General features: G+C 44.9%; 52 protein-coding genes and 1 tRNA gene (2 of these 53 cut by a window edge). 33 read left to right on the top strand and 20 right to left on the bottom strand.

Annotation, left to right across the window (positions count from 1 at the left end; genetic code table 11):
• The 9 genes from Q8W40_RS12400 to tldD all read left to right on the top strand — a co-directional run.
• On the top strand, positions 1–532 hold the 3' end of the coding sequence (locus Q8W40_RS12400; protein WP_305397432.1) for a DUF6701 domain-containing protein. 3,899 nt of this gene lie to the left of the window's left edge; the window shows 532 of its 4,431 coding nt (coding positions 3,900–4,431); its start codon lies off the left edge, out of view; its stop codon occupies positions 530–532.
• A 172-nt stretch (positions 533–704) separates the two neighbouring features.
• On the top strand, positions 705–1,748 hold the full coding sequence (locus tag Q8W40_RS12395; RefSeq protein ID WP_101113396.1) for a rod shape-determining protein: 1,044 nt from the start codon (positions 705–707) through the stop codon (positions 1,746–1,748).
• A gap of 32 nt (positions 1,749–1,780) precedes the next feature.
• Positions 1,781–2,674, top strand: coding sequence for a rod shape-determining protein MreC (mreC, locus tag Q8W40_RS12390; protein WP_305397431.1), 894 nt, complete (start codon positions 1,781–1,783; stop codon positions 2,672–2,674).
• Entirely contained in the window at positions 2,664–3,152 is a 489-nt protein-coding gene (gene mreD, locus Q8W40_RS12385) for a rod shape-determining protein MreD (protein ID WP_104400047.1), read from the top strand. The genes mreC and mreD overlap by 11 nt, the downstream gene beginning before the upstream one ends.
• A 17-nt stretch (positions 3,153–3,169) precedes the next feature.
• On the top strand, positions 3,170–3,742 hold the full coding sequence (locus Q8W40_RS12380; RefSeq protein WP_305397430.1) for a Maf family protein: 573 nt from the start codon (positions 3,170–3,172) through the stop codon (positions 3,740–3,742).
• A gap of 19 nt (positions 3,743–3,761) precedes the next feature.
• A complete protein-coding gene (gene rng / locus Q8W40_RS12375; RefSeq protein WP_101113392.1) occupies positions 3,762–5,231 on the top strand; it encodes a ribonuclease G in 1,470 nt (489 codons plus the stop codon).
• Positions 5,232–5,242: 11 nt separating this feature from the next.
• Positions 5,243–9,115 carry a YhdP family protein gene (locus tag Q8W40_RS12370; protein WP_305397429.1) on the top strand — a complete coding sequence of 1,291 codons (3,873 nt, stop codon included), beginning with the start codon at positions 5,243–5,245 and terminating at the stop codon, positions 9,113–9,115.
• 37 nt (positions 9,116–9,152) lie between these two features.
• A complete protein-coding gene (locus Q8W40_RS12365; RefSeq protein ID WP_305397428.1) occupies positions 9,153–9,980 on the top strand; it encodes a carbon-nitrogen hydrolase family protein in 828 nt (275 codons plus the stop codon).
• Positions 9,977–11,422, top strand: coding sequence for a metalloprotease TldD (tldD, locus tag Q8W40_RS12360; protein ID WP_305397427.1), 1,446 nt, complete (start codon positions 9,977–9,979; stop codon positions 11,420–11,422). Before Q8W40_RS12365 ends, tldD begins: the two co-directional genes overlap by 4 nt.
• Positions 11,423–11,532: 110 nt before the next feature.
• Here tldD and yjgA read toward each other — a convergent pair whose 3' ends face one another.
• Complete coding sequence (gene yjgA, locus Q8W40_RS12355; protein WP_305397426.1) at positions 11,533–12,060, bottom strand: ribosome biogenesis factor YjgA; 528 nt, start codon at positions 12,058–12,060, stop codon at positions 11,533–11,535.
• Positions 12,061–12,181: 121 nt separating this feature from the next.
• Here yjgA and pmbA point away from each other — a divergent pair, with 121 nt between their 5' ends.
• Both pmbA and Q8W40_RS12345 read left to right on the top strand, forming a co-directional pair.
• Complete coding sequence (gene pmbA / locus Q8W40_RS12350) at positions 12,182–13,525, top strand: metalloprotease PmbA (protein ID WP_305397424.1); 1,344 nt, start codon at positions 12,182–12,184, stop codon at positions 13,523–13,525.
• Positions 13,526–13,748: 223 nt separating this feature from the next.
• Positions 13,749–14,759, top strand: coding sequence for a DNA cytosine methyltransferase (locus Q8W40_RS12345; RefSeq protein ID WP_305397422.1), 1,011 nt, complete (start codon positions 13,749–13,751; stop codon positions 14,757–14,759).
• A 118-nt stretch (positions 14,760–14,877) separates the two neighbouring features.
• Here Q8W40_RS12345 and Q8W40_RS12340 read toward each other — a convergent pair whose 3' ends face one another.
• On the bottom strand, positions 14,878–15,693 hold the full coding sequence (locus Q8W40_RS12340; RefSeq protein ID WP_305397420.1) for a hypothetical protein: 816 nt from the start codon (positions 15,691–15,693) through the stop codon (positions 14,878–14,880).
• Positions 15,694–16,194: 501 nt separating this feature from the next.
• Positions 16,195–16,279: transfer RNA gene (locus Q8W40_RS12335), tRNA-Leu, on the bottom strand.
• 195 nt (positions 16,280–16,474) lie between these two features.
• On the opposite strand from Q8W40_RS12335, the gene Q8W40_RS12330 reads away from it, so the two are divergent.
• On the top strand, positions 16,475–16,945 hold the full coding sequence (locus Q8W40_RS12330; RefSeq protein ID WP_305397419.1) for an RDD family protein: 471 nt from the start codon (positions 16,475–16,477) through the stop codon (positions 16,943–16,945).
• Between the two features lie 55 nt (positions 16,946–17,000).
• On the opposite strand, the gene lptG is transcribed toward Q8W40_RS12330, so the two are convergent.
• Together lptG and lptF are read right to left on the bottom strand one after the other, a co-directional pair.
• Complete coding sequence (gene lptG / locus Q8W40_RS12325; protein ID WP_305397417.1) at positions 17,001–18,071, bottom strand: LPS export ABC transporter permease LptG; 1,071 nt, start codon at positions 18,069–18,071, stop codon at positions 17,001–17,003.
• A 3-nt stretch (positions 18,072–18,074) separates the two neighbouring features.
• Positions 18,075–19,172 (bottom strand): LPS export ABC transporter permease LptF, encoded by a 1,098-nt coding sequence (gene lptF / locus Q8W40_RS12320; RefSeq protein WP_305397416.1) that lies wholly within the window; start codon positions 19,170–19,172, stop codon positions 18,075–18,077.
• A 191-nt stretch (positions 19,173–19,363) separates the two neighbouring features.
• Between lptF and pepA the strand changes: the two genes are divergently transcribed.
• From pepA to Q8W40_RS12305, 3 genes are all read left to right on the top strand, one after another.
• Positions 19,364–20,875 (top strand): leucyl aminopeptidase, encoded by a 1,512-nt coding sequence (gene pepA, locus Q8W40_RS12315; RefSeq protein WP_101113382.1) that lies wholly within the window; start codon positions 19,364–19,366, stop codon positions 20,873–20,875.
• Positions 20,876–21,007: 132 nt separating this feature from the next.
• The gene (locus Q8W40_RS12310) at positions 21,008–21,457 is read left to right on the top strand and encodes a DNA polymerase III subunit chi (RefSeq protein ID WP_305397415.1); all 450 of its coding nucleotides are present in this window, start codon (positions 21,008–21,010) and stop codon (positions 21,455–21,457) included.
• A gap of 106 nt (positions 21,458–21,563) precedes the next feature.
• Complete coding sequence (locus Q8W40_RS12305) at positions 21,564–24,437, top strand: valine--tRNA ligase (RefSeq protein WP_305397414.1); 2,874 nt, start codon at positions 21,564–21,566, stop codon at positions 24,435–24,437.
• A 130-nt stretch (positions 24,438–24,567) separates the two neighbouring features.
• On the opposite strand, the gene Q8W40_RS12300 is transcribed toward Q8W40_RS12305, so the two are convergent.
• The 8 genes from Q8W40_RS12300 to mlaF form a co-directional block, all read right to left on the bottom strand.
• Positions 24,568–25,299 carry a 1-acylglycerol-3-phosphate O-acyltransferase gene (locus Q8W40_RS12300; protein WP_101113379.1) on the bottom strand — a complete coding sequence of 244 codons (732 nt, stop codon included), beginning with the start codon at positions 25,297–25,299 and terminating at the stop codon, positions 24,568–24,570.
• 135 nt (positions 25,300–25,434) lie between these two features.
• The gene (gene murA, locus Q8W40_RS12295) at positions 25,435–26,697 is read right to left on the bottom strand and encodes a UDP-N-acetylglucosamine 1-carboxyvinyltransferase (RefSeq protein ID WP_305397412.1); all 1,263 of its coding nucleotides are present in this window, start codon (positions 26,695–26,697) and stop codon (positions 25,435–25,437) included.
• A 9-nt stretch (positions 26,698–26,706) separates the two neighbouring features.
• A complete protein-coding gene (gene ibaG, locus Q8W40_RS12290; protein WP_101113377.1) occupies positions 26,707–26,961 on the bottom strand; it encodes a BolA family iron metabolism protein IbaG in 255 nt (84 codons plus the stop codon).
• 12 nt (positions 26,962–26,973) lie between these two features.
• Positions 26,974–27,333, bottom strand: a complete 360-nt coding sequence (locus Q8W40_RS12285; protein ID WP_305397411.1) for an STAS domain-containing protein — start codon at positions 27,331–27,333, stop codon at positions 26,974–26,976.
• Positions 27,333–27,992: a phospholipid-binding protein MlaC gene (gene mlaC, locus Q8W40_RS12280; RefSeq protein ID WP_305397410.1), complete on the bottom strand. Its 660-nt coding sequence runs from the start codon at positions 27,990–27,992 to the stop codon at positions 27,333–27,335. Before mlaC ends, Q8W40_RS12285 begins: the two co-directional genes overlap by 1 nt.
• Positions 27,992–28,483 (bottom strand): outer membrane lipid asymmetry maintenance protein MlaD, encoded by a 492-nt coding sequence (gene mlaD, locus Q8W40_RS12275; protein ID WP_305397408.1) that lies wholly within the window; start codon positions 28,481–28,483, stop codon positions 27,992–27,994. Before mlaD ends, mlaC begins: the two co-directional genes overlap by 1 nt.
• Positions 28,484–28,485: 2 nt before the next feature.
• Positions 28,486–29,274 (bottom strand): lipid asymmetry maintenance ABC transporter permease subunit MlaE, encoded by a 789-nt coding sequence (gene mlaE / locus Q8W40_RS12270; protein WP_305397406.1) that lies wholly within the window; start codon positions 29,272–29,274, stop codon positions 28,486–28,488.
• Positions 29,271–30,086, bottom strand: a complete 816-nt coding sequence (gene mlaF / locus Q8W40_RS12265) for a phospholipid ABC transporter ATP-binding protein MlaF (RefSeq protein ID WP_305397405.1) — start codon at positions 30,084–30,086, stop codon at positions 29,271–29,273. Before mlaF ends, mlaE begins: the two co-directional genes overlap by 4 nt.
• A gap of 256 nt (positions 30,087–30,342) precedes the next feature.
• On the opposite strand from mlaF, the gene Q8W40_RS12260 reads away from it, so the two are divergent.
• From Q8W40_RS12260 to Q8W40_RS12190, 15 genes are all read left to right on the top strand, one after another.
• Positions 30,343–31,308, top strand: coding sequence for a calcium/sodium antiporter (locus tag Q8W40_RS12260; protein WP_305397403.1), 966 nt, complete (start codon positions 30,343–30,345; stop codon positions 31,306–31,308).
• Between the two features lie 26 nt (positions 31,309–31,334).
• Positions 31,335–32,306 carry an arabinose-5-phosphate isomerase KdsD gene (kdsD, locus tag Q8W40_RS12255; protein ID WP_305397401.1) on the top strand — a complete coding sequence of 324 codons (972 nt, stop codon included), beginning with the start codon at positions 31,335–31,337 and terminating at the stop codon, positions 32,304–32,306.
• Entirely contained in the window at positions 32,306–32,863 is a 558-nt protein-coding gene (kdsC, locus tag Q8W40_RS12250; protein WP_305397399.1) for a 3-deoxy-manno-octulosonate-8-phosphatase KdsC, read from the top strand. The genes kdsD and kdsC overlap by 1 nt, the downstream gene beginning before the upstream one ends.
• A complete protein-coding gene (gene lptC / locus Q8W40_RS12245; RefSeq protein WP_305397397.1) occupies positions 32,860–33,423 on the top strand; it encodes an LPS export ABC transporter periplasmic protein LptC in 564 nt (187 codons plus the stop codon). Before kdsC ends, lptC begins: the two co-directional genes overlap by 4 nt.
• Positions 33,404–33,901 carry a lipopolysaccharide transport periplasmic protein LptA gene (gene lptA / locus Q8W40_RS12240; protein ID WP_305397396.1) on the top strand — a complete coding sequence of 166 codons (498 nt, stop codon included), beginning with the start codon at positions 33,404–33,406 and terminating at the stop codon, positions 33,899–33,901. The genes lptC and lptA overlap by 20 nt, the downstream gene beginning before the upstream one ends.
• Before the next feature lie 6 nt (positions 33,902–33,907).
• Complete coding sequence (lptB, locus tag Q8W40_RS12235; RefSeq protein WP_101113366.1) at positions 33,908–34,633, top strand: LPS export ABC transporter ATP-binding protein; 726 nt, start codon at positions 33,908–33,910, stop codon at positions 34,631–34,633.
• A 61-nt stretch (positions 34,634–34,694) separates the two neighbouring features.
• Positions 34,695–36,167 carry an RNA polymerase factor sigma-54 gene (locus Q8W40_RS12230; protein ID WP_305397395.1) on the top strand — a complete coding sequence of 491 codons (1,473 nt, stop codon included), beginning with the start codon at positions 34,695–34,697 and terminating at the stop codon, positions 36,165–36,167.
• A gap of 23 nt (positions 36,168–36,190) precedes the next feature.
• Positions 36,191–36,478: a ribosome hibernation promoting factor gene (gene hpf, locus Q8W40_RS12225; RefSeq protein WP_101113364.1), complete on the top strand. Its 288-nt coding sequence runs from the start codon at positions 36,191–36,193 to the stop codon at positions 36,476–36,478.
• Between the two features lies 1 nt (position 36,479).
• A complete protein-coding gene (gene ptsN / locus Q8W40_RS12220; protein WP_305397394.1) occupies positions 36,480–36,923 on the top strand; it encodes a PTS IIA-like nitrogen regulatory protein PtsN in 444 nt (147 codons plus the stop codon).
• 2 nt (positions 36,924–36,925) lie between these two features.
• Complete coding sequence (rapZ, locus tag Q8W40_RS12215; RefSeq protein WP_305397393.1) at positions 36,926–37,819, top strand: RNase adapter RapZ; 894 nt, start codon at positions 36,926–36,928, stop codon at positions 37,817–37,819.
• 29 nt (positions 37,820–37,848) lie between these two features.
• Complete coding sequence (locus Q8W40_RS12210) at positions 37,849–38,121, top strand: HPr family phosphocarrier protein (protein WP_305397392.1); 273 nt, start codon at positions 37,849–37,851, stop codon at positions 38,119–38,121.
• Positions 38,122–38,255: 134 nt separating this feature from the next.
• Positions 38,256–39,614: a magnesium transporter gene (gene mgtE, locus Q8W40_RS12205; protein ID WP_104400021.1), complete on the top strand. Its 1,359-nt coding sequence runs from the start codon at positions 38,256–38,258 to the stop codon at positions 39,612–39,614.
• A 284-nt stretch (positions 39,615–39,898) separates the two neighbouring features.
• The gene (locus tag Q8W40_RS12200) at positions 39,899–41,536 is read left to right on the top strand and encodes an AMP-binding protein (RefSeq protein ID WP_305397389.1); all 1,638 of its coding nucleotides are present in this window, start codon (positions 39,899–39,901) and stop codon (positions 41,534–41,536) included.
• The gene (locus tag Q8W40_RS12195) at positions 41,533–42,873 is read left to right on the top strand and encodes a hypothetical protein (RefSeq protein ID WP_305397387.1); all 1,341 of its coding nucleotides are present in this window, start codon (positions 41,533–41,535) and stop codon (positions 42,871–42,873) included. Before Q8W40_RS12200 ends, Q8W40_RS12195 begins: the two co-directional genes overlap by 4 nt.
• A 13-nt stretch (positions 42,874–42,886) precedes the next feature.
• Positions 42,887–43,651, top strand: coding sequence for an enoyl-CoA hydratase (locus Q8W40_RS12190; protein WP_305397385.1), 765 nt, complete (start codon positions 42,887–42,889; stop codon positions 43,649–43,651).
• Between the two features lie 81 nt (positions 43,652–43,732).
• Here the strand turns inward: Q8W40_RS12190 and Q8W40_RS12185 are convergent, their stop codons facing one another.
• From Q8W40_RS12185 to Q8W40_RS12170, 4 genes are all read right to left on the bottom strand, one after another.
• Positions 43,733–45,178, bottom strand: a complete 1,446-nt coding sequence (locus Q8W40_RS12185; RefSeq protein ID WP_305397383.1) for a sensor histidine kinase — start codon at positions 45,176–45,178, stop codon at positions 43,733–43,735.
• Entirely contained in the window at positions 45,175–45,981 is an 807-nt protein-coding gene (locus Q8W40_RS12180) for a response regulator transcription factor (RefSeq protein WP_305397381.1), read from the bottom strand. The genes Q8W40_RS12185 and Q8W40_RS12180 overlap by 4 nt, the downstream gene beginning before the upstream one ends.
• A gap of 180 nt (positions 45,982–46,161) precedes the next feature.
• Positions 46,162–46,356: a hypothetical protein gene (locus Q8W40_RS12175; RefSeq protein ID WP_305397379.1), complete on the bottom strand. Its 195-nt coding sequence runs from the start codon at positions 46,354–46,356 to the stop codon at positions 46,162–46,164.
• Between the two features lie 191 nt (positions 46,357–46,547).
• Positions 46,548–47,921 carry a PhoH family protein gene (locus Q8W40_RS12170; RefSeq protein ID WP_305397377.1) on the bottom strand — a complete coding sequence of 458 codons (1,374 nt, stop codon included), beginning with the start codon at positions 47,919–47,921 and terminating at the stop codon, positions 46,548–46,550.
• A gap of 402 nt (positions 47,922–48,323) precedes the next feature.
• Between Q8W40_RS12170 and rapA the strand changes: the two genes are divergently transcribed.
• From rapA to Q8W40_RS12155, 3 genes are all read left to right on the top strand, one after another.
• Positions 48,324–51,233 carry an RNA polymerase-associated protein RapA gene (rapA, locus tag Q8W40_RS12165; RefSeq protein ID WP_305397375.1) on the top strand — a complete coding sequence of 970 codons (2,910 nt, stop codon included), beginning with the start codon at positions 48,324–48,326 and terminating at the stop codon, positions 51,231–51,233.
• A gap of 340 nt (positions 51,234–51,573) precedes the next feature.
• Positions 51,574–52,311: a bifunctional tRNA pseudouridine(32) synthase/23S rRNA pseudouridine(746) synthase RluA gene (gene rluA / locus Q8W40_RS12160; RefSeq protein ID WP_305397373.1), complete on the top strand. Its 738-nt coding sequence runs from the start codon at positions 51,574–51,576 to the stop codon at positions 52,309–52,311.
• A 24-nt stretch (positions 52,312–52,335) separates the two neighbouring features.
• Entirely contained in the window at positions 52,336–53,289 is a 954-nt protein-coding gene (locus Q8W40_RS12155; protein WP_305397371.1) for a D-2-hydroxyacid dehydrogenase, read from the top strand.
• A gap of 79 nt (positions 53,290–53,368) precedes the next feature.
• On the opposite strand, the gene Q8W40_RS12150 is transcribed toward Q8W40_RS12155, so the two are convergent.
• The 3 genes from Q8W40_RS12150 to Q8W40_RS12140 form a co-directional block, all read right to left on the bottom strand.
• Entirely contained in the window at positions 53,369–53,809 is a 441-nt protein-coding gene (locus Q8W40_RS12150; RefSeq protein WP_305397370.1) for a universal stress protein, read from the bottom strand.
• 54 nt (positions 53,810–53,863) lie between these two features.
• A complete protein-coding gene (locus tag Q8W40_RS12145; protein WP_126606374.1) occupies positions 53,864–56,443 on the bottom strand; it encodes a TRAP transporter permease in 2,580 nt (859 codons plus the stop codon).
• Positions 56,444–56,705: 262 nt separating this feature from the next.
• A protein-coding gene (locus tag Q8W40_RS12140; RefSeq protein ID WP_126606373.1) for a TAXI family TRAP transporter solute-binding subunit crosses the window boundary here: on the bottom strand, positions 56,706–57,671 show its 3' portion. It continues 3 nt past the right edge of the window; the window shows 966 of its 969 coding nt (coding positions 4–969); its start codon lies beyond the right edge, outside the window; the stop codon is at positions 56,706–56,708.

Below are 57,671 nucleotides of genomic sequence, written 5' to 3'. Positions count from 1 at the left end.
GGGTGAAGAACATATACGTTTACCTCAGCAGCCAGACGTTCGATACGGTCGAATGATATTGGAAGATCTGGGTACACAATCGAATGGACGAGTCTCGGTACCGATGCTTACGGAATTTTGGAGTGGCGAAGAATTTGTTGTTAATAATGATGACAGCAAAAGTAGTTTCGTCGGAAATCAATTCTGCCGTCAAACAATATGGAATAGCGTGGGCAGTGAGCTTTCAACGGCGAGTTTCAATGAATCTGGCAGAGTATCGCATGGTAAGGCGGATGAGCTAATTGCGAAACAAAATGCCACTATAAGAGAGCAAGTACGCTTATGGTTAAGAATTGGTACTGGGCAGATAGGAAAAGTAAACCCAACGGATAACAACATAGAATGTTGGAGCTCTTCAGGAAATCAAGATTGGTTGAAATACAATTGGAGAGGAGTTGGGGATGAAATACCTTCGGCAGTGATCACTTTTGGAACTTACCGTGGAAATGACCGGATCATTTATCGGGGAGAGCCAAGAATTACCGGGCGATAAAACTGACGTTTTCACCGCTTAACACTAAAAATGAGGGCTTAAGTAAAGAATCTGCAAGAAAAAGCGAGATTCAGCCCATGTTTACATGTCAATGCCTTGCTGATAACGCAAGGCATTGGTACATTTAGTGCAATTTTATGTCTTCTTAATGCTTGCAGGATGAACGAAGAATATGTTTAAAAAACTTCGTGGCATGTTTTCAAACGATCTCTCTATCGATTTAGGTACAGCCAATACTCTTATCTACGTAAAAGGTCAGGGCATTGTCCTTGACGAACCTTCCGTTGTGGCCATTCGACAAGACCGCGCTGGTACCGCAAAAAGTGTCGCAGCTGTAGGGCACGAAGCGAAACAAATGCTGGGTCGTACTCCGGGCAATATTTCAGCAATCCGTCCTATGAAAGATGGTGTTATCGCTGATTTTTACGTTACTGAAAAAATGCTTCAGCACTTTATAAAACAGGTGCATGACAACAGCGTTTTGAAACCAAGCCCTCGCGTTTTGGTTTGTGTACCGTGTGGCTCTACTCAAGTTGAGCGCCGAGCCATCCGTGAATCTGCTCTGGGAGCGGGCGCACGAGAAGTTTATCTGATTGATGAGCCAATGGCGGCAGCAATTGGTGCTGGCTTACGCGTGTCAGAGCCAACAGGTTCAATGGTTGTCGATATCGGCGGTGGTACAACAGAGGTTGCTGTTATCTCACTTAACGGTGTGGTCTACTCCTCTTCTGTTCGTATTGGTGGGGACCGATTCGACGAAGCGGTTATCAATTACGTTCGTCGAAACTACGGCAGCTTGATTGGTGAAGCGACAGCAGAAAAAATTAAGCACGAAATCGGTTCCGCTTACCCTGGCGATGAAGTAGAAGAAATCGAAGTGCGCGGTCGCAATTTAGCAGAAGGTGTACCACGCAGCTTCACACTGAATTCCAACGAGATCCTTGAAGCACTTCAAGAGCCTCTAACTGGTATAGTTTCTGCTGTTATGGTTGCACTTGAACAGTGCCCGCCGGAATTGGCCTCTGACATTTCTGAAAATGGTATGGTTCTTACTGGTGGTGGTGCGCTGCTGAAAGATTTGGACCGTCTTCTGACAGAAGAAACAGGTATTCCTGTGGTTGTTGCAGAAGAACCCCTGACTTGTGTTGCTCGTGGTGGCGGTAAAGCGCTAGAAATGATCGACGTACATGGCGGCGATCTGTTTAGCGAAGAGTAAGCCTTGCTGCTTTTAACTTCGGGTAAACAGCGATGAAACCGATATTTGGCAGGGGACCGTCCCTGCAACTGCGTCTGTTTTTTGCGGTCATACTATCAGCCAGCCTTATGCTGGCTGATAGTCGTTTAGACACATTTTCCAGCGTACGTTATTTCTTAAACAGCTCCGTTGCGCCAATCCAATATTTGGCGAATTTACCTCGTACCATGTTTGATGGCATGTACGAGCGAATGAACACGCGCGAAACCTTACTCACTTCCAACCAAGCGTTGAAACGAGAAGTTCTTCGGCTCAAAAGTAATTTGACCCTTCTAGATCAGTACCGTGAAGAAAACCAACGGTTAAGAAAATTACTAGGCTCTCCTTTTATTCGCGATGAAAGAAAGGTGGTGACGGAAGTAATGGCTGTGGATTCTTCACCTTATCGTCACCAAGTGGTGATCGATAAAGGTCAAATTGATGGGGTGTATGTCGGCCAGCCGGTTATCAACGAGAAAGGTATTGTTGGTCAAGTAACCTTTGTTGCCGCTCACAATAGCCGTGTCTTATTGATTACCGATACCAACAGTTCCATTCCCGTACAAGTGGTGCGAAATGATATTCGTGTTATTGCCTCGGGTAACGGGAGCATCAATACCATTCAGCTTGAACATATTCCAAGCAGTACGGAAATTGAAGAGGGTGACTTACTGGTCACTTCTGGTCTGGGGGATCGCTACCCTGAAGGCTATCCTGTTGGTTACGTCACAACGGTTGAGCGAGACAATCGACGCCCGTTTGCGTCGATCACAGCTGAGCCTGTAGTGGCATTTGACCGATTACGTTATCTGCTATTGGTTTGGCCAAGTGAAAATAGGCAAGATACTCAACCAGTGGATAATGAAAATACCAGTGAATCTGTCAGTGAGGTGAGTGATGGCGAATAGTGTTCTAAAAGGGCGCATGGTCATTTGGGCGACTTTCCTTATTGCCTTGGTTTTTCAATCCATTCCTTGGCCGGGGATGTTTGAAATATTCCGCCCTGCATGGTTATTACTCATCGTGTTTTACTGGGTGCTGGCTTTGCCACACCGAGTTAATGTAGGGACAGCGTTAGTACTTGGGTTGATTTGGGATCTGCTACTGGGTTCCACCCTAGGTATACGTGGCATGATGATGTCAATCACCGTTTACTTAGTGGCCATGAACTTCCTTGTTTTACGAAACATGGCACTGTGGCAGCAAGCCATTATTATTGGTGCATTGACGGCATTGGCTGAATTATTGGAGTTCTTTGGTGAATACCTCATTCAGGACGTCACGTTTAACCCATTGTCACTGTGGGCTGCGGTAGTGAACTGTATTTTGTGGCCATGGATATTCCTTTTACTGCGTCGAGTGAGACGCCATTGGCATATTCGGTAATTGATAAGGAAAAAGGTATGTCCCAGACAGAGCGCAGGTTAACCTTAGCTTCTAGCTCACCAAGACGAAAAGAATTGCTTGGTAAACTGGGCTACCCGTTTGACACGGTTTCTCCAGATATCTTAGAAGAAAAAAGCGAAAGTGAGTCCGTTTCCCAATATGTGGTACGACTTGCGAAAGAAAAAGCGCAAGCCGGTCTATTGATGACCGAGCAAGCAGATATTGTTATTGGCTCTGACACTATTGTCGTCATTGATGGTGAAGCGCTAGAGAAACCAGAAAATTTTGAATGCTCACGAACTATGTTGAGCTGCTTGTCAGGACGCAGTCATCAGGTGCTAACCGCCGTGACTGTATTAGACAAAACTCGCAGCGAGTCTGTACTTGTTGAAACAAACGTATGGTTTAAATCCCTGTCAGAACAAGAAATAACAAGTTACTGGGAAACAGGCGAACCGTGCGATAAAGCTGGCAGTTATGGAATTCAGGGGATTGGTGGGAAGTTTATTTCTCGCATTGAAGGGAGTTACCATGCCGTTATGGGGCTACCATTGATGGAAACTGACCAGCTCTTGCACAAGTTTTTCTAATTTAATTTGAGGCACACGAATGAGTGCAGAGTTGTTGATAAACGTTACTCCGAGCGAAACTCGGGTAGCGATGATTGTAGGTGGAATACTACAAGAAGTTCACATTGAACGAGAGTCGAAAAGAGGCATAGTCGGTAATATTTACAAAGGTCGTGTGAGCCGAGTATTACCGGGAATGCAAGCCGCCTTTGTCGATATTGGTTTGGAAAAAGCCGCTTTCCTCCATGCTTCTGATATCGTTCCACATACAGAATGTGTTGCTGAAAATGAAAAGCAGCAATTCCAAGTCAGAGATATATCTGAGCTGGTTCGCCAAGGGCAAGATATTGTCGTGCAGGTCGTAAAAGATCCGCTTGGCACAAAAGGTGCTCGCCTTACGACAGACATTACGCTTCCTTCCCGTTATTTAGTTTTTATGCCAGGCGCAAGCCACGTAGGTGTATCTCAACGTATCGAAAGCGAAGATGAACGCGAACGATTGAAAAAAACGGTCTCCAGCTATTGCGATGAGCACGGTGGGTTTATCATCCGTACCGCTGCGGAAGGGGCGGATGAACAAGAATTATCTCAAGATGCCGCTTTCCTAAAACGCTTATGGATGAAAGTCATCGAGCGCCGAAAGAAATACAAAACTCGTTCAACGCTATACGGTGAACTGGGGTTAGCACAGAGAATTTTACGGGATTTCGTCGGAACAGAACTCGATAGTATTCAAGTCGATTCAAGGCTGGTGTACGAAAACCTTAGAGAATTCGTATCGGAATTCGTGCCAGAGTTGCATGAAAAACTGAAGCTTTACGAAGGCGATAAACCTATTTTCGATATGTACGATACCGAGAATGAGATTCAACGTTCTTTAGACAGAAAAGTTGAGCTTAAGTCGGGTGGTTACCTTATTATCGATCAGACAGAGGCGATGACAACAGTCGATATCAACACCGGTGCTTTTGTTGGTCGTCGAAATTTGGAAGAAACCATATTCAATACGAATGTTGAAGCGACTCAAGCTATTGCCCGCCAGCTTAGGCTGCGCAATCTTGGGGGCATCATTATTATCGATTTCATTGACATGATGTCAGATGAACACCGTAAGCGAGTGATCACTTCACTGGAATTGGCGCTTGCTCACGACAGAGTTAAAACGAACATCAACGGATTCACACAGCTGGGTTTAGTTGAAATGACACGTAAGCGAACTCGCGAAAGTATTGAACATGTTCTGTGTTCCGAGTGTCCAACCTGTAAAGGTCGTGGTTCAGTGAAAACGGTCGAGTCGGTGTGCTATGAGATCCTGCGTGAAGTGACTCGTGTAAACCGCGCTTACGATGCTGATAAGTTCGTTGTGTATGCGTCTCCTGCCGTTTCAGATACCCTGACCGGCGAAGAGTCACATGCATTGGCAGAGCTTGAAGTCTTTATTGGAAAAGAAGTAAAAATTCAACCTGAACCACTGTATGTCCAGGAACAATTTGATGTCGTTATGATGTAAATGGAGCAACAGTGAAGTTTCTGCCATCTCTACTTTGGCGTACGCTCATTTGGAGTTTAGTAACCGTAATGGTGATCCTAGCGATCACCGTTACTGTTTTGCGTGTCTCTCTTCCTCGCTTAGACAAGTATCAAGCCGATATCGAAACGTGGGTTTCTCAGTCCACTGGAATAGAATTCCAAAGTGAAAAGGTCAGTGGATATTGGAAAAACACTCACCCTTTCATTGCATTAGAAAACCTGCAAGCCATTCTTCCCGATGAAGAAAAAACCCAAATTCTCATTCGAGAAGCCGAAATAGAGTTGGACGTTTTTGCTTCTCTCCGCCACCTAACACCTGTCGTGTCGACGTTACGTGTAGATGGGTTGAGTCTAGATGTTCAGCACATCAAATGGTTGAAAGAGGGCAATAAAGCCATAGGAAAACCTGAAGTACCTTCCCCTTCATCTGAAAGTGTTTTAAACGATATTGAACACTTGCTTCTGCGCCAATTGAACGACTTTTCTATTGCTAATTCCAACGTGACTTACCAGACGTTTACCGGAGATATAAAAACGTTAGAAATTGAGCATTTAAAGTGGCAGAACTTCGGAGAACGGCATCGCGCTGATGGCGTTATTGGTATTGCGGATAACGACATAAACAGCTTAACGGTGAAAGCTGACTTTATTGAGTCGGGAGACTTGTCTCGAATCAGTGGTGATTTCTTTGTTAGCGCTGAAAATCTTCAAGTGACGCCTTGGCTCACGAAATACTTGAAAGATAAAGTGGGCATTGCTCAGGGACACGCGAGCTTTAATTCTTGGATTACGTTGGACAAAGGCCAGCCTAAAAATGCTTACTTAGAAATTCTGCCAAGCGAAATCAGTTGGAATAAAGAAGCGCAGCATAGCTTAATGCTGGAACACGGTATTGTCAGTATGGCGCCGTCAGGCTCAGGTTGGCAAGTGAATGCCCACTCACTACGACTCCGAACGAATGATACACCCTGGCCTTTGTTGGATGCAGCATTTAAATTTAACAAAGAAAACTGGCAGTTAAATGTATCTGAATTGAATGTTGCAACCTTAACACCATTTGTTCATTTGATGCCTGAGTCGGATAAGCTTAACCAGTGGCTGGATACCGTTCAGCTCGGAGGCAGAGTAGAAGATATTCGTGTTTCTATGGGGGAAGACCTATCAAGCATGCGCTTTTCTGCCAACCTAGAAGATGGAGCCATGCAACAGTGGGAGCTGCTACCTGAGTTGCATCACCTCAGTGCCCAATTGTCTGGTTCGATCGATCAGATCAATGCTCGTGTTTCTCTTATTGATGATGAATTGCCTTATGGTGATGTATTTCAAGCCCCGCTTAAAATTCGCCAAGCGCAAGTGGACATCACATGGAAAGATCTGGGGGATTGGGGGTGGAGCTTATGGGCTGACAAAGTCACAGCAGCAACACCTGACCTCCAAGTGTTAGGTGCCTTTAAATTAGATTTCCCCAAAGAGAAAAGTCCATTCCTTTCTTTTTACGCTGAAGCTGATGCCTTCAACGCAGGTGAAACATGGCGCTATCTTCCAACTCTGGCGTTAGGTACGGAATTGACGGATTACCTATCAACGGCAATTCAAGCAGGTAAAGCGAGCACATCTAAGTTACTTTGGTATGGCAGCTTGGATCGATTCCCATACTCTAACAATGACGGCATGTTCCAAGCATTGGTAAATTTAAAGCAGTCACAGTTTAGTTTTGACACGGCGTGGCCACCGCTTAAGAAACTTCAACTTGATTTGTTATTCCAAAACGAAGCCATGTTTATGGATTCTCGAAGCGCGACACTCATGGATGTGAAGGCTAGTCGAATTACAGGAAGAATCCCGTCTTTGTCGGAAAATGGTCATATAGAAATTGAAGCCACAGCAAAAGGCAAAGGCGACGCCGTTCGTGATTACATGATGGCCACACCTTTGGTTGATTCTGTTGGTGCCGCTTTAACTGCCGTTCAAGTAAAAGGTTTGGTTGATGCGGATTTTCAGCTAAAGATTCCTTTTGATGGAAGCGATACTCGAGCTTGGGGTTGGGCAAAACTGCCGGACAATCAAGTTAATATAAAAACGCCATCAATGACGTTAAGTAATGCCTCTGGTCTCATTGAATTTGATAATGACGTGGTTCGATCGTCTGGTCTATCTGCAGAACTCTTGGGGCAGCCCGTTTCTTTAGACTTTCTTGGGCAAACTCAGAGTAAGAACTACAATGTGAACATCGATGTTCTTGGAGATTGGGATGTACAACCATTAGTTCCCTATGTCGGCGAAACGTGGTTGAAGCGTGTTCAAGGTCATGCGCCGTGGAGCATGGACGTTGATTTGCAAATCAACGATGTCGGCTTTACTTATCAAGTTGATGTGAAAGCGGAAACTCAATTTATTGCCAGCCAATATCCAGAACCTCTCGGCAAAGCATTGGGTGAGAAAGGCAGTGCTAGGTTACAAGCCTCCGGTAACCAAGAAACCATTTCTGCACGCCTACAGCTTCCTGAATTTAAATATCAGGCTGAAATTGATATTAGCAATGAAAGACCCGAATTCGGAGCCTCTCACCTAGTGGTCGGGCGTGGCGCATTCCGAGTCAGCCCTGTTGTTGGTCACAGTGCCGTTGTGCGCCGCGATAACTTCGATCTCGACCAATGGTTGGAACTCTTTTTGGGGCCTGTTACCGGACCTCAACCTTTGGTCAGCGAACTTGATGTACCTAAAATCCCAGTCCCAGAAAGCGTTAAGGTGGAAAGTAAAGCGCTGATGTTAGCTGGGGTGGAATGGCATGATTTAAACTTTAGCGCTCGCAAGAAGAGCCTTGGTTGGAAGATGGAAGTAGAGGGGGCTGAGATATCAGGTCAAGCAAGCTATCTTGAACCGTATGATTTAACGGTTTCACTGGATAGGCTGCAACTTTATATTCCAGGTTTAGATGAATCAACGGATCCTGAGCCGCTCGCTTTGGATGATGAAAAGCCCCAACCTTTGATTCGACCTTTTGACCGAGTATTTCATGATGCGGTACCAAACCTAACGCTGGCAATAGACGACTTTTGGTTACAAGGTTACAAGATCGGAAAGGTCAATGTGGACTTCTTAAGGCAAGGCGATCGTCTTGAATGGAAGAATATTTCCTTCTCAAGTGGCGACAATAAGTTTAAGGCTTCCGGTTGGTGGATGCTCAAAGAGAACCAAAGTCGATCTAAATTTAAAATGTCGATGTCTGGTAAAAACAATACGGAAGTGATGGAACGTTTCGGTATTACATCCGGCATTCAGAAGGCGCCATTTGATGTAAAGACGGATCTAGAATGGAATGGGTCACCTTGGTTGCCTCAAATGACCTCTATGAATGGAGCCATCTCCTCAAAGCTCGGGAAAGGTGTCATTTCCGATGTGAGTGGTGCGGCGCGTCTTCTGGGGCTATTCAGCTTAGATTCTATTATTCGTAAAATGCAGCTCGATTTCAGTGATGTGTTTGATAAGGGTATGGCGTTCAATAGCATTACAGGTTCTGGTGAAGTGAAGAACGGTATTTTTGTCACCAATGACATTAAAATGGATGCTGTGGCAGGGCGTATGTCGATTAAAGGCTTAGCAAACCTAGAAACACAAATCGTGGATGCTGAAGTAGAGTTTGTGCCCGATCTAACATCCGGTATTCCCGTTATTACCGCGTTTGCCGTAGCACCACAAACGGCTATTGTCGTTTTTGCCATTACCACGGCGTTATCCCCAGTCGTTGAAGTTATTACCAAGGTAAACTATGCCGTGCAAGGGGCGCTGGATAATCCAAGTGTAACGGAGATTTCAAGAAGCAAAGGTGAATATACGGTGCCCAAAAACACCACTCAAAACTAAGTGGGTAGCTTGAAATTTGAGGTCTAAGGAGAAGGACATGCGAGTAGGACTGATTCAAATGACGTCAAATGCTTTGCCTCAGCATAACTTAAAGGTTATTGAGCAAGGCATTGAATCTTTGGTCGAACAAGGGGCAGAGCTTATTTCCACCCCGGAAAATGCACTTGTATTTGGCGGTCGAGATGAGTATCACACCGTTGCCGAAAAGCTTGGTGAGGGTTTGCTTCAACAGGCTTTTCAAAACTTAGCTCAAACCTATGGTATCTGGCTTCATATTGGCAGTTTTCCAATTCAACAAGCCAAAGGTGTCACGACAACGTCATTACTTTATAGTCCACAAGGTGAATGCGTTGCCCACTACGACAAACTTCACCTATTTGATGTGGACGTCGCAGACAAACAGGGGAGCTATCGCGAATCCGATACCTTTGCCTACGGCAACAAGATTTCGCTAGTTGATACGCCCTCTGCTACACTTGGTCTAACAATTTGTTATGACTTAAGATTTCCTTCTCTATTTAGCGAACTTAGAAGCCAAGGTGCGGATATTATATTTGTGCCAGCCGCATTCACTGCCGTCACCGGTCAGGCGCACTGGAAAATTCTGTTAAGAGCGAGAGCTATTGAAACTCAGTGCTTTATCATTGCAGTAAACCAAGGCGGAACACATGCATGTGGGCGTGAAACTTGGGGTCACTCAATGGTGGTAAGCCCTTGGGGTGAAGTCATCGCTTCATTGGAACAAGAATCAGGAACATTATTGGTAGAGCTGGATTTAGATCAGCTTGCCTCAATCAGAAAGAATATGCCGTTGATAGAGCACAATCGCTTTAGCAACGTAATGAAGAAAGAGCCGATCAAATGACAATAAATCAAATTGAACAAGAATTACTGGCACCTACGGGTCTCACTGAGAAAGATCTTGCTGAGACATTAGGTCTGATTGCCAGCCGAGACGTAGATTATGCGGATCTGTACTTTCAGTCGAGCTGGCATGAATCTTTGGTTCTGGAAGACAGTATTATTAAAGATGGCTCTTTTAATATTGACCGTGGTGTGGGTGTTCGTGCTATCACCGGAGAGAAAACGGGTTTTGCTTACTCCGATCAAATCGACCTTAACGGGTTAAAGCAAAGTGCCATTGCCGCTCGCGGTATCGCATCTCAAGGTCAAACGGGTTCAGTTAAAGCGTTCTCTCGCAGTCAGGCTCCAGAATTCTACCGTTCAGTTAATCCGCTAGAAAGTTTGCAGAAGCAGCAAAAAATAGAATTATTGAAGCAGCTCGATGCGTACATTCGTACTAAAGAACCTTTGATACAAGAAGTTTCTGTAAGCATCAGTGGCGTCTATGAGCAGATGCTGGTCGCCGCAACAGATGGTACTTATGCTGGGGATATTCGACCTCTTGTTCGATTGTCTATCAGCGTATTGGCGAAGAAAGGCGATCGCCGAGAGCGTGGCAGTTCTGGCGGCGGTGGCCGATATGGCTATGAATTCTTCTTGCAAGAAGAAGGCGGTCGAAAGCGTGCTTTTGATTTTGCGGATGAAGCCATTCGCCAAGCTATGGTTAACTTAGAAGCGGACGCAGCTCCTGCTGGTACCATGCCCGTTGTTTTGGGTGCCGGTTGGCCTGGCGTTTTATTGCATGAAGCGGTTGGTCATGGATTAGAGGGTGATTTTAACCGAAAAGCGTCCTCTGTGTTTTCAGGTAAAGTGGGTGAACAAGTCACATCAAAACATTGCACCATTGTTGATGATGGAACCTTACCGGACTTGCGTGGTTCATTGAATGTTGATGACGAAGGTGTCGCAGGAAAATACAACACTCTTATTGAGCATGGTGTGTTAAAAGGCTACATGCAAGATAAGCACAACGCCCATTTAATGGGAGTTGCACCAACAGGTAATGGTCGTCGTGAATCATACGCGCACCTTCCAATGCCTCGTATGACCAATACTTACATGCTGGCTGGCGAACATTCTCCTGAAGAAATTATTTCTACGGTGAAGAACGGTCTTTACGCTCCTAACTTTGGTGGGGGACAAGTAGATATTACTTCGGGTAAATTTGTATTTTCAACATCAGAAGCGTATTTGATTGAAGACGGTAAGGTTACTCGACCTGTTAAAGGTGCAACGCTTATTGGTTCAGGCATCGAAGCGATGCAGCAGGTATCGATGGTAGGTAATGATCTTGCCTTAGACCGTGGCGTTGGTGTCTGTGGTAAAGCTGGACAAAGCGTGCCAGTGGGTGTCGGCCAACCTACATTGAAGCTAGACTCTATCACTGTTGGCGGTACAGAGTAAGTTACTTAACCTAAACTCGGGATAGCAGCTTACTTTGTTTGCTGTGACCTAATTGCAGAAATAAACCAGTTAGATATAAAAAAGCTGCCTAGGCAGCTTTTTTTGTGTTTCTACTCTGTCTCTTCGAAAAGCTCTTTTAGAGTTTGGAAAATCTCTCTAGAGGATTTTGGTGGTTTGTTATTTTGTTTTTCCCTCTTCGCCTGACGAGAAAGCTGACGTAAGCGCTGTCTGTCGGCTGATGGGAATCGCTCTAACACTTCCGCAATCGCGCTATCGCCTTCTTCTACGACGCGATCTCTCAACTGTTCCAATTTATGCAATTCCGCAGTGGCTTGGGAGTGCTTGTTGCGAACTTTGTCCAGCGCGGCTTGAATAGGCTCTGGATCCTCTGTACGCATCAGTTTTCCAATGTACTGAAGCTGACGACGTTTGGCTTCATTTTTGAAACGTTGCGCGTCTGCGATGGCGTCTCTCAGATCTTCACTGAGTGGAAATTTTTCCAATACCGCCGGTTTTAGTTCCACTAGTTCTTCACCTAGCTTCTGCAGTTCTTCCATATCCTGCTTCATCTCGGATTTACTTACCCAGATGATTTCTTCTTCCTCTTCCCACGGCGCTTTTTGGTTTTTACGTGCCATTTCTGTCTGCCTACTTCGATATCAGTGTTCAATTATCGCTTATTTTAACAAGAATTATGGGGCGAAAGCGAAAACCTTGTTATCCTTAATCAATAATCCCTTAAACAACAGTTATTTCGGTATGGACGTAAAAGCGCAAATCGCACAACAAAAGTTGGAATTAGAGGAAGCTGTCAGCAAAGCATTGGAAATTGCGACAGGAACGGCAGACGCTGCTGAAGTTGCTATTAGCAAAAGTACCGGTATCAGCGTATCAACTCGCATGTGTGAAGTTGAAAATGTCGAATTTAATAGTGACGGTGCTTTAGGTATCACTGTTTATCGTGGTCAGCGTAAAGGCAGTGCCTCGACTTCTGATCTGAGTGAAAAAGCAATTCAACAGACAGTGATGGCAGCACTTGATATCGCAAACTACACATCTGAAGATCCTTATGCGGGTCCTGCACCGAAAGAATTGATGGTTAAGGAAGTCCCTGATTTGGATCTTTTCCACCCAGACGAACCGGAACCAGATCAAGCGGCTAAGCTCGCTATTGCAGCCGAAGAAGCGGCACTCAGTTACAGTGACAAAATCAAGCAGAGTGACGGCGCAAGCTACGATAGCCATTATGGCTTAAAAGTGTATGGCAACAGCCACGGTTTACTGGCGAGTTATGCTTCTAGCCGACACAGCATGAGCTGTTGTGTGATTGGTGTGGGTGAAAATGGCGATATGGAGCGTGATTACAACTACACTGTTTCACGCCGCAAAGAAGATTTATGGTCACCTGAAACGGTTGGCTTAAAAGCGGCTGAAAAGACCATAAGCCGTTTAGATGCACAGCGTTTGCCAACTGGGAAAATGCCAGTTATGTTTGCCGCGGATGTCGCAACTGGTTTGATCGGTCATCTCGTAATGGCTATCAGTGGCGGGAATCTTTACAGAAAATCTTCATTCTTGCTGGACAAGCTCGGCGATCAGATTCTGCCATCTTGGTTTAACATTCACGAAAAGCCACATATGCTCCGCGGCTTAGCTTCAAGCCCATTTGATAACGAAGGCGTCTTCACTCAAGACAAGCAAATCATTACAGATGGTGTACTGTCGACCTACCTGCTAACGAGCTATGCAGCGCGTAAGATGAACATGACACCAACGGGTCACGCTGGTGGTATTCATAACTGGTTTGTAGAATCAACTGGTCAAAGCTTTGAATCAATGCTTAAAGAGTTAGGTACGGGGTTCTTAGTCACAGAGCTAATGGGGCAGGGGGTGAACTCTGTAACGGGTGATTATTCTCGTGGCGCAGCTGGTTTTTATGTTGAAAACGGGGAAATAAAATACCCAGTGTCAGAAGTCACAATTGCTGGAAACCTCGTGGATATGTATCAGCAAATTGTTGCCGTGGGTAGCGATGTAGAAACGCGTTCTCAGATTCAAACAGGGTCTATTTTAATTGAATCCATGAAGATCGCAGGCGAGTAGAAACATACGACTCAAGTGAAAAGAACCACAATTTCAAATGTGCCTTAATGCTTATGAAAAATGCCAATAGACTTATTGGCGTTTTTTGCTTTCACCTTTGTCTCTGCTTCTATTGCTCCTCACAAAAATGAATGTATATGATATAATCCCTGCCCTTTTTACTGACGTTTTGTACAGTAAAATGCTTTAATCTTGTCATAACCAATACCAAATGAGTACATCAATGAAATTAACGGTCGCTTCTTTTTTCAGCGGAGCTGGTGGCTTAGATCTTGGCTTTGAAAAAGCGGGATTCCACATCCCTTTTGCTAACGAGTACGATAAGCAGATTTGGGATACGTATGAGCATAATCACCCTACGACGGAGTTAGATCGCCGAAGCATCGTTAATATCGCGAGTGAAGATGTACCTGACTGTGATGGCATTATTGGTGGTCCACCATGCCAGAGTTGGAGTGAAGCGGGTAGTAAGCGTGGGATTGAAGATCACCGAGGACAGCTGTTTTACGAGTTTATTCGTATCCTTACGGACAAAAGGCCGAAGTTCTTTCTGGCAGAAAATGTGAGTGGCATGCTGGCTCCAAGGCATAAGCAAGCGCTCGAAAACATAAAAGAAACCTTTCGTGAAGCTGGATACGACCTCCACTTTAAACTGCTCAATGCTGCCGATTACGATGTCCCCCAAGATAGAAAGCGAGTGATATTTATCGGTTTTCGCTCTGATCTTAATATCGATTATCATTTTCCTGAACCACACGAATATAAGCCAAGTTTAAAAGATTGTCTGAAAGATTTAGACGGATTAGCCGTCCCTGCTATAGCAAAGTCCAAGCCTAATCCTGAAGCAGCGGTCCCCAATCATGAATACATGACGGGAGGCTTTTCAAGCATGTTTATGAGCCGAAACCGAGTTCGTACTTGGGATGAGCCCTCATTTACGATTCAAGCAGGTGGACGCCATGCACCGCTGCATCCTAGTGCACCGAAAATGCAGAAAGTCGAAACCGATAAATTTGTTTTTGTAGATGGGCATGAATATCGCCGTTTAAGTGTTCGAGAATGTGCTCGAATCCAAGGTTTTCCGGACAGTTTTGAATTTCTTTACAAGGATCTTGGGGCGGGCTACAAAATGATTGGCAATGCCGTGGCGGTGAATTTTGCCGCGGCTGTTGCTGAAAGTATTAAAGGTGCGCTGGCTAAATCAGGGGCGATTGGGAAATCTCAAGCTGCGTAATCATGACGTTCCCTTGCTTTTCATTGTCTAACGGCTCCGGCTAGATTCCAACCTTTTGGTGCCATCTAAACAAAACCTCAGTTTCTTACCGAATACTGAGGTTTTTTTATTTCAGTGGTTATTTCTTGGTGGGAATGTCGATATTAAAGGTTCTCAAATTTTGGATTAGACGATTGTGGTTTAATCCATTAGGTGCAACGAGTTCGAAGGTGCCTAATTTTGTTAGATCTTTCAGGGTTTCGACTTTTGTCATCTTACTCAAGCGTTTTGTCGGACGAAATTGAGTATAAGTACACTTCCCTCGGTTACTTCTTTCTGTTTTGGGATTAATTGGGCGGTAAACGACCTTAAAATTACGGCTTAGTGTTTGTATTACTTCATTATTTATTGGTTCAAGCTTCTGTATAAGGTCGAGTAAGTTACCGGGGATTTTATTGTTCACTAATAGGCAGTTGGCAACTGAATTTCCTTTACCTACTCCTGCTACGATCTTCACGATATCTTGATAGTCAAAGACTTGGGTAAACTCTCGAGCGGTTTTTCCAGAGCGTTTACCAAAGCAAATACTGACACCAACGAAGAAGGAAGCGGAGGGGATTTTTGCCCACTCTTTCGCCCACTGAGTGCAATCTTTGGTCAGCTTATTAAAAGCTCTGACGCCAAAATCTTCAATGATTCGATTATGCGAATACCAATTGCCAAAGTAATGTGCGCTGCTCATTTTTGCTGAAATCTTGATAGGGGAGCCATCTGACAGTTTTATGAGGATATCTGTCTTACCGCCAATCGCACCTTGAGCTTGAACAGAAGTGACTTTGGATCCAGGTTTTACACCGATCTCTCTCATCCATGCTGGTATGTCATTGGGTAGCGTGTCTCCAATGTTTACACTCGCAGCAACGTCTTTTTCAAATTTATCGGTTTTCTTAGACATGTTTTCCCTACGACCATCATCAGCAATTTTGAAAGATGGGTATTATGCACTCATGTGATTAACGCGTGTGGGTTGTGGCTCAGTTATTGCCATATTTGCGAGCAACTAAAATAATTCAGGCAATTGATAACAAGCTGATTTTCTTGAGTGAGGACTGGCGGGAGATTAGCTTCTGAATAGTGGTATCGTGAGGCGAATTGATTGGACAAGCATCCCTGACGTCACGCCGAATTTTTTGAAATTCTAAAACGACGAAATATCGTTAAAATCGTGGCTTTTGAATAGTGGTATCGTGAGGCGGATTGATTGGACAGGCATCCCTGACGTCACGCCGAATTTATTGAGATTCTAAAACGACGAAAGGTCGCTAAAAATAGCGACCTTTCTAAATAATGGTATCGTGAGGCGGATTGATTGGACAGGCATCCCTGACGTCACGCCGAATTTTTTGAGATTCTAAAACGACGAAAGGTCGCTAAAAATAGCGACCTTTCTAAATAATGGTACCGGTGGGCGGACTTGAACCGCCACGCCCGAAGGCAACGGATTTTGAATCCGTCGTGTATACCAATTTCACCACACCGGCATCTTTTGGAGCTATTGCCCTTTCGATGATTGGCATTATACGGATGACTTTAGCGTGTGCAAGAGTTAAATCTTTAAAAACCATTCGTTTGGCGATTATTTCAGCACAAGTGCTCGTGCTGTGCGCTAAGTCACTTCCAAATTCTGGTACTAGTTTATATTCTGTCGCTTTCCAACAATTACCCATGTGAGAACTATGTCTTTTCAAACGAAACCTGCAGGATTGCTTCGAAGGCTAGGCGCATTGATGTACGACGCCCTTATTATACTCGCCATAGAAATGATGGCAGGGGGGCTAGTGATTGCGGTTCTTTTTGCTTTTAACGCGGCGGGTTTAATGAATTATGGTAGCTATGCCGACGCCAGCGATTTACTCACCAACCACCCTGTATGGAGTGCTATGTACACGGCGTATCTCGCTACTGTATGGATTGGGTTTATTGTGTTCTTCTGGACAAAAGCGGGACAGACTTTAGGCATGCGAGCATGGAAGCTACGTGTACAAAACGAAGATGGGTCATCCATCTCTTTAACTCAAGCGCTCATACGAGTCGCAACCTCTGGTTTTGGCTTAGCAAACCTTACAGTGCCATTTGATCCCAAGAAGCGGGCCTTTCATGACATTTGGGCGAAAACACAAGTGGTTGTTCTGCCGAAAGCAAATTAACTCAAAGGGTCTTGAAAAGGAGGATGCCCCTCCTTTTCTATTTGTTAGTGGGTGTTTACACTTTTCGCCGCATCAATAAAATAGCGATGCTCATAAATACGATACTGGGGACCAGTGCACCTACAGGGGCAGGGAGTTTATAGAGTAAACTGACGTTACTGAAGGTTTCGGCAAAAATGTAGAAGCCAAATCCCGCAATAACACCGGATAAGATTCTCGCTCCCATGGTCACGCTTCGAAGTGGACCAAACACAAAGGACATGGCCACAAACATCATGACTCCGACCGATATGGGCTGTGTAGCTTTACGCCAGAAAGCTAAGTCATAGCGGCTCGCATCTTGCTCAGAATCTTTTAGGTAGGTTACGTAACTCCATAGTTCAGTTAGGGGCAGTTCTTCCGGTTGAACGGTTACAACGGCTAGCTTGTCTGGGGTTAATGTGGTTGTCCAACTCTGCTGTGCAATTTTTTCTTTTGATATTTCAACGTCATTATCAAAGCTGGTTTTGACGACATCTTTAACTTCCCAAGTGCGATCAGAGGCGTAGTTGGCTTCCTTTGCAAACATGGTGTGAGCTAATTTCTTATCCTCATCAAAGAACCAAACGTTAACACCTTGCAGTTGCTCCCCATTTACTCGCCCTACATAGATGAAGTTGCCACCATCTTTCGCCCATACGCCACTTCGTACAGACACGATGTTGCCCCCCGATACCGCGAATGTCCGTAATTCTCTCGCCATTTTTTGGGTGGCAGGGGCGCCCCATTCACCAAGCATCATTACAATGACCATGATAGGAATGGCTGTTTTAAGTACCGAGAAACCGATATCTAGCTTAGAGTAACCAGATGCCTGCATGACTACTAATTCGGAACTCGCTGCTAACATTCCAAGACCAATCAGAGCACCCAGTAATACAGCCATTGGAAAAAACAATTCCACATCACGAGGCAGAGCCAACATTACGTAATAGAAAGCGAGTAATGCATCGTAGCTGCCTTCGCCGACAGCCCTAAGCTGTTCAACATATTTGATGATGGCGGATAAACCGACCAAAGTCGTCAGAGTTAAAGCGGTGGTCGAGATGATAGTTCGACCAATGTACCAATCGAGGATCTTAAACACGCTTTACGCCACCTTTCTTCTGAAATTTTCTTTTAACTGTCGCACGAAAGTGCTGTCCATACTATTGAGTAAGATACCCAAAAGAAGCGTTACACCATTTATCGACCACAGCCCAATTGACGCCGGTAAACTGCCTTCTTCAATGGCAGATTTTCCAGAACTCAGCAGCAGGAAGTAGGTCAGGTAAATGAGTACCGCTGGTGCCATTTTCGCAAAACGACCTTGGCGAGGATTTACTGCAGAAAGCGGAATAACAATCATTGTAAGCAGAGGAATACAAACGATAAGAGAAATTCGCCATTGAAGTTCAGCTTGAGATCGTTTGTCGTCTGAGTTGATAAGATCAAGCGTTGGCGTGGCCATTAAGCTTAATGAACGTTGTGTAGGCGCTCTTTGTCCTATTAAGGCTTCATACTCTTTGTAATCGGTTATCATGTAATCGAGACGAGTCGGAATGCCTTCGTATCTTTTACCATCATAAAGTGTAAGAACTTGGCGACCATCAGATAGCTCTTGCATCTTTCCTGTGTCTGCAAACATGACACTTGGGCGGATAGAATCTCTTGGTATTAACTGAGCAATAAAGACGTTTTTTAACTCTTTATTTTCAATATCATCGACAAAGACGACGGCAGAACCATCGGGAGAGGCTTGAAATTGCCCTTTTTGCAGCAGGTCGATACTGTTATCCGATTCGATTTCCGAGAATATTTGGGTTATTTGTTGCTGGCTCCAAGAGGATAACCACAAAGAGTTAAATGCCGCTAAAGCTCCTGTGATTACCGCTAAGCTCAGTGCCGCCTGAATCAAGAATTTATTCCCGATTCCGGTCGCGTTCATTACGGTAATCTCACTTTCAGCGTACAACCGCCCGAAAGTCAGTAAGATCCCAAGATATAAACTTAAAGGCAGCATTAACATTCCCATTGTGGGCATGTTCAAACCGACCAGTGTTAAGATCAAACGAGCGGGTACATCGCCATCAGAGGCGTTAGACAGTACTCGAATGAATTCTTGGCTAAGAAAGATCAAAAACAGGACTAAAAATACCGCAAATTGAGTCTTGATTGTCTCGCGGATCAAATATCTAACAATAATCACGCTGAAATCACCTATAGAAAACTTGTTTTTTTAATTGAATCACTATAATTTCTCGTTGAATCTTTTATTTTTAAATCTTTGGCTAATTGTTAGTCAACATAATGGGCTTAGCGTTCCAACGTGAATATTTTAAGCTAAGTGACCATTATCTAACATTTAGTTCAGTTTGTCTTCAGGATGTAGGAGTACGCATGGAGTTCAGTGTAAAAAGTGGCAGCCCTGAGAAACAGCGCAGCGCATGTATCGTTGTTGGTGTTTTTGAGCCTCGCCGTCTTTCTCCAGTAGCGGAGCAGCTCGATAAAATTAGTGATGGCTACATCAGTTCACTATTACGACGCGGTGACTTGGAAGGAAAACCAGGGCAGATGCTACTTCTGCATCAAGTACCTGGGGTTCTGTCTGAGCGCGTTCTACTCGTAGGCTGTGGTAAAGAGCGTGAGCTTGGTGAGCGCCAATACAAAGAAATTATTCAGAAAACCATCAGCACACTTAATGAGACAGGCTCAATGGAGGCAGTTTGCTTCCTAACAGAATTGCACGTTAAAGGTCGAGATACTTACTGGAAAGTTCGTCAAGCCGTTGAGTCAACGAAAGATGGCTTGTACACGTTTGATCAATTCAAAAGCACGAAGCCAGAAACTCGTCGCCCTTTGCGCAAGCTTGTATTCAACGTACCAACTCGTCGCGAATTGAATTTAGGCGAGAAAGCGATCAGCCACGGTTTAGCCGTCGCATCAGGCGTGAAAGCGTCGAAAGATCTAGGCAATATGCCGCCAAACGTAGCGAATCCTGCGTATCTTGCATCTCAAGCTCGCCGTTTAGCTGATGAGCACGAAACGGTAACCACCAAGATCATTGGTGAAGAAGAGATGGAAAAGCTGGGTATGACTTCTTACCTAGCTGTTGGTCGTGGTTCTCACAACGAATCTCTTATGTCCATTATGGAATACAAAGGCGCACCAGATCCTGACACCAAGCCAATTGTGTTGGTAGGTAAAGGGCTGACGTTTGATTCAGGTGGTATTTCATTGAAGCCGGGCGCAGGCATGGATGAAATGAAGTACGACATGTGTGGTGCTGCATCTGTATTCGGTACGATGAAGGCTCTCGCAAAGTTAAACCTTCCAATTAATGTTGTTGGTATCCTAGCTGGTTGTGAAAACATGCCTGGTAGCAATGCTTACCGTCCTGGCGACATCTTAACGACGATGTCAGGTCAAACGGTTGAAGTATTGAACACCGATGCGGAAGGGCGTTTGGTTCTTTGTGATGCACTAACGTATGTAGAACGTTTTGAACCAGAATGTGTGGTTGACGTAGCGACGTTGACTGGCGCATGTGTTGTCGCATTAGGCCATCACATCAGCGGCGTAATTTCAAACCATAACCCGCTTTCTCATGAATTGATCAATGCTTCTGAGCAAGCTGGTGATCGCGCATGGCGTTTGCCAATGGGCGAAGAGTACCAAGAACAAATTGCTAGCCCGTTTGCCGATATGGCAAATATTGGTGGCAAATCAGCTGGTACGATTACCGCGGGTTGTTTCTTGTCTCGCTTCACTAAGAAATACAACTGGGCGCACCTTGATATAGCAGGTACGGCTTGGCGATCTGGCGGTAAAGACAAAGGCTCGACAGGTCGTCCCGTCTCAATGCTGGTCCAATTCCTTCTGAACCGAAGCGGCCAGGATACTGAAGAGTAAATCTTCAAATTTTAGAAAGGGCCGAAAGGCCCTTTCTTTTTAATTGTATTTAGCTTTTTAACTGCGTTTAGCTTTTTAACAGAAGGTTCCTATTGAACCACATGCCGCATTTTAAATGAGTTGTGATAGCAGATGGCAACAGCAACATTTTATTTGATCAAAGAAAGTAGCCCTCAGTCTGAAGAGTCGGGGTTTTATACGTATGTTGTATTTCTTGCTCACCATTTTGCCAAGCTGGGTGCGAAGGTGTACGTCAATGCTGAAAACAAAAAGAGTGCGGAAGCGGTTGCAGAACTGTTTTGGCAGGCGGAGCCTGAAACGTTTGTTGCGCATAACTTGGTGGGTGAGGGGCCCAAATCAGGGACGGGGATCGAAATTGGTTACTCAAATGTGAAGCCTGCGTGGAACCGACAGCTCGTTATAAATATGGCGAATGATAAGACAACTTTTGCTCCAACCTTTGGTCAAGTGGTAGACTTCGTTCCCTGCGAAGAAAAAGCTAAGCAACAAGCTCGAGAAAGGTATAAAATTTACCGTCAAGCTGGGTATCAGCTGGAAACTATCGAGATTCAAAACCCTTAGTCAAACCTTATAGTTAAGAGATTTCGCAAGTACTTACTGTACTGAGAGTTCTCAATTATAAAGTTTGACCAATATTAACCCGTAAACGTATCCATTTAAGAGCACTATGGAAAAGACATATAACCCAACATCTATTGAACAAGCTTTGTATCAAGCTTGGGAAGAGAAAGGCTACTTTAAGCCACACGGTGACACGACCAAAGATTCATACAGCATCATGATCCCACCGCCGAATGTCACGGGTAGCCTGCATATGGGCCACGCATTCCAAGATACCATCATGGATACTTTGATTCGTGCAGAGCGTATGAAGGGGAAAAACACCCTTTGGCAGGTTGGTACTGACCACGCGGGTATCGCAACTCAGATGGTTGTAGAGCGTAAGATCGCAGCTGAAGAAGGCAAAACAAAACACGACTACGGACGTGATGCTTTCATCGACAAAATCTGGGAATGGAAAAATGAATCGGGTGGCACGATTACTCAGCAACTTCGTCGCCTTGGTGCGTCTGTAGATTGGGATCGTGAACGCTTCACAATGGATGACGGCTTGTCTGCTGCAACTCAAGAAGTGTTTGTTCGTCTATACGAAGAAGACTTAATCTACCGTGGCAAGCGTCTAGTAAACTGGGATCCAAAACTGCACACTGCAATTTCTGATCTTGAAGTTGAAAACAAAGACAAAAAAGGTTTCATGTGGCACTTCCGTTACCCGCTAGCGAACGGTGCTAAAACTACTGACGGCAAAGACTACATCGTCGTTGCGACTACTCGTCCAGAAACCATGCTTGGCGATACCGGTGTTGCGGTTAACCCAGAAGATCCGCGCTACAAAGATCTTATCGGTAAAGAAATCCTGCTTCCTGTTGTAAATCGTCTTATCCCTATCGTAGGTGATGAACACGCTGACATGGAGAAAGGCACAGGTTGTGTGAAAATTACGCCTGCTCACGACTTTAACGATTACGAAGTGGGTAAGCGAAACAACCTGCCAATGATCAACATCCTAACGTTCAACGCTGATATCCGTGATGCTGCTGAAGTGTTCACAACGAATGGCGAAGAAAGCGATGTGTACTCGACAGAAATTCCAGCTAAGTACCAAGGCATGGAGCGTTTTGCTTCTCGTAAAGCTATCGTTGCGGAATTCGAAGAGCTTGGTCTTCTAGACGAAATCAAAGATCACGACCTCACTGTCCCTTACGGTGACCGTGGTGGCGTAGTTATCGAACCAATGCTGACGGACCAATGGTACGTGCGTACAGCCCCTCTTGCTGAACCTGCTGTTAAAGCAGTTGAAGATGGTCAGATTCAATTCGTGCCTAAGCAGTACGAAAACATGTACTTCGCGTGGATGCGTGACGTACAAGACTGGTGTATCTCTCGTCAACTTTGGTGGGGACATCGCATCCCAGCATGGTACGACAACGAAGGTAAAGTTTACGTAGGTCGCACTGAAGAAGAAGTTCGTGAAAAGAACAACCTAGCGCCTGTTGTTGTGCTTAAGCAAGATGACGACGTACTCGATACATGGTTCTCTTCTGCACTTTGGACGTTCGGCACACAAGGCTGGCCTGAAGATACGGAAGCACTGAAAACGTTCCACCCATCTGAAGTATTGGTATCTGGTTTCGATATTATCTTCTTCTGGGTCGCTCGTATGATCATGATGACCATGCACTTCGTGAAAGACGAAGATGGCAAACCTCAGGTACCGTTCAAAACGGTTTACATGACGGGTCTTATCCGTGATGAAAACGGCGACAAGATGTCTAAGTCGAAGGGTAACGTACTTGACCCTATCGATATGATTGACGGCATCGACTTAGAGTCTTTGGTTGAGAAGCGTTGTGGCAACATGATGCAGCCAAAACTAGCCGCTAAGATCGAAAAGAACACACGTAAAACATTCGAAAACGGTATCGAACCGTACGGCACCGATGCACTGCGTTTCACACTTGCTGCAATGGCTTCAACAGGCCGTGACATCAACTGGGATATGAAACGTCTAGAAGGTTACCGTAACTTCTGTAACAAGCTATGGAACGCAAGCCGTTACGTGCTAATGAACACAGAAGAGCACGATTGTGGCATGTCACTGTCTGTTGAAGATCGTGCAAACATGGAATTCTCACTAGCAGACAAGTGGATTGAATCTCAGTTTGAAGTGGCAGCGAAAGAGTTTAACGCTCATCTAGACAACTACCGTCTAGACATGGCAGCAAACACGCTTTATGAATTCATCTGGAACCAATTTTGTGATTGGTACCTAGAGCTAACTAAACCTGTTCTTTGGAAAGGGTCTGAAGCTCAACAACAAGCGACTCGTTACACGCTTATCACGGTTCTAGAGAAGACTCTTCGCCTTGCTCACCCAGTGCTTCCTTACATCACTGAATCTATCTGGCAGAGCGTTAAGCCGCTCGTAGAGGGTGTTGAGGGCGAGACTATCATGACTCAAGCGCTTCCTCAGTTTAACGAAGATAATTTCAATGCAGAGGTCGTCGAAGACATCGAATGGGTGAAGACTTTCATCACCGCTATTCGTAACCTACGTGCGGAATACGACATTGCACCTAGCAAAGGTCTAGAAGTAATGATCAAAGTTGCAAACGAGAAAGACGCTGCGCGTATCGAAGCGAACAAGGTAGTTCTGAACTCTCTTGCCAAGCTAGATAGCCTGACTGTACTTGCAGACGGTGCTGAGACTCCAGCATGTGCGACTAAACTGGTTGGCAAGTCTGAGCTGATGATCCCAATGGCAGGTCTTATTGACAAAGACGCAGAACTTGCTCGTCTTGATAAAGAAGTGAAGAAAACGCACGGCGAAATCAAGCGCATCGAAGGCAAGCTAGGTAACGAAGGTTTTGTTGCTAAAGCGCCAGAAGCGGTTATTGCGAAAGAGCGTGAAAAACTTGAAGGCTACCAAGATACTTTGGTGAAGCTTGAAGAGCAAAAAGCAACGATTGCTGCACTTTAACGTTAGGCTTCCTTACCTTTGGTTTGGAAGCTTGAATCAAAAAATCCGGTCATCTTAAATGACCGGATTTTTTATATCTAAATACTGGCAGAATCGTTTCTAAACTAAGACCTCGATTTAAGGTCTCGGATTATTTTTGAGTATTTAGTTGCTCGACTTCTGCGTCTAACTCTTCAAGTTTTTGCTTCATTTGTTCACGGCATAGGTTAGCCAACTCACGGACATTCTCTTTGCCATAACCGTCAATACTGATTGGCGGAAGCATTTCAACAATGACATGACCATTATTCCAGCGATTAAGCTTAAACTTACCTTCTGTAGTACTGCATACAATTGGAATGATTGGAACTTGAGCTCCAACTGCAGCATGAAAAGCGCCTGTTTTGAATGGAAGCAAACCTCTACCACGAGAGCGCGTACCTTCAGGGAACATCCAGACTGAAATGTCACGGCCTTTGATTTTTTCAACGACTTGTTCAATCGTACCCATGGCTTTACTGCGATTGGCGCGATCAATGAGGATATTACCAGTGATCCAGTAAAGTTGACCAAACAGTGGCATGTAGGCAAGACTTTTCTTTCCGACCGTTACCACATTTGGTGTCACGGCAGATGAGACAGTAAAGATATCCCAGTTATTTTGGTGATTAGCAATGTAAATATGCTGACCACGCTTATACGCATCTTCCGGGATCCTGAGATCCAATTTAATACCGAATACTCTGGACATACGCCCGAAGTAACGACCAAAGGTAAAGACGTGTTTAGGGTTTCTTGGGCTCAATAGGCAATAGCCACACCCAAATACAAACATTAAGACGGCGAAGATTGCCACCGCAATGAGACGCAATAAAGCGATCATAAAATTCTCTTTGATAGTTATTCTGCTTACGTTTGAACCATACGATCGGAAAATAAACGGAAGCGGGGTAATACGCAACAAAAAAGCCGAAACCTGAGATAGACAGTTTCCGGCTTTTAGATTCAAAGCTCGAGTTTAACTAGACTCTCTGAATCGCTCAATGTTAGCACCAAGTGCAGACAATTTGTTTTCGATTTTTTCGTAACCACGATCGATGTGGTAGATGCGATCAACAACGGTTTCGCCTTCGGCAATACATCCGGCAATCACTAGGCTTGCAGAAGCTCGCAGGTCGGTTGCCATGACTTGAGCGCCACTCAACCCATCGGTATCGCCACAAATAACCGTATTGCCTTCGATCTCTGCTTTTGCTCCCATACGCATTAGCTCTGGAACGTGCATAAACCGATTTTCAAAAATGGTTTCAGTAATGACCCCACTTCCTTTTGCCATCATGTTTAACAGCGTAAATTGAGCCTGCATATCGGTTGGGAAACCTGGGTGAGGCGCTGTGCGAATGGATACCGCTTTCAGATCACGACCTATCATATCTAAGCTGATCCAATCTTCACCTGTTTCCACTAAAGCACCGGCTTCTTCCAGTTTTGCAAGAGCAGCTTCAAGTAATGACGCACTGGTGTTCTTGCATAGGATCTTACCGCCAGACACTGCTGCAGCGACAAGGAAAGTACCTGTCTCGATGCGATCAGGTACTACAGAGTGCTTACCACCACCCAAGCGTTCAACGCCTTCGATAGTAATGGTGTCAGTACCTGCACCTGAGATTTTAGCACCCAGTGTGTTTAGGAACGCCGCAGTATCAACAATTTCAGGTTCACGAGCTGCGTTATCTAAAACAGTTTTGCCTTCTGCTAGAGTGGCTGCACACATAACAGTAATAGTTGCGCCGACACTGACTTTATCCATCACGACGTGAGCACCTTTAAGGCGTCCATCGACTTCGGCTTTTACATACCCTTCTTCAAGGGTAATAGTGGCACCAAGTTGTTCAAGACCATAAATATGGAGATCAACAGGGCGCGCACCAATCGCGCAACCGCCTGGAAGCGAAACCTGACCTTGACCAAATCGAGCAACTAGAGGACCTAATGCCCAAATAGAAGCGCGCATGGTTTTTACTAAATCATAAGGCGCGCAGTATTGATCAATAGAGCGACCATCCACATGCACAGAACCATTACGCTCTACTTGAGCGCCTAAACGCTTCAGTAATTCCATTGTCGTATCAATGTCACGCAACTTAGGTACATTGGTTACTTCAACAGGTTCTTCTGCAAGAATGGAAGCAAATAAAATCGGCAGGGCGGCGTTTTTAGCACCAGAGATTGAGACCTCACCACTTAGAGGACCCGAACGTTTAACTCGAAACTTTTCCATCAATCAACCTTAAAGAGACATCAGTTTCTTATCGCGTTCCCATTCTTCCGGCGTGTAAGCCTTAATCGAAACTGCATGAATATCGTTTCTTTGAATGTATTCCATCAGCGGAGCGTAGATGAGCTGCTGTTTTTTTACACGGTTCATTCCATCAAAACTTGGATCTACAGCAATCACTTCGTAGTGGCTGCCTTCCCCTTTTACGTGTAACTCTTCTAGATTAAGAGCTTGATCTAAAATGTTTTTTACTTCAACGCTGTCCACGGTAGATCCTATTTAAACTTCAATGTGATTGCGTTCACCCGATGATTCAAACTGAGACTTTTGTGCGGTTTCAGTTTCGGGGAATAGCATTGCTTCGACATTACTCAGTTGACACAAAGTGCGCAGCTGGTCAGGCACGAAACTGAGCATTATATGACAGTTTTGCTTTTTTGCATGCTCTATTAAGTGAATCAGCATCACCATACCAGCGGAATCGACGCGTTTCACTTTGCTCATGTCAATATTTAGCTGAGTCGTGTCAGTTTTTCGTTTCTTCAAAAATTGCCATAAACTAGGGACACTTTCACGATCCAAGTCTCCGGAAAGTTGGCACTGAGTCGGAGCGACTTGCAGCCACTGGGGGTGACTCATTATTTTGTGTCCTTGAATTGAATTGGTCTAGCTGCCAATTCTTGCAAATCTTTGCTGACTTCTAAGAGTCCATCTCTTCGAATTTTACTGTTCCATTCTGATTGCTTACTGGAGAGTAGGCTTACCCCTTCAGCTACCATATCAAACGCAGCCCATTCGCCGCTTTTTTTATCTTTTCTCAATTTAAAGTCGAGCTTAATGTTTGGGTTTGGGTTGTCGATGATTTCTACTCGAATAGAAATAATACGGCTTTTAGGATCGAGTGGTCTTGCTGGGGCAAATTCTATCGATTGATCGGTGTACTGTGTCAAAACTTGAGCGTAAGACGTCACAAGGTAAGCACGAAACGCTTCAACAAAAACTTTAACGTCTTCTTTTTTCGATTTTTTTAAGTTCGGTCCAAGCAGTTTCAACGCCGCGTAGCGATTGTTTACAAAGGGCATCAGCTCCTCTTCAACCACGACTTTTAGTGTGTCAGGGTTGGATTTGATCTGACTTTGCTCGTTTTTTAGGCGAGAGAACGTCTTGTCGGCGACTTGTCGCATCATGTCGTATGGCTTGGTGGCATCAATAGTTTGTGCCGCGCTAGTCTGTACAATACTAACAAGCGAAAGAGCGCTTAGCGTTGCTGCCAATGTCCATTTTTTAAACCAATTCATTACGGTTCCTCCGAACTTTCTGAGTCACCACCAACGCGATACAAGACCTGCCCAATGAGATCTTCGAGTACTAGTGCTGACTTCGTATCCTCTATATAGTCGCCTTCCTGCAACATGTCGATGTCTTCATCAACAAAACCGGGTACCAACCCGATATATTGCTCACCAATTAATCCTGAAGTGAGGATTTGTGCGCTAGATGTTTCTGGGAATTCACCATATTGCTTATCAATAGTGAGCGTAATAACGGGCAAGTAGCTTTCAATGTCTAAAGTGATGTCCGAAACACGTCCAACAACAACACCACCGATTTTAACCGGTGAGCGGAGTTTTAAACTGCCGATGTTATCGAACTGGGCTTTCAGCTGATAGGTTGCCCCTGAGCCAAAACTTTTTACATCGGCGACTTTTAGAATCATAACAAGAATGGCAATCACACTCGCGATGACAAAGCTTCCTACTAATAATTCCAGTTTACGAGTTTGTTGCATCTTTAGTTCCCAAACATAAGTGCTGTTAGGACAAAATCGAGTCCCAGAACAGCCAGTGATGAGTGCACCACTGTTTTAGTTGTAGCACGACTGATCCCTTCAGATGTTGGAATCGCATCGTATCCGTTAAAAAGTGCTATCCATGTAACCGTTAAAGCAAAGACGGCACTTTTAATTAAACTGTTACCAATATCTTGCCCTAGTTCTACTGAGGACTGCATCGAAGCCCAAAAGCTTCCGTGGTCGATGCCTTTCCAGTCAACGCCAACAAGTTGACCGCCCCAAATACCAACAGCCATAAAAATCATTGCAAGAAGCGGCATTGAAATGACGCCAGCCCAAAAACGAGGAGCGATGACTCTTCTAAGTGGATCAACAGCCATCATTTCCATACTGGATAATTGCTCTGTGGCTTTCATTAAACCGATTTCAGCCGTTAAAGCAGAGCCCGCTCGCCCTGCAAATAACAGTGCAGTCACCACTGGCCCTAACTCACGTAGTAGTGAAAGGGCCACCATCTGACCTAATGCGCCTTCTGCACCAAAATCGACTAAAACAACATATCCTTGCAGGCTAATGACCATGCCGATGAACAACCCCGATAGCACGATGATGACCATAGACTGCACACCAACACTGTAGAGTTGTTTTATCAGCAACGGAAAGTGTTTGATTGGCTGAGGTTTGGCAACCAGAGCACCAAAAAGCATGAGTGTCGCCCGTCCCCAAGCTCGACAAATAGACAGCGTACTGTGCCCAACACTTGTTATAACATTCAGCAAGGTGTTCATTGAGCACTTCCCGGTGTGTTGAAAAGGTCTTGAGTCAGGTCGCCTGCTGGGAATTGGAATGGGACGGGACCGTCTGCCATTCCAGTCAGGAATTGCTGTACATTTTGGTCTGGATTCGCCATCAATTCCTCTGGTGTTCCGCTCGCAATGATTTTGCCGTTGGCAAGAATGTAAGCATGGTCTGCGATACTCATGACTTCCGGTACATCGTGAGACACGACAATTGAAGTGAGGTTCAGCGCTTGGTTTAAATTCTGAATAAGCTTCACCAACACACCCATGGTGATTGGATCTTGTCCGACAAATGGTTCGTCATACATAATGAGCTCGGGGTCTAGGGCAATAGCTCTTGCTAAAGCCGCTCTGCGAGCCATACCGCCGGAAAGTTCGCTGGGCATTAATTCCGCAGCGCCACGTAACCCTACGGCTTCAAGTTTGAGTAAAACAATACTACGAATGATCTCTTCACTAAGTTCAGTATGTTCTCTTAGAGGATACGCAACATTTTCAAAGACATTGATATCAGTAAAGAGTGCACCAGATTGAAAAAGCATGCTCATTTTCTTACGCGCTTCATACAGTGCATGTCGAGAAAGGCGAGGAATATTATCGCCATCAAAGATGACATCGCCATTATCAGGGTGAATTTGTCCCCCGATCAGGCGGAGTAAGGTTGTTTTTCCGATACCAGAAGGCCCCATGATGGCAGTAATTTTTCCTTTGGGAACAGATAGGGTGACATCATCAAAGATTTTTCTTGTTCCACGATAGAAAGTCAGGTTTTGAATGGTGACTAAATCCGCTGTCGACATAAAGTTCTTCTAATATGCTGCTAGTTGAGCTGAGGTGAATTGGCAATGATAAGCACTAAACGCTTTGAATTCAAAGTAAAGCTACCGAATATGACCTTAATTTAACCCAAAACTCAAACCGAGCATCCTTTCTTAATACCGTTAGTCTGTCGCGAATCCTTGTTTCTTTTTAATATAATGGCTTCCATTTTGAGTCACGAACCGTCAAAATTGGCGGCTACTTGTCTTTCTACTCAGTTAATTTAAAGGGAACATCATGCTTGAAGCCGTTGCGTTGCTTGTCGTAGGCTTAACTTTGCTCGTCTGGAGCGCAGATAAATTGGTCTTAGGAGCTGCTGCTCTTGCCCGAAATTTTGGTATCTCACCATTGGTAATCGGTATGACCATTTTGGCAATGGGTTCCTCAGCACCAGAGATGATGGTTTCTGCTACAGCAGCTTTAGATGGAAAGACAGACACAGCGGTAGGAAATGTCTTGGGTTCAAACATCGCCAATATAGCCCTTATTTTGGGTATTACCGCTCTTATTAAGCCTTTATCTATTAGTTCTGTCGTGGTTCGACGCGAACTTCCTCTTATGATCGTCGTCACCGTCGTGGCGGGTGCATTGATGTTCGACAATTTCCTTGGTTTCTACGAAGGTATTTTGTTGTTTGTTCTTTTTGCTGCTTTCATTCTTGCGATGCTGCGAATTAGCCAAAAAGAAAAACAAAATGGCGATGCATTCGTTGAAGATCAAGAATCTGAAATCCCCGAGGGCATGCCAAATTCTAAAGCGGTGATGTGGGCAGTTATCGGTCTTATTCTGCTACCACTATCAGCGGATATCTTGGTGGATAACGCTGTTATCATTGCAAAATACTTTGGTATGAGTGATTTAGTCATTGGGTTGACCATCATTGCGATAGGTACCAGTTTGCCTGAATTAGCCGCTTCTTTGGCTGGTGTTATGAAGGGTGAAGATGACATGGCTGTCGGGAATATCATTGGTTCAAACGTTTTCAATATTCTTGCCGTAATGGGTATTCCGGGTATCTTAAACCCATCTATTCTTAATGAGCATGCAATGGGACGTGACTTTTGGGTCATGCTTGCTGTTTCGTTATTACTCGTCGTAATGGCACTGGGTAAATCACGAAGCGTCAACCGCATTGAAGGGGGCATTCTGCTCACTATTTTCGCGGTTTACCAAGGTTATCTTTTTTATAATGTAGCTGCGTAGTCTATTTCTTCTTCAGGAGCCTATCCATGTCGAAAACATTCGATTTCTGTAGTGCCGCGAGAAAAGTGTTGGAAATTGAAATCCAAGGGCTGTCTCAACTTGAGCAGTACTTTGATGCTTCTTTTATTCAGGCTTGTGAAGCTATCCTCGAAGCTAAAGGTAAAATTGTGGTCATGGGCATGGGTAAGTCCGGTCACATTGGAAAAAAGATAGCGGCGACGTTGGCAAGTACTGGTACTTCTGCTTTTTTTGTTCATCCAGGAGAGGCGAGTCATGGTGACTTAGGTATGGTAGAAAATGGCGATATCGTGCTGGCAATCTCGAACTCTGGTGAGTCCTCAGAAATATTAGCGCTTTACCCCGTTTTAAAGCGCAGAGGTATCGGTATTATTGGAATGACAGGTAAGCCGTCTTCCAATATGGCAATACAGGCCGATGTCCACTTGTGCATTCATGTCCCTGAGGAAGCTTGCAGTTTAGGGCTTGCTCCTACGACAAGTACGACAGCAACACTAGTTATGGGGGATGCACTGGCTGTGTCACTTCTCCAAGCTAGAGGTTTCACCGCAGACGACTTTGCGCTTTCTCACCCTGGCGGTGCGTTAGGGCGCAAACTTCTCTTGAAGCTCGCCGATATCATGCAAATTGGCGATGCGCTTCCCAAGGTATCACCAGACGCATCAGTAAAAGATGCCTTATTAGAGATATCTCAAAAAGGTTTGGGAATGACGGCGGTTGTGGATTCAAGCGATCAGGTCCTTGGTATCTTTACAGACGGTGATCTACGTCGTCTTCTTGATAAAAAAGTCGATATTCATACCGCATCTATAGGTTCTGTTATGACAGAGAACCCTATGATGGCTTCACCGGACATGTTAGCGGTAGAAGCGGTGAATATGATGCAAGCACGGAGCATAACCAGTTTATTGTTGTCTGAGAATAATACGCTTGTTGGTGCCCTTAATATCCATCATCTTTTGAAAGCCGGAGTTATGTAGTGAGTCAGATGATTTCAACGATTTATGGCGATGTTAACCGCGATGTATTTAACATAGCAAAGAACCTTAAATTACTGATTTGCGATGTAGATGGCGTGTTTTCTGATGGTCTGGTGTATATGGGCAATCAGGGAGAAGAGCTGAAAACGTTCCACACAAGAGACGGTTACGGGATCAAAGCTCTGATGAGTGCGGGTATTGAAATTGCGATTATTACAGGTAGGCAATCTAAGATAGTCGAGAACCGGATGACTGCCTTAGGTATTTCCTTGATCTATCAAGGGCAGGATGACAAGTTAAAAGCTTATGCAGATATTTGTGAAAAACTGAATATCGCACCAGAACAGACAGGATACATCGGCGATGATCTGATTGACTGGTCTGTGATGGAAAAAGTTGGGCTAAAAGTGTGTGTGGCAGATGGTCACCCACTGTTGGTGAAAAGAGCCAATTACGTGACGCACATTAAAGGTGGCCATGGTGCCGTGCGTGAAGTATGCGACCTTGTATTGGAAGCGCGTGGTGAGTTGGATAGTCACAAAGGTTTGAGTATATGACGCTTCCTCGTCCTATATACCTTGTTCTTATTTTTATATCTTGCTGGTGTGTGTATTATCTATACGGTAAAAGTGAACCGGAAATACTTCAGGTGAAGCCAGATATTGAGCTACCTGCATTTTCTGGTAAAGATTTGCTCAACACCAGTTACACCGAAGGTGGTGTAAGAAATTTTGATATCCGTTCTAGCTATTTGGATCACTTTGCAAAAAGTGGTGATACCATTTTTGAGAAGCTGGAACTGAGCGTTTTTCGCGAAGGTTATACGAAAGAGTGGAGAGTCACTGCCGACAAAGGTATTTTAGATGATGATAATGTACTTACCTTGACGGGTAACGTGCTCGCAAAGAATCTCAACCCAGAAGCGGGACTTGATACTATAACGACAGAAAAGCTCATTATTGAGTTGATCAGTAAAGATTTTAATACCGACGAGCCTGTAGCGCTCGTTGGTCCGACATTTATTTCAAATGGGAATGCGATGGTGGGCAATTTTGGTGACAACACCGCAACCCTATTAAAACAAGTGCAAAGTAAATATGAGACGAAGACTCCTTAGCTTAATTTCTTGCTTAGTTTTATCTGCTCCTGTCTGGGCATTAAGCACAGATTCAGAGCAGCCTATCTATATAGACTCTGACAGCCAAGCGCTGGATATGATCAGCAACAAAGTCACGTTTATTGGTGATGTGGTTCTGAAACAAGGCAGCATCAATATCACAGCAGACAAAGTGATCGTGATTCGAAATTCCGAAGATGAGAGTATCGAGCAAATAGAGGCGTTTGGTAAGACAGCAGTCTTTACTCAGCTGACAGATGATGGCAAAACGTTACATGGTGAAGCCAATATTTTGCTCTATCAAGTTCGCAAAGACTTGCTGACGATGACTGAAAATGCCGTGTTGTCTCAAGATGATAGTGTGATTAAAGGACCACTGATCAAATACTTGATTACGCCTCAAAAATTGATTGCCGATAGCAAAAAAGGCGAACGTGTATCGACTGTCCTACAACCCACTCAGACGAAGAAACAGTAATTCTAAATGGCAATCTTAAAAGCAGAAAATCTGGCGAAGAGCTATAAAAAACGAAAAGTAGTCACTGATGTCAGCTTAGAGGTAAAATCAGGTCAAATAGTAGGGTTATTGGGACCAAATGGTGCGGGTAAAACGACATCGTTTTACATGATTGTTGGATTGGTCGGTCGTGATGAAGGTCGTATCTCTATTGATGACCAAGATATCAGTATATTGCCTATGCACTCTCGCTCGAGACTTGGTATTGGGTACTTACCTCAAGAAGCGTCTATCTTCCGAAAATTGTCGGTGGAAGACAATATTATGGCCGTGCTGGAAACTCGTAAAGAACTCTCGCGTGAGCAGCGCCAAGACAGGCTTGAAGATTTACTGGACGAATTCCATATTCAGCATATCCGTAAAAGTAATGGTATGGCACTTTCTGGCGGTGAAAGACGCCGAGTAGAAATTGCCCGAGCGTTGGCAGCAAATCCGAAATTTATTTTGCTTGATGAGCCGTTTGCAGGGGTAGATCCTATTTCGGTCATTGATATCAAAAAGATCATTGAGCACCTACGAGACAGAGGATTGGGCGTGTTGATTACCGATCACAATGTTCGTGAAACCCTTGATGTGTGTGAGCGTGCGTATATTGTGAGCCAAGGGCATTTAATCGCGGAAGGAACACCGGAACAGGTTCTCAATAATGAACAGGTAAAACGGGTTTATCTGGGTGAGCAATTCCGTCTATGATTAAATAGAGGATACCAATTGGCACATCCTTCCCGAATTAGAAAGATAAGAAAAGGACTACATGAAACCCTCATTACAATTAAAGCTAGGTCAGCAACTGGCGATGACGCCTCAGTTACAACAAGCGATTCGTTTGTTGCAACTGTCAACGTTGGACTTGCAGCAGGAGATTCAAGAAGCCTTGGAGTCAAACCCACTTTTAGATGTGGATGAAGGCAATGAAGAAAGCCCCTCCAATGAAGAAGCTGCCAAAGAAGCTAGCGCTAATGAGAAAGAGTCCAACGAAGAAGTTACTGTAGAACCAGAATTAAGTGACAGCTCGGATTTGATTGAAAAATCCGAAATCAGCAACGATTTAGAAATCGACACAACGTGGGAAGATGTTTACAGTGCAAATACAGGCAACACAGGTATTGCACTAGACGATGACCTTCCTGTCTATCAGGGTGAGACTACCCAAAGCCTCCAAGATTACCTGACTTGGCAACTTGATCTAACCCCATTCACCGACACCGATAGAACCATTGCAATGGCGATTATTGATGCGGTTGATAATTATGGTTATCTCACCATCGATACTCAAGATATTTTGGAAAGCATGGGGAACGAAGAAGTCGAGCTGGATGAGGTAGAAGCTGTTCTGAAGCGTATTCAGCAGTTTGATCCGTTAGGCGTAGCATCCCGAAATCTGCAAGAGTGCCTGTTATTGCAATTAGCGACGTTTCCAGAAGATACGCCTTGGTTATCTCAGGCTAAATCTTTGCTTGAAAATCACATCGATCATTTGGGTAATCGTGATTACAAGTTAATCATCAAAGAAACGAAGCTAAAAGAGTCCGACTTACGTGATGTATTGTCATTGATTCAACAGTTGGATCCTCGTCCTGGCAGTAGCGTAACACCGGATGAAACGGAATACGTTATTCCCGATGTTTCTGTTTTTAAAGAACATGGTCAATGGCGAGTATCTATCAATCCAGATAGCGTACCAAAGCTTAAAGTGAACCAGCAATACGCTGCGTTAGGTAAAGGAAACAGTTCTGACAGTCAGTTCATAAAAACTAACTTACAAGAAGCAAAATGGCTGATTAAGAGCTTAGAAAGTAGAAACGAGACATTGCTCAAAGTTGCACGTTGCATTGTTGAGCATCAGCATGATTTCTTCGAATATGGTGAGGAAGCGATGAAACCAATGGTGCTGAACGATATAGCACTGGCGGTGGATATGCATGAATCGACCATTTCAAGGGTCACCACTCAAAAGTATATGCACACTCCGCGTGGTATTTTTGAACTGAAATATTTCTTTTCTAGTCACGTCAGTACCGATAACGGTGGAGAGTGCTCGTCAACGGCAATTCGCGCATTAATTAAAAAGCTGGTGGCTGCGGAAAATATCGTTAAGCCACTCAGTGATAGCAAGATTGCCGCTTTGTTAGCTGACCAAGGGATACAAGTAGCGAGGCGAACGATCGCAAAATACAGAGAGTCCCTCGGCATTGCGCCATCCAGTCAGCGTAAACGCCTACTCTAGGCCTACAGTAAGAAGGAAAGTCTATGCAAATCAATATCCAAGGGCACCACGTTGATCTTACCGATTCAATGCAAGACTACGTTCAATCCAAGTTCCAAAAGCTAGAGCGATTCTTCGATCACATCAATCAAGTTCAAGTAGTACTGCGTGTTGAAAAGTTGAATCAAATCGCAGAAGCTACACTTCATGTCAACCAGGGCGACATTCATGCGACTTCGACGAACGAAAGCATGTATGCTGCCATAGACTCTTTAGTCGATAAATTAGTTCGACAACTCAATAAGCACAAAGAAAAGCTAAGTAGCCACTAACATGCAATTAAGCGAAGTACTTGCATTGGACTGCACAAAAAGTGCAGTCCAATGTACAAGCAAGAAACGAGCACTGGAAATTATCAGTGAAGTTGCCGCCACACACACGGGGCAAAACTCTACAGAGCTGTTTGAATGCATGCTCAACAGAGAAAAAATGGGCAGTACTGGAATAGGAAATGGTATTGCTATTCCACATGGTCGTATGATGGAGAGCGACCAAGCTGTCGCAGTTTTACTGCAATGTCAGGAACCCATTGAATTCGATGCCATAGATAACCGCCCAGTGGACTTACTCTTTGCATTATTGGTACCTGATGCTCAATGCAAAACTCACCTTAAAACCTTATCCGCTATGGCTGAACGCTTAAACGATAAGTCCACCCTTAAATCTCTTCGTAATGCTCAATCAGATCAAGAGCTTTACGACATCATAACGCAGTAGTCATGACGAACTCTTCTCAGCCATCAGACAAAAAACGCTTGATTGTCATCAGTGGTCAATCCGGGGCCGGAAAGAGTGTGGCGCTTCGAGTTTTAGAAGATCTCGGTTATTACTGTGTCGACAACTTGCCTGTTTCACTGTTAGAAAACTTTGTACAGTCCATTCAGGGTGGCCAACAAAACGTAGCCGTAAGTATCGACATTCGAAACCTTCCTCAAGATCCTGCTTTGGTTACGACAACGTTGACCAAACTTAAATCCGAACTTGATGTGAATGTTCTGTTTTTAGATGCCGATGAAAACACCCTACTAAAACGCTACAGCGAAACCCGCCGAATCCATCCATTGTCGATGAGACCGAAAGAAAAGCTTTCACTTGAACAAGCGATTCGGTTAGAGAAAGGGCTATTGTTGAATCTCAAAGAATACGCCGATCTGGTGTTAGATAGCAGTAATCAATCACTGCACGATTTGAGTGAAACGGTACGCCAGCGAGTTGAAGGTAGAGAAAGTAAAGAACTCATGATGGTGTTTGAATCTTTTGGGTTCAAATACGGACTGCCTAACGATGCGGATTACGTATTTGATGTTCGTTTTTTGCCTAACCCGCATTGGGAACCTGAATTGCGTCCGCAAACTGGGTTAGATGCCCCCATAAAAGCCTTTTTAGAGAAGCACGATGCAGTGTTAGAGCTGAAAGGGCAGATACAAACCTTTATCGAACACTGGTTGCCACTACTGCAGAAAAACAATCGCAGTTATCTAACAGTGGCTATTGGATGTACTGGCGGCAAGCATCGCTCAGTGTATATAACGCAACAACTTGGTGAGTATTTTACAAAGCAAGGTCACCAAGTACAGATTCGTCATACAAGCTTGGAAAAGCACCATAAATAATAACCGGACTAAGAGAGTAAAAATTGGCAATGGAATGCTGTAGAACTGTTTTTATTCAAAATCGCCTCGGTTTGCACGCCCGTGCAGCCATCAAACTCGTTGAACTCGCCCAAAGCTTCAATGCCGATATCAGTGTCAGTAACGGTGAAAAAACCGTAGTTGCTGAAAGCGTTATGGGGCTACTTATGTTGGAATCTTCTCAGGGGCAAAGCGTTACTATTTCTGCTGTTGGTGAAGATGCTGGACAAGCCTTAAGCGCTGTTTGTGACCTGATTGAGCATCGCTTCGACGAAGAAGAGTAATTTTTCGTTTCTTTCACCTATTTTTCGTCTCTTTCACATATTGTTAGCCATGTCCTTCTCGCTGAACCTAGCATCTTCAGGTAGTTTGGGTATACTCAACATATTGTAAACGAATGTAAAAATAGGGGAAGAGAATGGCTGAGCAGTTAGAAATTGACCAAACTCATCAAACCCTACAAGAAGTAAGCGATGCGTTAGACAGCGGTCGATTTGTCCATGTTCGCCGTATGCTCCAAGATATGGAGCCGGAAGATATCGCCCACCTCCTGCAAGCTTCTCCTCGTAAAAGCCGTGATGTGCTTTGGCAACTCACGGATCCTGAAGATTATGGCGAAATCCTTGATGAGCTTTCTGAAGATGTGAAAGACAGCCTAGTGTCCAAAATGGCACCAGAAAGGCTGGCTGAAGCAACGGAAGGGCTTGAAACGGATGACGTAGCCTACGTACTTCGAAGCCTTCCTGATGACCTCTCTCGTGAAGTTCTATCTCAGATGGATACCGCGGATAGGCATCGGATCGAAACAGCGTTGGCGTATGACGAAGATACCGCCGGTAGTTTAATGAGTACCGACGTTATCACTATTCGTAGTGATGTCGAAGTCGATGTTGTTTTACGCTATTTGCGCATCAAAGGTGAGCTCCCTGAAGCGACAGATGCACTGTATGTGATTGACGAAACCAGTAAATTAACAGGGTATTTGCACCTAACAACCTTACTGACTTCTCAGCCAGATGTTCAAATCAGTGAAATCATGGAAGACGCGGACGAAGCGATTTCCGTCAATGCCAGCGATAGTGATGTCGCGAGTTTGTTTGAGCGGAGAAATTGGGTTTCCGCACCAGTGGTTGACGAAGACAATCATTTGGTGGGTCGAATTACCATTGATGACGTTGTTGACGTAATCCGTGAAGATGCCGAGCACTCCATGATGAGTCTGGCGGGTTTGGACGATGAGGAAGATACCTTTGCCCCTGTCGTTAAGTCGGCTCGTAAGCGGAGTATTTGGCTCGGGGCGAACGTGTTAGCCGCGTTAACAGCAGCTTCAGTTTCTAACCTTTTTGAAGCTACTCTGCAGGAAATGGCAGCAATAGCCGTATTGATGACCATTGTTCCTTCCATGGGGGGAGTCGCAGGTAATCAAACGGTTGCGTTGGTGATCCGTGGTTTGGCTCTAGGGCACATTGGTGATACCAACAAACGCGAATTACTGCTCAAAGAAGCGGCGATCGGTTTTCTGAATGGCTTACTTTGGGCTTTGATCATTGGTGGCATTGTTGTCGTTTGGAAAGATGATTGGCTGCTCGGTGGGGTGATTTCTGCTGCCATGATGACGAACCTATTAGTTGCAGGAATAGCAGGCGTGAGCATTCCAATCTTTTTGAAAAAGAGAAATATAGATCCGGCTTTAGCTGGTGGAATGGCGTTAACGACCGTAACGGATGTTGTAGGGCTTATGGTCTTCTTAGGGCTTGCTACCTTGTTTATCGTCTAACTATTTATACTCAAATTATTTGTTTTCAAACTACCTACAGATAGCTTTTGTTTGAAAATAGCCTCCAAAAATCATCGCGCTTACTGTTTCAGTAAGCACGATTTTTGCTTTTTGGGGAGCGCTTTTGCTACCCCTAAAACGCTTTTATCAATGAATGTCAGAAAAGTTTCAGGTGTTTTTCACAAAGCTGCTTAAGAAACTTGTGACAAACTCAGTACCTCTTTGTGAGAAATTTGTGAACTTCTCTTGTTAGGTTTTAGCAAACCAATAACAAGGAGAAAATCATGAAGCTCCCTAAATTACAGTCAGGGCATAGCCTCAACAGTTCACAGTATTACAACAAATTTCAACCGACACGACGCTTTCATTTTCGACGACGTGCCATTTCTGAACTGCCACTGAGTGAGCAGATTTTGTTTGAGCAGTTTGGACAAGGTCCTTACGCCATTCCTGAATACTCTTGCCTTCATACTGCTATTGAGGCTCAGGCGATCTTCATGCCAAATCAAATAGCAGCAATTCATGAAGAAGAAAAAATCACATATGGAGAGCTGAATCTAAAAGCAAACCAACTTGCCTCTTTCCTACAAAAGCGAGGTATTAAGCAAGGTGATGCTGTAGGTATTTTTCTCACGCGATCAATTCCAATGCTAATTGGCATTCTGGCAACCTTAAAACTGGGTGCTTGCTATGTCCCTCAGCACGCTGGCGTGGCACCCCAAAAAGTACTGAAACATGTCTGTGAAACAGCGGACGTAAAAACGGTACTGAGCCTTTCGCACCTAGAACAGTATTTGCCAGAACTCAGCCATCAAAACCTGTATTTCTTAGATGAACTACTGCCAGAGCTATACGACAGCGAAGGTTTGGAATTACCAGATGTAGAGCCAGAATCACGGTGCTTTATTTTGTTTACTTCGGGCACAACAGGTACTCCGAATGGTGTGCAAGTGACGCATCAGAATGTTGCGAATATCGTGATGACCTCACCTGGAGATTTGGGTATAGAGCCCGGAATGAAGGTCGGGCAAATTTTAAGCATTGCCTTTGATATGTGCGCTTGGGAGATTTTTGTCACTCTTTGCCACGGCGCGACATTGATGATTCGCAATCGCGATATTCAAGCCACGGTAAGCCAAGCGGATGCGGTGATTGCGACTCCATCTATTCTCGCGAGTTTAGATGCCAAGCATTGCCAATCTATTCAAGTTGCTGCTGTCGCAGGTGAACCTTGTCCGCAGCCTTTAGCAGACCAATGGGGAGCCTTTTGTCGTTTTTACAATGCTTGCGGTCCAACCGAAATCACCATTATCAACACTGCGCAGCATTATTCGAATGCTTGCGAAGAGCTCACGATAGGTAAGCCGACACCCAATAATACCGTGTACGTATTGGACGATGACCTCAAACCCTGCGCGATTGGCGATGTTGGTGAAATGTGGGCAGGTGGTCTATGCGTTACGGCTGGATACATCGGTAATGAGGTGCTGAATGCTGACCGATATCGCCCAGACCCATTTCTAGGTGGTAAGTACAAAATGTTTCGAACGCGCGACCTTGGTAAATGGACGAAAAGCGGTGAGCTCCTTCATCTAGGGCGCACTGATGACCAAGTGAAAATCCTGGGCTTTCGCGTTGAATTGGATTCTGTTTCTCGGGTGTTGGAAAAGACAGAGAACTGCCATCAAGCTGTGACAATGAAGGTGGATTGCAAAACGCTCATCGCATTTGTTACCCCAGCTCATGTCTGTGAATCTGAAGCGCAAAACCACGTTAAGAAGCATCTGCCTTACTACTGTGTACCCAGTACCGTATTTGCACTCGATAACTTGCCTAAAACCTCACGAGGAAAGGTTGATAAACGTGCTTTGATGGCACATTACGAGAAAAGCCAGTTAGCCATTACGGAGGAAACACCATGAGTTCAATAGATCAAAGCGCCGTTGTTTTGCCAGAGCAGCGTTCGTTACTTCGTCGAATTTGGTCGTATCCAGCGATGGAACATTATTATCGATTGGTGATTCTCGTGTTCATTGCCAATGTGGCTACATTGGGATTTGGCGTAACGGTTGGAGAATGGTTTAAAGCCGACGGGATTGCACTCCAAACGCTTTCAAATATGGTTGTTTTGAATCTGACGGTTGCCGTATTAGTTCGCCAGCAATACGTGATTAATTTGCTTTTCTGGTTGGCAACACGAGCGCCCACATCTCTGCCTTTGTCGATACGTTGGCATTTAGGGAAAATCTACCACCACGGAGGTCTACACAGTGGGAGCGCTATGGCTGCAACGTCTTGGTTTGCGATTTTTACAGGTGCGTTAGCTTTTAGTTATCAGCACCAACTGGCTTCCATTTCATCCATAACACTTGGAATTACCTACGCGATACTAGCATTGCTGATGCTGATCATTTTTATGGCTTTACCCAATATTCGCAAGAAGTATCACAACGCGTTTGAAAGAACCCATCGCTTTGGTGGTTGGAGCGTATTGATTCTGTTTTGGGGGCAAACGTTCACATTGGCAGCCGACTTAAACCCGAGCCAGAATATCACCTCCATCTTGTTGGATTCCCTTTCGTTTTGGGCATTGATTGTGGTGAGCATTAGCATCCTTCTTCCATGGCTTCGCCTTCGCCGTGTTCCTGTGAAAATTGAAACACCCTCTAATCACGTAGCACTTCTGAAATTTGATTATGGTGTTACACCGTTTGCTGGCTCATCGATGGCAATAAGTCGAAACCCATTGTTGGAGTGGCACCACTTTGCCAATGTACCAAGCCCAGGGGCGTCGGGATATCGATTAACTGTATCGCGCGCAGGCGACTGGACTGGAAAGCTCATCGAAGATAGACCTAGTCATGTTTGGGTTAAAGGTATTCCAACCGCTGGTGTGGCGAACATCGAAGTGCTGTTTAAACGCGTTGTGTACATTGCAACGGGAAGTGGAATAGGTCCTTGCCTGCCTCATCTGCTTGCGAAAGAAGTGCCGATGCATTTGGTTTGGTCTACTCGAACGCCACGAGAAACATACGGTGACGAGCTTGTAGATGAAATTCTATCGGTTCAACCGGATGCCGATATCTGGGATACAACAGAAAAAGGCAAGCCGGATATGGTGAAACTGGCGTATGCCGCCTACAAGAAATTTGATGCGGAAGCAGTGATATGCATTGCCAATCAAAAATTAACCCAACAAGTGGTGTTTGGCTTAGAGAGTCGGGGCATTCCAGCCTATGGCGCCATCTGGGATTCATAACGAGGAAAGAATTATGATTATCCAAACTGAGCAAATAGGTCGAGTGGTTTTGATTCGACTCAACCGTCCCGATAAACTCAATGCACTCAACAGTGAGGTTATGTCTGCGATTACTCAGACATTGACGGAGTATGACCAAAACCCAGAAATTGGGTGTTTTGTGATAACGGGATCGGAGCGTGCTTTTGCCGCAGGTGCCGACATTGCTGAGATGTCGGACAAAAGTTATACCGATATGTTAAGCACAGATTACTTCTCTGGCTGGGATGCATTCTGTGCGCTTCGGACGCCTAAAATAGCGGCGGTTTCGGGGTATGCATTAGGGGGAGGGTGTGAATTAGCGATGATGTGCGATCTCATTTATGCCTCGGAGTCCGCATTGTTTGGTCAGCCTGAAATCAAACTAGGGGTTATTCCAGGTATTGGTGGAACACAGAGGCTCACCCGTTTGGTAGGCCGTGCTAAGGCGATGGATCTTATTTTGACGGGAAGAATGATGGATGCTGCTGAAGCGGAGAGAGCTGGTCTCGTTGCCAGAGTGATGCCAGATGAAGTATTACTAGAGGAAACTCTTGCCGTTGCCAAAGTCATTGCTAGTTACAGCAAGCCTTCTGTTTTAGTCGGCAAGGAAGCCATCGACCGAGCTGAGCAGGTTTCTTTGAAAGAAGGGTTGTTGTTTGAACGCAGAGTTTTTCACTCGTTATTTTCCACTCATGATCAAAAAGAAGGCATGCGTGCTTTTTTAGAAAAACGAGCGCCGAGTTTTAAAGGGCACTAGCGGGATCTTTCCCGTCGTCAATATCATCCTCGCTTTTGAAAGAAGGTGAGGATGATATTTAAACCAGTTGGAATTGATGGATTAACTCTGCTTGCTTGATGTATTTGTCAATAATGGGGCGTTGGAATAGGGCTGCACTGAAAGCTTAAATTTGGCGATAAATAACCCTGGTTGCTCTGATATCTCTAATTTCGATTGATGTAACGTCAGAATCGCATTGACGGTTTTTAACCCCATACCTAGTTCCCCACCACGATTGGCTGGATTGACCGTATTGATGATGACGATGCTGATATCTTTCACGTTAATCTGAGAGCTTACTCCGCAATGAGGTTTGACAAATAGCTGAATAGTTGCCTTTTCAGGGCTGTGACGAATGGCATTTTCCATAAGGTTATCCATCAGCCTTACCAACAATTTCCTATCCGCATTCACTTGGGCGTTGACTGAAATTGTACAAAAAATATCAAGAGATTTTTTTTCGAGTCCGATTTCAAAGCGTGCTTTCAATTCATTTATGAATTCGACAATATCGATGAGCTCATTTTGAATTTCGGGCTCTATCAATTCTTTTTTTGCCGCATCAAATTGTTCTTGAAGTTGATCGTGCAACCTCAATGCATTGCTATGTGCTGTGGAAACTAATTCCGCATTTTGCTTGCCATTAAGGAGCCATGTTTCAAGGTAGCCTTGTATGTTAGCGAGAGGCGTCTTTAAGTCGTGGCTTAAACGCATTAAGTATTCGCGACGTGAATGTTCGTGTTGCCTAAGTCGCAAGAATTGCCACTGAATGTGGTCGAGCAGATACCCAAATTGGCGCGACAACGGAAGCAGTTCAGTAACTGGGACAGATAAATTGGGCTCGATCCTAAAATGTTCCTTAGCTGAATGTTCTATCTGACGAATGAGTTGTTGGCTAGGGTTAAGCAAATCTTTTTGAATTAGCCGATAAATAAGAACGGTAAACAGCAAAATCAGCGCAATACCACTAATCAACATGGGGGAGTACTGCATCATATAGCGGTTAACTCTCGCGATGTCTGACGATTGCCGACCGATGACGACATACAAATAACCTTCTATACCATTTGGGCTTTCGATAGCGGAAACTGAAAACACTTTCTGACGCTCCAAATCGCGTGGGTCATCCCCCAGAATAGGGAAAGTGTCACCGGCTAAGAACCTAAGGATTGGGGTTAAACTCACGTGTGTTGCGATTTCAACATCATCATCTAATGCTGTGGTGGTTATCATCCCATTTTTGTCTAAAAAATAAATTTCAAAATCCGGACCTAACACCATTAAAGTATGGAAGATGCTTTTTAGTGCTTTGGGGGAATAATCGTTGCCTTCCATTAGCGGGTTATCATCGCGCATGTGATTGGCTAAGTTTTTATGTAAAAACTGACGAGCGTGTTGTTCGCTGCCTTGCCATGTAATATGAAAATGATAAGTCAGAAGCGGAATGCTCACTAAAGACCAAATAAGAGAGAGAATAAACAGGCGCCTTTTAAAAGAGCGAGTCATTGTCTCACCTCTTGCTGGAATTTGTAGCCGACACCCCAAACCGTGCGAATAAAACGTGCGTTATTCTTTGGAATTTCGATTTTGTTGCGCAGCCTATTAATGGTGCTGCAGACAGTATGGTGATAGCCGTCGTAGTCGGTGTTCCAGACTCGAATCAGCAGTTCGTCTTTGGTGAAGACCCGTCCAGGTTTGCTTGCCAAGCAATATAAAAGGGAAAACTCGGTAGGAGTGAGATTGATGTTTTCTCCAGCTAGGCGCACTTCATGCAGTTTTTTTGAAATCACAAGATCATCAAAAATCAACGAAGATGGTACTGAAGTGTCAATTTGCTCTGGAGCCAGTTGATGTGTTGATTGGTTGGCAAGGTGCCAATCTGGCGTGGTTTGTGGGGGAGCAATATCAGGCTGGCTGTCGTTGGTTTCTGTCCATCGCGTGTGTTCTGTCCTTCTCAATAAGGCTCGAACTCTTGCTTGAAGCTCTATCACACTGAATGGTTTGGTTAGATAATCGTCAGCACCGGCTTCTAACCCATCGACCATGTCATGCTCACTGGTGAGCGCTGTCAGCATCAATACCGGGATCCCGATGTGTTGTTGGCGTAGCAGCTTACACATTTCGGTGCCGTCGCCATCACACAGCTTTCTGTCTAAGATCACGGCATCAGCTAATCCTTGGCAAGCGATCTGGTAACCTTCGCTGATGTGTGACGTTAATATGGTTTTGTAGCCTTGCACTTTTAGATTAAGACTAATTAGATTCGCCATATCTTGGTCGTCTTCGACCACTAGAATTGTATATGACATCCTGACTTCCCTCTCTAGTCAATTCATGAAGTAGACCACTAGATTCTCCTATCTCTTTCAGTGGGGAGTCAGGAATTCGCTTTTTGGCAGGGAAAAGTAGAAATGATCTCAAAAATGATGAATTTTGACTCCGAGATATGCCCGATAACTGAAACTAAGTGATGGAAGTGGGCAGGAAGGTTAATTGATAGAGTAGCTTGAATAATCGAATCGCCATGTCCAACGTTCGAAAGGGTTACTTTTATTGGCTGCTTGGAGCTGACGTATCACATCAGACAGTTTCAAATACCCCATATACGTATCTTCAGGTTCAAATTCTTCGATAAGAATTTGATGGTTACGGGCACTTTCTAAACGAAGAAACAATCTGGCCATAGCTTTCTCGCAATATTTTTTAGGGAGTAAAACTGTATCATTGAGTGAATTATCAGAGTGTAAGCGTTTGTCAGCGAAAGAGAGCAGCCCCTCGCGCAGAAAGCAGAAATCAAAATGCCCCTCACCGAGAAGGAGAGAGGCATTATTTATGTATTAGCTAATGGTTTAGCTAACGTGTAAGCAAATAGACGCTATAAGTTTTCTTCGGCAAACTCAGCCAAGCGACTTCGCACTACACCGTTGAGGTGAACGTTGGCACTTCCTTCAAAGTTTTTGAATCGCTCTACCATATAAGTTAAGCCTGAAGTGACGGGCGTTAAGTAGGCAGAATCGATTTGGGCAAGGTTGCCCGAGCACACAATTTTAGTGCCTTCTCCGCATCGGGTAATGATGGTTTTGATCTGAGAGGCGGTGAGGTTTTGACACTCATCCAGAAGCACAAAAGCATTTTGGATGGAGCGACCGCGCATAAAATTAATCGACTTGAATTGAATATTGGCTTTATCACAAATGTATTTGAGTGAACCTTCGGTGCAGTGATCGTTTTTATGCAGTGCTTCCAGTGTATCGGTAACAGCGGCGAGCCATGGCATCATTTTCTCTTCTTCCGTTCCCGGAAGGAAGCCGATGGATTCGCCGATGTCTGGTGTGTTCCTTGTAACAATGATCTTATCGAACTGATTTCGTTCAATCGACATTTCCAAAGCCGCGGCCATGGCTAGCATGGTTTTACCACTGCCCGCCGCTCCGGTTAAGATGACCAAATCGATATCTGGGTCGAGAAGGGCATCTAGAGCCATTCCTTGGTAGATGTTTTTAGGGCTGACATCCCAAGCTTGTCGGTTCATTAAGCGCTCTCGGCTTAAATGTTTGAGTGTGACTGTTTGATTTTCCATGGAATCAACACGGGCAGCAAAGTCGGAATCTTGGTCAACAATGTATTGGTTAATAAAGGTTGGCTCTAGCGACTCTTTACTGATGTCATGGTAAGTGCGTCCCCCGACACTGCGGCTTTCCACTTTTTCAATGTTTGTCCAAAAATCCCCTGAATAAGTGTGAAACCCTTTGGTTAGGAATTGGACATCATCAATCAATTGGTCTGTTCGGTAATCTTCAACAAAACGTACTCCCGCCCCTTTGGCGCGTAATCGCATGTTGATGTCTTTGGTGACAAGCACCACTTCTCGGGGTGAACGCTTGTTCTGTAGGTAAATCACCCCGTTTAAGATTCTGTTGTCGCCTGCTTTGTCGGCAAACGCACGTACGGTTTCTTGTAATTCAAAATCAGCAAGAATGGCTAATGTGCCTCCTGCGTTTTCTTTTGAAAGAGGAATGCCTTCGGATATCTGGTCTGGTGTGGCATCGTGGAACAAGTTTTCCATCGCTCGAATCGCGACGCGTGCGTCCCTCGCGACATCGCGTTTACTGTCTTTGATTCGGTCGAGTTCTTCGAGGACGGTCATTGGAATGACCACATCATGTTCTTGAAAGGAATAGATTGCGAAAGGTTCATGAAGAAGGATATTTGTATCCAGTACAAAAATTTTCCGGTCGGTATCGCCCATAAGCGTCTCCTTTTCTGCCGCAGCAGAGTGCTTAGCCAAGCATTTTTCTGAGGCATAGGTCACTGCTGAAGGCGAGGGGTACCAAAACCCCGAAAAAGGTACCGCTAAGAGAGTGACTTACTTCAGACCCGTTTAGATACCAAACTCAACACCTTGTCCTATTTCGGTGTGAGCTCACTTATAAGTATAAGCAACAGTTCGTGAGTTTGTATTTTAGATTTGTCACAACTTTTTTACACTTTGATTGCAATTGCGAAATGGGTAAAAAAAAGAGGCAAATTACTCTTGTTGAACGTGACGTGAATCACGTGTTCAAGTAAGATGAGCGCCCTTTTGAACAGGGTGAAGCCATAATTATTTACCCTGATAGAAACCGAAATACTCGATGAGGTAGTCAATCACATGACATTTGCTTTAGGCCAACGCTGGATTAGTGATACAGAAAGTGACTTGGGTTTAGGAACGGTAGTCGCACTGGATGCGAGAACCGTTACATTGCTATTTGCGGCGTCGGAAGAGAACCGTGTATATGCTCGTTCTGATGCCCCCGTTACCCGAGTCACATTCAATGTTGGTGATGTGATTGATGCTCAAGAAGGCTGGCAATTAAAAGTCGAACAAGTCGTCGATGACAATGGCGTTCTTTCCTACCTTGGTACACGTACTGATACGGAAGAATCCGGTGTGATTTTGCGTGAAATCATGCTGAGCAATCAAATTCGATTTAACAAACCTCAAGATAAATTGTTCGCGGGGCAAATTGACCGTATGGACAATTTTGTTTTACGTTATCGAGCGCTAACCAACCAGTATCAGCAGCACAAAAGCCCGATGCGTGGCTTGTGTGGCATGCGCGCTGGTCTCATTCCTCATCAGCTTTATATCGCTCACGAAGTAGGACGCCGTCATGCGCCTCGCGTATTACTTGCGGATGAAGTGGGATTGGGTAAAACCATTGAAGCTGGCATGATCATTCACCAACAGGTGTTATCTGGCCGAGCGGAACGTATTTTAATTGTGGTGCCTGAAACACTTCAGCATCAATGGTTAGTCGAAATGATGCGTCGCTTTAATTTGCACTTCTCTGTTTTCGATGAAGAACGTTGCATTGAAGCCTTTGCTGAAGCCGATAACCCATTTGAAACACAGCAATACGTTTTGTGTTCGCTTGATTTCTTACGTAAGAGCAAGAAACGTTTTGAACAAGCGCTGGATGCAGATTGGGATTTGCTGGTGGTGGATGAAGCACATCACCTTGAGTGGAGCCAAGAAGCGCCAAGCCGAGAATATCAAGTAGTTGAAGGATTAGCCGAGCGTACGGCTGGTGTTCTTCTTCTTACAGCCACACCAGAGCAACTAGGGCACGAAAGCCATTTCGCACGTCTTCGTCTTTTAGACCCAGACCGTTTTTACGATTACCGTGCGTTTGTTGAAGAAGAAAAACAGTACGCGCCTGTTGCGGATGCTGTAGCCACTTTGTTCTCTGGTGAAAAGCTGGAAAACTCTGCGAAAAACCAAATTACCGAATTGCTTTCAGAGCAAGATGTTGAACCCTTGTTCCGCATTATCGAAGGCAGTTGCGAAGAGCAGGAAAAAGCCAAAGCGCGTCAGGAATTAATTGATAACCTGATGGACCGCCACGGTACAGGTCGAGTGCTTTTCCGAAACACAAGGGCAGCCATTAAAGGTTTCCCAGAGCGTAATGTTCACCTATTGCCCATGGACATTCCAAGCCAATACACCACCGCAATGCGTGTGGCGGGTATGCTCGGTGGGCAAATGAAGCCTGAAGCTCGCGCCATGAAAATGCTTTACCCTGAAGAGATCTTCCAAGAGTTTGAAGGGGATAGTGCAACGTGGTGGCAGTTTGACTCTCGCGTAAACTGGCTCATTGAAAAAGTGAAAGAGAAGCGCAGTGAGAAGGTGTTAGTGATCGCGTCTCGCTCGAACACAGCATTGCAATTAGAGCAAGCACTGAGAGAGCGTGAAGGCATTCGAGCTACAGTGTTCCATGAGGGAATGTCGATACTTGAGCGTGATAAAGCGGCGGCGTATTTTGCGCAAGATGAAGGCGGCGCACAGGTTCTGATCTGTTCTGAAATAGGTTCCGAAGGTCGTAACTTCCAATTTGCTAGCCAACTTGTGATGTTTGACTTGCCATTCAACCCAGATTTGCTGGAGCAGCGAATTGGACGTTTGGATCGTATTGGTCAGCAGCACGATATCGATATCTATGTTCCTTATCTAAAAGGTACGTCTCAGGGCATTATCGCTCGCTGGTTTGAAGAAGGGCTGAGCGCATTCGGTGAAACCTGTCCAACGGGCAGAGCAGTGTACGACCAATATTCCGAACAACTGATTGAGATGTTGGCGTCTGGAAATACGGAAACGTTAGATGAAGTGATTGATCAATCGCGCCACATGAATCAAGAGCTGAAAGCCAAACTTGAGCAAGGCCGTGACCGATTGCTGGAAATCCACTCTAATGGCGGTGAAAAAGCTCAGAAAATTGTTGAGAAAATAGAATCAACCGATGGCGACACCAATTTAGTAACGTTTGCATTGAGCTTGTTTGACACCATTGGTTTGAACCAAGACGACAAAGGTGAAAATGCGCTAGTGGTTACCCCTTCAGAGCACATGATGGTGCCAAGCTACCCTGGTTTACCTTATGAAGGCGCAACGATTACTTTTGATCGTGATACTGCGCTTTCTCGTGAAGATATGCACTTCATGAGCTGGGAGCACCCAATGATCCAAGGTGGTATCGATTTGCTGCTTAGCGAAGGCGTGGGAACATCTGCTGTATCGCTGTTGAAAAACAAGGCATTACCAGTAGGCACCATTCTGCTTGAGCTTGTTTATCTTGTGGATGCGCAAGCACCTAAGCGTAGTGGTTTGTCGCAATTCTTACCGCAAACGCCTATTCGCATGATGTTGGATGGCAAAGGCAACGATTTGTCTGAGCAAGTCGAGTTTGAAGGCTTTAACCGCCAACTAAGCCCGGTGAATCGTCATCTCGCCAGCAAATTAGTAAGCTCGGTTCAAGGGGATGTTCATAAGCTCATTGAAGCGGGTGAAGGGCATATCCAAGGTCACTTATCGAAAGTGCGCGATTCAGCTTTGAGTGACATGCAATCTAACCTCAATGGTGAGTTGGAACGTTTGCAGGCACTTAAAGCTGTGAACCCAAATATCCGAGATGAAGAGCTTGAAGCAATTGAGCAACAAATCAAGGAACTGACGGGTTACATCCAAAGTGCTCAAATTCAGTTGGATTCACTGCGATTGATTGTCGTAAGCCATAACTGATAGAAAAAATATAAGGGGGAATGGGCGAGGCTCATTTCCCCTTCACGTAGGGTCTGTTGACCTTTCGAGATGATTTTTGCAGCAATTTGTGGGTGATTTATACAAGGCAGAGCTCATTTGGTGTAGCGTTCTACATCAATGAGCGATAACGCAGTAGAAATAAGCCACAAATGCTGCCTGAAGGGTTCGTTTCTATGCCTTTTACTCTTTGTTGCAAGGTATTTGCTTAGAATGACTAGGCTGCACACCTTGCTCCGCGATTAAAAGGCATAGAACTCGAACAAAATTTAACCACGAAAGGTCAACAGACCCTAATATCTCCGCGAAAGAAAAACATTTTATGGCGATGCTTGAATACACCCCTCCTACCATTCCTTGGACAGACATTACGTACGAAGACGATGATATCCTGATTGCGAATAAGCCATCTGGGTTGTTGTCGGTGCCTGGAAGAGCACCAGAGCATGCCGACTGTATGTGGAGCCGCTTACGTGAAGAATATACTGACCTAGAGGTAGTTCATCGCTTAGATATGTCGACGTCAGGGTTGATGTTGTTTGCCAAGCACAAAGAAGCGGAGCGCTCCTTAAAGAAGCAATTTCAATATCGTCTGACACATAAAATTTACTACGCTCGTGTCTGGGGACACCCAGAATCTGAGGAAGGAGAGGTGGATTTACCGCTGATTTGTGACTGGCCAAATAGACCAAGACAAAAAGTGTGTTATGAACATGGCAAACCCTCTTTAACGCGATATCAAGTCGTGAAAAAGGAAGCGCTTACTTCCGTTGTTCGCTTGATTCCGATAACTGGGCGCTCTCATCAGCTTCGTGTTCACATGCAGGCGCTAGGTTACCCAATTGTAGGGGATGAGTTTTATGCCACGCCAGAGGCAATGGCACATTCCACTCGGCTTGAACTTCACTCAACAGAGCTGACTTTTTATCATCCTAGCTCTCAAGAATTACAGGCGATGTTTGTGCCTTGTGATTTCTATCCCGAAGCTGAAGCGGAAATTTTGCAACAATTTCAGCTTGATAAAATATTGCCTGATTATAAATCCCTGCCTAGACCTTAAATGAAGGCAGGAAAGGAGCCTTCAATGAAAATTGTCTTTCTAGACAGAGACACCATTCCTGCCCAAATTCCTGTTCCAGAGCCTACTTTTGAGCATCAGTGGGAAGAATACCCACTTAGCACGCCTTCCCAAACCACAGAGCGAATCAAAGACGCAGATATTGTGATTTCCAACAAAGCCATTTTGAATGAGGAAGTGTTGGCACAGGCATCCAAACTCAAGCTGATTGCGATTGCCGCCACAGGTACCAATAACGTCGATTTAAGATATTGTGCTGAGAATGGGATTTCTGTCTGTAACATTCAAGGATATGCAACTCAATCTGTACCCGAACACGTTATAGCGATGTTGTTTGCGCTTCGTCGAAATTTAATGGGTTACCATCAAGATATTGCAAATGGGGAGTGGCAAAAGAAAAAGCAATTCTGCTTCTTTACTCATCCTATTGGTGATGTTGCAGGTTCAACGCTTGCTATCGTTGGGTCTGGTGCATTGGGTAAAGCTACAGGCGCACTCGGACAAGCCATTGGCATGCAGGTGATCTACTCCGAGCGTAAAGGGGCAACGGTTTGTCGTGAAGGGTATGTCCCCTTTGATAAAGCACTGGGGGTAGCTGATGTGGTTTCCCTTCATTGCCCATTATCTAAGGAAACAACCAATCTTATCAGTCACTCTGAGCTAACAGCTATGAAACCTAATGCCATTTTGATTAATGCTGGTCGTGGCGGGCTGGTGGATGAATCCGCCCTTATTGACGCCTTAAAGTCCCAGCAAATTTCGGGAGCTGGAATGGATGTATTTACCGAAGAGCCAGCCGACGAATCCAACCTGTTGATTGCGAATATGCATCTTCCCAACTTGTTGCTAACGCCTCATGTTGCGTGGGGAAGCGATAGCGCCATTACTCGCCTGTGTGAGATTTTGATAGAAAATATCGAGTCGTATGTGGCGGGTAATTTGAATAATCGAGTGGCATAAGAAAAGCACGTCGAAACGTGCTTCAATTTAAGCTTTTACTCGCTGCTTTATTACTTTCTGCCTCTAACGCATCAATGCATTAACCCTGAGGCTTTACCACGAGAACGCTAATTTTAGCGCTTTGTACTACTTTCGCAGCAACAGATCCCAGAACGGCTTTGTTAAGCTTTGAACGCTTGTGGCTTGGCATAATGATCAAGTCTGCATTCAAAGAATCCGCGTGTTTCAAAATAGCTGCGTAAGGCTTGCCTTCTGCAACGTGCGCTTCGTTATCGATGTTGGCACTGGTTAAGCTGTTATCTGCCACTTCTTGCAGCTGAGCTTTCACGTCTTTTTTCATTTGGCTAGCGGCATCTTTCGGAAAGTAAGTCGCGACCATAGAGTTGTGAATCCCAGGCAATACCGTCAGCAAGTGTACTTTGGCTTGCGAATTCTTCGCGTGCCATACTGCGAGCTCTATTGCTTTATCTGCAAAGCCTTCGTCGTTCAGGTCGACGGGAACCAAAATATTTTTATACATAGCTTATCTCTTTTAAGACAGCGTTGAACTCAACGCTGTCGATTTTAGAATACGTTAAGCTGGAATGGCGTCTTTGTTCGCTCGACGCCTTTGGTTCCAAGCCATAGCAAACAAGATCATCAGAGCAGGAACAAATACCCACTCTTTCATCGGTCTATCTGCTTCCAAGACAACCGATTTGATTTCCCAATCGAAATCGACGCCAGATGCCTCTGCTGGGCTACCAAACTCAACCATATCAACGATCATACGACCTTCAACTTCATTGAGCATTAACCCCATTGATGCCACACGTTCTTCACCGGTTACGGCTGAATCTTCAAATGGTAAACGAACAGTCTTTTCGCTGTAATCACCATCAATATCTTCGCCGCCAACACGCAGTTCTAACGTTTGACCAACATTCAGACCTTCAGCCACTTGAGTGATCTCGTGACCTTCATAATAGTCTTTTGCTGGGTAAAGCATGTCCCACCAAAATCCAGGTCGGAAGAAAGAGAACGTCAGTACAAGTAGAAGCACCGTTTCCCACCATTTGTTTCTCGTAAACCACCAACCTTGAGTCGCGGCAGAGAATATCAGCATCGCAATGATCGAAGAGATAACGGTTAAGAATAGGTGCCACCATGAATCAATGCCCATCATCAGCAACTGAGTGTTAAAGATGAACATGAACGGCAATATGGCGGTTCGGATATCGTAGGTGAAACCTTGAATACCCGTTTTAATTGGGTCGGATTTTGCAATCGCCGCAGCGGCAAAAGCCGCGAGACCAACTGGAGGCGTATCATCCGCAAGTATGCCGAAGTAGAACACAAATAGGTGAACCGCAATCAGTGGAATGATTAACCCGTGAGCTGCGCCCAAGGTAACAATAACCGGTGCCATTAGTGTTGATACGACGATGTAGTTTGCTGTTGTAGGTAAGCCCATACCGAGAATCAAACTGATGATGGCTGTGAATAGCAACATCAAGATGATACTTCCGCCAGAGATGAACTCAACAAAGTCGGTCATCACTAAGCCGATACCTGTCAGCGTCACAACGCCCACAACCGTACCCGCAGCAGCAGTCGCAACACCAATACCAATCATGTTTCGAGCACCAGAAACCAGCGCTTCAGCTAAGTCTACAAACCCTTCTTTCACTTGCTCATTAACGTTGCCTGATTTAGACAGGATAGCCATGAGTGGACGTTGAGTAATCAAGATGAAAATCATGAATACGGTTGCCCAGAATGCAGAAAGACCTGGAGAGAAACGTTCCACGGTTAAACACCAAACCAAAACAACGATTGGCAATAAGAAGTGTAAACCAGACTTAATGGTAGGACCCGGTTCAGGTACTTCAGTTAATTCCGAATCGATGGATATAGCGCCTTCTTTAGAGTGCTTCGCTGAAATACGAATTAGCGCTAAGTAAGCGATAAGCAGAGCAACCGTCACGATCGGGGTGGCTGCATCACCGAAGACATCTTTCGTCCAACCTACGCCGTAGTAAACCAAGGCACTGATCACACACAAACCTAGGATGGTACCAGTGAAAGATAATAGGCTCTGCACGAGTGTTGGAACACGGCGGCGCGGAAGCCCTGTCATACCAGCTTTACATGCTTCTAAGTGAACGATGTAAATCAAAGCAATATAAGAAATAAGAGCAGGAAGCAGTGCGGCTTTGATAACCTCAACGTAGGAAATGCCCACATATTCCACCATCAAGAATGCCGCAGCACCCATAATTGGCGGTGTTAGCTGACCATTGGTTGAAGCTGCAACTTCTACCGCACCCGCTTTCGTTCCTGGGAATCCGACACGCTTCATTAGCGGGATGGTGAATGTCCCCGTTGTTACCACGTTGGCAATCGAGGAACCAGAAACAAGACCGGACAATCCAGATGCAACAACAGCGGCTTTTGCCGGCCCTCCACGCATGTGTCCAAGCAGCGAAAAGGCAACTTTGATGAAGTATGCACCTGCACCAGCGCGTTCAAGCATGGCACCAAATAGTACGAACAAGAAAACGAAAGAGGTTGAAACCCCTAGAGCCACACCAAACACACCTTCTGTGGTTAGCCATAAGTGAGACATCGCCTTATTCAGGCTCGCACCCTTGTGTGCAATTACATCTGGCATATAAGGGCCAGCGAAGGTGTATGTTAGGAATACTGCAGCAACCACCATTAGCGGTGGACCAAGTGCTCGACGAGTTGCTTCTAGTAGCAGAACCATACCCGTTACTGCAGCAACGATATCAAATGTGGTTGGCGCGCCAGAACGACCTGCGAGCTCAGTATAAAATAGGTATATATAAGCGGCGGCAAAACTGCCGGCTAACGCCATCGCCCAATCCACTAATGGGATATGATCGCGAGGCGATGTTTTTAGAGCTGGGTATGCAGTAAAGGCTAGAAATACTGCAAACGTTAAATGGATTGCTCGGGCTTCTGTGTCATTCAGAACGCCAAAATTGAAAATAAATGGCAGGGGTGATGCGTACCACAGTTGGAAAAGAGACCAACAAAGAGGGACAAACCATAAAATCCGACCTGGAATTCCAGCAGGGCTTCGCGCTCCAGTATCGGCTTGTGCCACCATATCTTGCACATCTTGAGACGGTGTTGTTGTCTGCGTCATGTACGTTATCCTTATTATATTTTGGTGTTATATGCTGCAAGTCCAGCAGCAGGTCGTTCAATTAATGTAACGAAAAATTCTTAACAAAATGTTAACAAGTTTCATCAGTCTAGCTATTGAGACTGATGAAGACAATGACTTGTGTTTTGAAACAGTATGTCTGTCAAATTGAAGTTGGCATAAACAGGAATAACGATTGTTTGATATGCCAATAAAAGGAGGCGTGAGCGCCTCCTTTTTTGTCAAAGTATTTCTACTGAGTTTATTTTAGTAGACCCACTTCTCTGTAGTACTTCGCAGCACCTGGGTGAAGAGGGATAGAAAGACCTGCTTTAACCATGTCTTCTTTCTTCAGGTTAGCGAATGCAGGGTGCAAGCGCTTAAACGTATTGAAGTTTTCGAATACTGCTTTTGCTACGTTGTAAGCTACGTCATCAGATACGTCTGATGTCGTTACCATAGTTGCAGCAACACCAAAACTCTTAACGTCAGATTCTGTACCACGGTACATACCTGCAGGTACGTTGCTGTATGCGTAGTAAGGGTTGCCAGCAACGATTTCATCGATGTTGCTACCCGTTGCAGAAACTAGTTTTGCATCACACGAGGTTGTGGCTTCTTTGATTGATCCATTTGGGTGACCAACCATGTAGATGAACGCATCGATCTTGTTATCACAAAGTGCCTGAGAACGCTCAGAACCTTTTAGTTCAGATGCTAGCTTGAAGCTGTCGTTTGTCCAGCCAAATGCATCCATAACAACACCCATTGTTGCGCGATCACCAGAACCAGGGTTACCGATGTTTACGCGCTTACCTTTAAGGTCTGCAACGTTATCGATACCTGCGTCTGCACGAGCAATAATGTTGAATGGTTCAGTGTGCAAAGAGAACATAGCACGTAGTTTTTTGTACGGACCTTGCTCTGAGAATTTGCTTGTACCGTTGTAGCCATGGTACTGCCAGTCAGATTGAACAACGCCAAAGTCCAGTTCACCAGCACGGATGGTATTTACGTTGTAAATAGAACCACCAGTAGATTCAACTGAACAACGAATGTTGTGTTCTTTGCGGCCCTTGTTCACAAGCTTACAAATTGCACCACCAGTTGGGTAATAAACGCCAGTTACAGAGCCTGTGCCAATAGTGATGAATTCTTGAGCATGAACAGAACCAGCGCCAGCTACTGCTGCAGCAATCGCACTGATTTTTACAAGGTGTTTAAATGC

It is taken from the genome of Vibrio penaeicida (genome assembly GCF_030689305.1).
GTDB classification, from domain to species: domain Bacteria; phylum Pseudomonadota; class Gammaproteobacteria; order Enterobacterales; family Vibrionaceae; genus Vibrio; species Vibrio penaeicida_B.
The sequence above is the reverse complement of the archived record's forward strand: the minus strand, read 5'-3'. Positions and strand labels throughout refer to the sequence as shown.

Coding starts and splice junctions, on each gene's coding strand:
- Q8W40_RS12395 (WP_101113396.1), top strand. CDS start 705: ATGTTTAAAAAACTTCGTGGCATGTTTTCAAACGATCTCTCTATCGAT.
- mreC (WP_305397431.1), top strand. CDS start 1,781: ATGAAACCGATATTTGGCAGGGGACCGTCCCTGCAACTGCGTCTGTTT.
- mreD (WP_104400047.1), top strand. CDS start 2,664: ATGGCGAATAGTGTTCTAAAAGGGCGCATGGTCATTTGGGCGACTTTC.
- Q8W40_RS12380 (WP_305397430.1), top strand. CDS start 3,170: ATGTCCCAGACAGAGCGCAGGTTAACCTTAGCTTCTAGCTCACCAAGA.
- rng (WP_101113392.1), top strand. CDS start 3,762: ATGAGTGCAGAGTTGTTGATAAACGTTACTCCGAGCGAAACTCGGGTA.
- Q8W40_RS12365 (WP_305397428.1), top strand. CDS start 9,153: ATGCGAGTAGGACTGATTCAAATGACGTCAAATGCTTTGCCTCAGCAT.
- tldD (WP_305397427.1), top strand. CDS start 9,977: ATGACAATAAATCAAATTGAACAAGAATTACTGGCACCTACGGGTCTC.
- yjgA (WP_305397426.1), bottom strand. CDS start 12,060: ATGGCACGTAAAAACCAAAAAGCGCCGTGGGAAGAGGAAGAAGAAATC.
- pmbA (WP_305397424.1), top strand. CDS start 12,182: ATGGACGTAAAAGCGCAAATCGCACAACAAAAGTTGGAATTAGAGGAA.
- Q8W40_RS12345 (WP_305397422.1), top strand. CDS start 13,749: ATGAAATTAACGGTCGCTTCTTTTTTCAGCGGAGCTGGTGGCTTAGAT.
- Q8W40_RS12340 (WP_305397420.1), bottom strand. CDS start 15,693: ATGTCTAAGAAAACCGATAAATTTGAAAAAGACGTTGCTGCGAGTGTA.
- Q8W40_RS12330 (WP_305397419.1), top strand. CDS start 16,475: ATGTCTTTTCAAACGAAACCTGCAGGATTGCTTCGAAGGCTAGGCGCA.
- pepA (WP_101113382.1), top strand. CDS start 19,364: ATGGAGTTCAGTGTAAAAAGTGGCAGCCCTGAGAAACAGCGCAGCGCA.
- Q8W40_RS12310 (WP_305397415.1), top strand. CDS start 21,008: ATGGCAACAGCAACATTTTATTTGATCAAAGAAAGTAGCCCTCAGTCT.
- Q8W40_RS12305 (WP_305397414.1), top strand. CDS start 21,564: ATGGAAAAGACATATAACCCAACATCTATTGAACAAGCTTTGTATCAA.
- Q8W40_RS12300 (WP_101113379.1), bottom strand. CDS start 25,299: ATGATCGCTTTATTGCGTCTCATTGCGGTGGCAATCTTCGCCGTCTTA.
- murA (WP_305397412.1), bottom strand. CDS start 26,697: ATGGAAAAGTTTCGAGTTAAACGTTCGGGTCCTCTAAGTGGTGAGGTC.
- Q8W40_RS12285 (WP_305397411.1), bottom strand. CDS start 27,333: ATGAGTCACCCCCAGTGGCTGCAAGTCGCTCCGACTCAGTGCCAACTT.
- mlaC (WP_305397410.1), bottom strand. CDS start 27,992: ATGAATTGGTTTAAAAAATGGACATTGGCAGCAACGCTAAGCGCTCTT.
- mlaD (WP_305397408.1), bottom strand. CDS start 28,483: ATGCAACAAACTCGTAAACTGGAATTATTAGTAGGAAGCTTTGTCATC.
- mlaE (WP_305397406.1), bottom strand. CDS start 29,274: ATGAACACCTTGCTGAATGTTATAACAAGTGTTGGGCACAGTACGCTG.
- mlaF (WP_305397405.1), bottom strand. CDS start 30,086: ATGTCGACAGCGGATTTAGTCACCATTCAAAACCTGACTTTCTATCGT.
- Q8W40_RS12260 (WP_305397403.1), top strand. CDS start 30,343: ATGCTTGAAGCCGTTGCGTTGCTTGTCGTAGGCTTAACTTTGCTCGTC.
- kdsD (WP_305397401.1), top strand. CDS start 31,335: ATGTCGAAAACATTCGATTTCTGTAGTGCCGCGAGAAAAGTGTTGGAA.
- lptC (WP_305397397.1), top strand. CDS start 32,860: ATGACGCTTCCTCGTCCTATATACCTTGTTCTTATTTTTATATCTTGC.
- lptA (WP_305397396.1), top strand. CDS start 33,404: ATGAGACGAAGACTCCTTAGCTTAATTTCTTGCTTAGTTTTATCTGCT.
- lptB (WP_101113366.1), top strand. CDS start 33,908: ATGGCAATCTTAAAAGCAGAAAATCTGGCGAAGAGCTATAAAAAACGA.
- Q8W40_RS12230 (WP_305397395.1), top strand. CDS start 34,695: ATGAAACCCTCATTACAATTAAAGCTAGGTCAGCAACTGGCGATGACG.
- hpf (WP_101113364.1), top strand. CDS start 36,191: ATGCAAATCAATATCCAAGGGCACCACGTTGATCTTACCGATTCAATG.
- ptsN (WP_305397394.1), top strand. CDS start 36,480: ATGCAATTAAGCGAAGTACTTGCATTGGACTGCACAAAAAGTGCAGTC.
- rapZ (WP_305397393.1), top strand. CDS start 36,926: ATGACGAACTCTTCTCAGCCATCAGACAAAAAACGCTTGATTGTCATC.
- Q8W40_RS12210 (WP_305397392.1), top strand. CDS start 37,849: ATGGAATGCTGTAGAACTGTTTTTATTCAAAATCGCCTCGGTTTGCAC.
- mgtE (WP_104400021.1), top strand. CDS start 38,256: ATGGCTGAGCAGTTAGAAATTGACCAAACTCATCAAACCCTACAAGAA.
- Q8W40_RS12200 (WP_305397389.1), top strand. CDS start 39,899: ATGAAGCTCCCTAAATTACAGTCAGGGCATAGCCTCAACAGTTCACAG.
- Q8W40_RS12195 (WP_305397387.1), top strand. CDS start 41,533: ATGAGTTCAATAGATCAAAGCGCCGTTGTTTTGCCAGAGCAGCGTTCG.
- Q8W40_RS12190 (WP_305397385.1), top strand. CDS start 42,887: ATGATTATCCAAACTGAGCAAATAGGTCGAGTGGTTTTGATTCGACTC.
- Q8W40_RS12185 (WP_305397383.1), bottom strand. CDS start 45,178: ATGACTCGCTCTTTTAAAAGGCGCCTGTTTATTCTCTCTCTTATTTGG.
- Q8W40_RS12180 (WP_305397381.1), bottom strand. CDS start 45,981: ATGTCATATACAATTCTAGTGGTCGAAGACGACCAAGATATGGCGAAT.
- Q8W40_RS12175 (WP_305397379.1), bottom strand. CDS start 46,356: ATGGCCAGATTGTTTCTTCGTTTAGAAAGTGCCCGTAACCATCAAATT.
- Q8W40_RS12170 (WP_305397377.1), bottom strand. CDS start 47,921: ATGGGCGATACCGACCGGAAAATTTTTGTACTGGATACAAATATCCTT.
- rapA (WP_305397375.1), top strand. CDS start 48,324: ATGACATTTGCTTTAGGCCAACGCTGGATTAGTGATACAGAAAGTGAC.
- rluA (WP_305397373.1), top strand. CDS start 51,574: ATGGCGATGCTTGAATACACCCCTCCTACCATTCCTTGGACAGACATT.
- Q8W40_RS12155 (WP_305397371.1), top strand. CDS start 52,336: ATGAAAATTGTCTTTCTAGACAGAGACACCATTCCTGCCCAAATTCCT.
- Q8W40_RS12150 (WP_305397370.1), bottom strand. CDS start 53,809: ATGTATAAAAATATTTTGGTTCCCGTCGACCTGAACGACGAAGGCTTT.
- Q8W40_RS12145 (WP_126606374.1), bottom strand. CDS start 56,443: ATGACGCAGACAACAACACCGTCTCAAGATGTGCAAGATATGGTGGCA.